This is a genomic window from Nosocomiicoccus sp. HMSC059G07, from assembly GCF_001815515.1.
GTDB classification, from domain to species: Bacteria; Bacillota; Bacilli; order Staphylococcales; family Salinicoccaceae; genus Nosocomiicoccus; species Nosocomiicoccus ampullae_A.
This window is the reverse complement of sequence record NZ_KV820808.1, coordinates 27,770-76,068: the sequence shown is the minus strand read 5'-3', so window position 1 is coordinate 76,068 and position 48,299 is coordinate 27,770. Positions and strand designations below refer to the sequence as shown.

Annotated in this window: 42 protein-coding genes and 1 other annotated feature; of the genes, 2 read left to right on the top strand and 40 right to left on the bottom strand. The window is 36.0% G+C overall.

The window, feature by feature from the left end; all coding sequences use genetic code 11:
* Positions 1-260: 260 nt before the first annotated feature.
* The 40 genes from sdhB to HMPREF3029_RS03150 form a co-directional block, all read right to left on the bottom strand.
* Positions 261-1,022, bottom strand: a complete 762-nt coding sequence (gene sdhB, locus HMPREF3029_RS03345; protein ID WP_040928684.1) for a succinate dehydrogenase iron-sulfur subunit — start codon at positions 1,020-1,022, stop codon at positions 261-263.
* A gap of 18 nt (positions 1,023-1,040) precedes the next feature.
* A complete protein-coding gene (gene sdhA, locus HMPREF3029_RS03340) occupies positions 1,041-2,786 on the bottom strand; it encodes a succinate dehydrogenase flavoprotein subunit (protein WP_070709782.1) in 1,746 nt (581 codons plus the stop codon).
* Between the two features lie 13 nt (positions 2,787-2,799).
* Positions 2,800-3,411 carry a succinate dehydrogenase cytochrome b558 subunit gene (locus tag HMPREF3029_RS03335; RefSeq protein ID WP_068129345.1) on the bottom strand — a complete coding sequence of 204 codons (612 nt, stop codon included), beginning with the start codon at positions 3,409-3,411 and terminating at the stop codon, positions 2,800-2,802.
* A 92-nt stretch (positions 3,412-3,503) separates the two neighbouring features.
* The gene (gene uvrC, locus HMPREF3029_RS03330) at positions 3,504-5,288 is read right to left on the bottom strand and encodes an excinuclease ABC subunit UvrC (RefSeq protein ID WP_070709779.1); all 1,785 of its coding nucleotides are present in this window, start codon (positions 5,286-5,288) and stop codon (positions 3,504-3,506) included.
* Between the two features lie 54 nt (positions 5,289-5,342).
* Complete coding sequence (gene trxA, locus HMPREF3029_RS03325) at positions 5,343-5,657, bottom strand: thioredoxin (RefSeq protein WP_070709776.1); 315 nt, start codon at positions 5,655-5,657, stop codon at positions 5,343-5,345.
* A gap of 177 nt (positions 5,658-5,834) precedes the next feature.
* Positions 5,835-8,156 (bottom strand): endonuclease MutS2, encoded by a 2,322-nt coding sequence (locus HMPREF3029_RS03320; RefSeq protein WP_070709773.1) that lies wholly within the window; start codon positions 8,154-8,156, stop codon positions 5,835-5,837.
* A 6-nt stretch (positions 8,157-8,162) separates the two neighbouring features.
* Complete coding sequence (gene polX, locus HMPREF3029_RS03315; RefSeq protein ID WP_070709770.1) at positions 8,163-9,854, bottom strand: DNA polymerase/3'-5' exonuclease PolX; 1,692 nt, start codon at positions 9,852-9,854, stop codon at positions 8,163-8,165.
* A 46-nt stretch (positions 9,855-9,900) separates the two neighbouring features.
* Positions 9,901-10,428, bottom strand: coding sequence for a CvpA family protein (locus HMPREF3029_RS03310; RefSeq protein ID WP_070709767.1), 528 nt, complete (start codon positions 10,426-10,428; stop codon positions 9,901-9,903).
* Positions 10,429-10,431: 3 nt separating this feature from the next.
* The gene (locus HMPREF3029_RS03305; RefSeq protein ID WP_040928696.1) at positions 10,432-10,689 is read right to left on the bottom strand and encodes a cell division protein ZapA; all 258 of its coding nucleotides are present in this window, start codon (positions 10,687-10,689) and stop codon (positions 10,432-10,434) included.
* A 119-nt stretch (positions 10,690-10,808) separates the two neighbouring features.
* Positions 10,809-13,208: a phenylalanine--tRNA ligase subunit beta gene (pheT, locus tag HMPREF3029_RS03300; protein WP_070709765.1), complete on the bottom strand. Its 2,400-nt coding sequence runs from the start codon at positions 13,206-13,208 to the stop codon at positions 10,809-10,811.
* Positions 13,195-14,247, bottom strand: a complete 1,053-nt coding sequence (pheS, locus tag HMPREF3029_RS03295) for a phenylalanine--tRNA ligase subunit alpha (protein WP_070709980.1) — start codon at positions 14,245-14,247, stop codon at positions 13,195-13,197. Before pheS ends, pheT begins: the two co-directional genes overlap by 14 nt.
* A 297-nt stretch (positions 14,248-14,544) precedes the next feature.
* A complete protein-coding gene (locus HMPREF3029_RS03290) occupies positions 14,545-15,261 on the bottom strand; it encodes a TrmH family RNA methyltransferase (RefSeq protein WP_070709762.1) in 717 nt (238 codons plus the stop codon).
* A complete protein-coding gene (locus tag HMPREF3029_RS03285; RefSeq protein ID WP_070622778.1) occupies positions 15,255-16,325 on the bottom strand; it encodes a M42 family metallopeptidase in 1,071 nt (356 codons plus the stop codon). Before HMPREF3029_RS03285 ends, HMPREF3029_RS03290 begins: the two co-directional genes overlap by 7 nt.
* A gap of 130 nt (positions 16,326-16,455) precedes the next feature.
* On the bottom strand, positions 16,456-16,812 hold the full coding sequence (rplT, locus tag HMPREF3029_RS03280) for a 50S ribosomal protein L20 (RefSeq protein ID WP_040928700.1): 357 nt from the start codon (positions 16,810-16,812) through the stop codon (positions 16,456-16,458).
* A 19-nt stretch (positions 16,813-16,831) separates the two neighbouring features.
* The gene (rpmI, locus tag HMPREF3029_RS03275; RefSeq protein ID WP_040928701.1) at positions 16,832-17,035 is read right to left on the bottom strand and encodes a 50S ribosomal protein L35; all 204 of its coding nucleotides are present in this window, start codon (positions 17,033-17,035) and stop codon (positions 16,832-16,834) included.
* A gap of 25 nt (positions 17,036-17,060) precedes the next feature.
* Entirely contained in the window at positions 17,061-17,588 is a 528-nt protein-coding gene (gene infC / locus HMPREF3029_RS03270; protein ID WP_179853829.1) for a translation initiation factor IF-3, read from the bottom strand.
* Positions 17,589-17,601: 13 nt separating this feature from the next.
* Positions 17,602-17,724: a sequence feature (ribosomal protein L20 leader region), on the bottom strand.
* A 52-nt stretch (positions 17,725-17,776) separates the two neighbouring features.
* The gene (locus HMPREF3029_RS03265; RefSeq protein ID WP_070622779.1) at positions 17,777-18,211 is read right to left on the bottom strand and encodes a PH domain-containing protein; all 435 of its coding nucleotides are present in this window, start codon (positions 18,209-18,211) and stop codon (positions 17,777-17,779) included.
* Between the two features lie 15 nt (positions 18,212-18,226).
* Complete coding sequence (thrS, locus tag HMPREF3029_RS03260) at positions 18,227-20,161, bottom strand: threonine--tRNA ligase (protein WP_068129331.1); 1,935 nt, start codon at positions 20,159-20,161, stop codon at positions 18,227-18,229.
* Positions 20,162-20,460: 299 nt separating this feature from the next.
* Entirely contained in the window at positions 20,461-21,393 is a 933-nt protein-coding gene (dnaI, locus tag HMPREF3029_RS03255) for a primosomal protein DnaI (RefSeq protein ID WP_070709760.1), read from the bottom strand.
* A 9-nt stretch (positions 21,394-21,402) separates the two neighbouring features.
* Positions 21,403-22,680: a replication initiation and membrane attachment family protein gene (locus tag HMPREF3029_RS03250; RefSeq protein ID WP_070709757.1), complete on the bottom strand. Its 1,278-nt coding sequence runs from the start codon at positions 22,678-22,680 to the stop codon at positions 21,403-21,405.
* Positions 22,673-23,137: a transcriptional regulator NrdR gene (gene nrdR / locus HMPREF3029_RS03245; RefSeq protein WP_068129326.1), complete on the bottom strand. Its 465-nt coding sequence runs from the start codon at positions 23,135-23,137 to the stop codon at positions 22,673-22,675. The genes HMPREF3029_RS03250 and nrdR overlap by 8 nt, the downstream gene beginning before the upstream one ends.
* A 104-nt stretch (positions 23,138-23,241) precedes the next feature.
* Positions 23,242-24,249: a type I glyceraldehyde-3-phosphate dehydrogenase gene (gene gap / locus HMPREF3029_RS03240; RefSeq protein ID WP_068129325.1), complete on the bottom strand. Its 1,008-nt coding sequence runs from the start codon at positions 24,247-24,249 to the stop codon at positions 23,242-23,244.
* Between the two features lie 45 nt (positions 24,250-24,294).
* Positions 24,295-24,885 (bottom strand): dephospho-CoA kinase, encoded by a 591-nt coding sequence (gene coaE, locus HMPREF3029_RS03235; protein WP_070709754.1) that lies wholly within the window; start codon positions 24,883-24,885, stop codon positions 24,295-24,297.
* A 4-nt stretch (positions 24,886-24,889) separates the two neighbouring features.
* Positions 24,890-25,750 carry a bifunctional DNA-formamidopyrimidine glycosylase/DNA-(apurinic or apyrimidinic site) lyase gene (mutM, locus tag HMPREF3029_RS03230; protein WP_070709751.1) on the bottom strand — a complete coding sequence of 287 codons (861 nt, stop codon included), beginning with the start codon at positions 25,748-25,750 and terminating at the stop codon, positions 24,890-24,892.
* A 5-nt stretch (positions 25,751-25,755) separates the two neighbouring features.
* Positions 25,756-28,353, bottom strand: a complete 2,598-nt coding sequence (polA, locus tag HMPREF3029_RS03225; RefSeq protein ID WP_070709749.1) for a DNA polymerase I — start codon at positions 28,351-28,353, stop codon at positions 25,756-25,758.
* Between the two features lie 125 nt (positions 28,354-28,478).
* Entirely contained in the window at positions 28,479-29,924 is a 1,446-nt protein-coding gene (gene abc-f, locus HMPREF3029_RS03220) for a ribosomal protection-like ABC-F family protein (RefSeq protein WP_246830700.1), read from the bottom strand.
* 20 nt (positions 29,925-29,944) lie between these two features.
* The gene (locus HMPREF3029_RS03215) at positions 29,945-31,150 is read right to left on the bottom strand and encodes an MFS transporter (RefSeq protein WP_070709743.1); all 1,206 of its coding nucleotides are present in this window, start codon (positions 31,148-31,150) and stop codon (positions 29,945-29,947) included.
* A 279-nt stretch (positions 31,151-31,429) separates the two neighbouring features.
* Positions 31,430-32,986, bottom strand: coding sequence for an AbgT family transporter (locus HMPREF3029_RS03210; RefSeq protein WP_070709741.1), 1,557 nt, complete (start codon positions 32,984-32,986; stop codon positions 31,430-31,432).
* A 94-nt stretch (positions 32,987-33,080) separates the two neighbouring features.
* Positions 33,081-33,722, bottom strand: coding sequence for a 7-cyano-7-deazaguanine synthase QueC (gene queC / locus HMPREF3029_RS03205; protein WP_070709738.1), 642 nt, complete (start codon positions 33,720-33,722; stop codon positions 33,081-33,083).
* Between the two features lie 9 nt (positions 33,723-33,731).
* Positions 33,732-34,220 carry a preQ(1) synthase gene (gene queF, locus HMPREF3029_RS03200; RefSeq protein WP_070456760.1) on the bottom strand — a complete coding sequence of 163 codons (489 nt, stop codon included), beginning with the start codon at positions 34,218-34,220 and terminating at the stop codon, positions 33,732-33,734.
* Between the two features lie 87 nt (positions 34,221-34,307).
* Positions 34,308-35,570, bottom strand: a complete 1,263-nt coding sequence (gene icd / locus HMPREF3029_RS03195) for an NADP-dependent isocitrate dehydrogenase (RefSeq protein ID WP_070622786.1) — start codon at positions 35,568-35,570, stop codon at positions 34,308-34,310.
* A gap of 27 nt (positions 35,571-35,597) precedes the next feature.
* Positions 35,598-36,716, bottom strand: coding sequence for a citrate synthase (citZ, locus tag HMPREF3029_RS03190; protein WP_070709735.1), 1,119 nt, complete (start codon positions 36,714-36,716; stop codon positions 35,598-35,600).
* Between the two features lie 244 nt (positions 36,717-36,960).
* Positions 36,961-37,641: a hypothetical protein gene (locus HMPREF3029_RS03185; protein ID WP_070709732.1), complete on the bottom strand. Its 681-nt coding sequence runs from the start codon at positions 37,639-37,641 to the stop codon at positions 36,961-36,963.
* Between the two features lie 15 nt (positions 37,642-37,656).
* Positions 37,657-39,417, bottom strand: a complete 1,761-nt coding sequence (pyk, locus tag HMPREF3029_RS03180) for a pyruvate kinase (protein ID WP_068129308.1) — start codon at positions 39,415-39,417, stop codon at positions 37,657-37,659.
* Between the two features lie 9 nt (positions 39,418-39,426).
* Complete coding sequence (gene pfkA, locus HMPREF3029_RS03175) at positions 39,427-40,386, bottom strand: 6-phosphofructokinase (RefSeq protein WP_068129306.1); 960 nt, start codon at positions 40,384-40,386, stop codon at positions 39,427-39,429.
* A gap of 75 nt (positions 40,387-40,461) precedes the next feature.
* Positions 40,462-41,406 carry an acetyl-CoA carboxylase carboxyltransferase subunit alpha gene (locus tag HMPREF3029_RS03170; RefSeq protein WP_068129304.1) on the bottom strand — a complete coding sequence of 315 codons (945 nt, stop codon included), beginning with the start codon at positions 41,404-41,406 and terminating at the stop codon, positions 40,462-40,464.
* A gap of 10 nt (positions 41,407-41,416) precedes the next feature.
* Positions 41,417-42,259 (bottom strand): acetyl-CoA carboxylase, carboxyltransferase subunit beta, encoded by an 843-nt coding sequence (accD, locus tag HMPREF3029_RS03165; RefSeq protein WP_040928723.1) that lies wholly within the window; start codon positions 42,257-42,259, stop codon positions 41,417-41,419.
* Positions 42,260-42,279: 20 nt separating this feature from the next.
* Positions 42,280-42,690: a FadR/GntR family transcriptional regulator gene (locus HMPREF3029_RS03160; protein WP_068129303.1), complete on the bottom strand. Its 411-nt coding sequence runs from the start codon at positions 42,688-42,690 to the stop codon at positions 42,280-42,282.
* Positions 42,691-42,755: 65 nt separating this feature from the next.
* Complete coding sequence (locus tag HMPREF3029_RS03155) at positions 42,756-45,899, bottom strand: DNA polymerase III subunit alpha (RefSeq protein WP_070709729.1); 3,144 nt, start codon at positions 45,897-45,899, stop codon at positions 42,756-42,758.
* Between the two features lie 18 nt (positions 45,900-45,917).
* A complete protein-coding gene (locus HMPREF3029_RS03150) occupies positions 45,918-46,877 on the bottom strand; it encodes a DHH family phosphoesterase (RefSeq protein ID WP_070709726.1) in 960 nt (319 codons plus the stop codon).
* A 72-nt stretch (positions 46,878-46,949) separates the two neighbouring features.
* Here HMPREF3029_RS03150 and HMPREF3029_RS03145 point away from each other — a divergent pair, with 72 nt between their 5' ends.
* Together HMPREF3029_RS03145 and HMPREF3029_RS03140 are read left to right on the top strand one after the other, a co-directional pair.
* Entirely contained in the window at positions 46,950-47,288 is a 339-nt protein-coding gene (locus HMPREF3029_RS03145; RefSeq protein WP_070709723.1) for a YtpI family protein, read from the top strand.
* 114 nt (positions 47,289-47,402) lie between these two features.
* Positions 47,403-48,089, top strand: a complete 687-nt coding sequence (locus HMPREF3029_RS03140) for a phosphoribosylaminoimidazolesuccinocarboxamide synthase (protein ID WP_070709720.1) — start codon at positions 47,403-47,405, stop codon at positions 48,087-48,089.
* The last annotated feature ends 210 nt before the right edge of the window (positions 48,090-48,299 follow it).

Genomic DNA, 48,299 nt, shown 5'->3' with positions numbered 1-48,299 from the left:
CAACCTCACCGATCGTTTGACCGTTCGAATCACTTACCCATTGTAATGCGATAAATTGTATTTTTGATAATTTATATTCTTTTAATATTTCACGACCATATAGCCTTACTTGCACCGATAAATGCCTCAATGATTTTTCAATCGATGCACTATTCATATTTAAAGGCATACTTATCCCCACCTTAACCTATATGGCTATATTATACATGAATTAAAAATTGAAATAAAAAAAGATGTGTCGAAACACATCTTTTTGTATATTATTCTACTTCATGGTCACTACCAAAGAATGATTTAAACATATGGAATGTCGTTTCTCTTTGCATAGATGCGATAGACGTTGTTAATGGAATACCTTTTGGACATGCTTTAACACAGTTTTGTGCCATACCACATTCAGATACTCCACCTTTGCCCATTAACGCATCTAATCTTTCGTCTTTGTTCATTCGTCCTGTTGGATGTAAGTTAAATAGACGAACTTGTGAAATCGGTGCTGCACCGATAAAGTCAGATTTGTCGTTTACGTTTGGACACACTTCTAAACATACACCACAAGTCATACATTTAGAAAGTTCATATGCAACTTGACGTTGTTTTTCAGGCATACGAGGACCTGCACCAAGATCGTATGTACCATCGATTGGTACCCATGCTTTTACACGTTTTAAGCTATCGAACATACGTGAGCGGTCAATTTGTAAGTCTCTAACGACTGGGAATGTGCTCATCGGTTCTAACGTGATTGGTTGCGTGTACTGGTCAATTAGCGCAGTACATGATTGGCGTGCGTTTCCGTTAATAACCATTGAACACGCACCACAAACTTCTTCTAAACAACTCATATCCCAAGTGACTGGTGTTGTTTTTTCTCCTTTAGCGTTCACAGGGTTTCTTTGAATCTCCATAAGCGCACTGATGACGTTCATATTTGGTCTGTAAGGAATTTCAAAGTCTTCCCAGTAGCTTTGTGATTCTGGGTTTTCTTGGCGTTTGATTTTTAATTTAATAGTTTCTGCCATTTTAATACTCCTCTCAGATTACTTAGTATAGTCACGTACGCGTGGTGGGATTAGGCTTACATCAACGTCTTCATATTCAAAACGTGGTGCTTCCGTTGGCCCTTCGTAATACGCTTTTGTAGTTTTAAGCCATTCTTCATCGTTACGGTCAGGGAATTCTGGTTTGTAGTGTGCACCACGAGATTCGTTACGGTTTAATGCACCGATTGTAATTACACGTGCTAACACTAACATGTTCCATAATTGTCTTGTGAAGAATGCAGCTTGGTTACTCCACTGCTTCGTATCGTCCATATTAATATTTTGATATCTTTCCATTAATTTAACGATTTGTTTATCTGTTTCAACTAATTTTGCGTTTTCTCTAACAACTGTTACGTTGTTTGTCATTAATTCACCAAGTTCACGGTGTAATTGATATGCGTTCTCTTCACCCTTCATGTTAAGAATGTTTTCCCAGCGATTTTCTTCGACTTTTACTGCTTCATCAAAAATTGCACTATCTAACTCTTCGTAAGTCGTTTCTAAAGAGTTCACATAGTCGATCGCATTAGGTCCAGCAACCATACCACCGTAAATTGCTGATAATAATGAGTTTGCACCAAGTCTGTTTGCACCGTGTTGTGAGTAATCACACTCACCTGCTGCGAATAGACCAGGGATGTTTGTCATTTGATCGTAATCTACATATAATCCACCCATTGAATAGTGTACTGCTGGGAAGATTTTCATTGGAACTTTACGTGGATCGTCTCCAGTAAATTTCTCATAGATTTCGATAATACCACCAAGTTTAACGTCTAACTCATGTGGATCTTTATGAGAAAGGTCTAAGTAAACCATGTTTTCTCCGTTAATACCTAACTTTTGATTTACACATACATCAAAGATTTCACGCGTCGCGATATCTCTTGGTACGAGGTTACCGTAGTGTGGGTATTTCTCTTCTAAGAAATACCAAGGTTTACCGTCTTTGTATGTCCAAATACGTCCACCTTCACCACGCGCTGACTCACTCATAAGACGTAATTTGTCGTCACCAGGAATTGCTGTTGGGTGAATCTGGATGAACTCACCGTTTGCGTAAACTGCACCTTGTTGGTACACGATTGACGCTGCTGATCCAGTGTTAATCATTGAGTTTGTCGATTTACCAAAGATAATTCCAGGTCCACCTGTAGCCATAATTACCGCGTCAGCACCGAACGAACGAATTTCACCCGTTTTGATGTCTTGCGCTGTAATACCACGTGCACGACCTTCAGCATCTTTAACGATGCCTAAAAATTCAAAACCTTCGTATTTTGTTACTAAACCTTCAACTTCATATTTTCTCACTTGCTCATCAAGTGCATATAATAACTGTTGACCAGTCGTTGCTCCTGCGAATGCCGTACGGTGATATAGCGTTCCACCGAAACGACGGAAGTCAAGTAAACCTTCTGGTGTTCGGCTAAACATAACGCCCATACGGTCGAGTAAGTGAATAATTTTTGGTGCTGCTTCAGTCATTGCCTTAACCGGTGGTTGGTTGGCTAAAAAGTCTCCACCGTACACCGTATCATCAAAGTGTTTATAAGGTGAATCTCCCTCACCTTTTGTATTTACGGCACCGTTAATTCCACCTTGTGCACATACAGAGTGTGAACGTTTAACTGGAACAATTGAAAATAGATCAATTTGTGCGCCGCTTTCTGCTGCTTTTATCGTTGCCATTAGACCTGCAAGTCCACCCCCGACAACGATAACTTTATTATTTGCCATTAGTGACACTCCTTTAAATAAATGCGAATAATGTTTGAACGCCGATGAATCCAACAATTACAAAAACGATAATCGCAACATAGCTCATTATTTGCTGAGATTTTGGTGATTGTGTAATTCCCCATGTAATCATGAATGACCATAATCCGTTTGCAAAGTGGAATACGACCGCAAGAACACCGACTACATAGAATACAAACCAAAATGGACTACCGAGAATATCTGCCATCATATCAAAGTTTACTTCAGCACCTAGTAGTACTTGGAAACGTGTTTGATAGACGTGAATCGCAATAAATACGAATGCAATAATTCCCGTAATTCTCTGAATAAGGAACATCCAGTTTCTGTATGTACCGTATCGACCTACGTTGTTTTTTGCAGTAAATGCAATATACACACCGTAAATACCATGGAATAAAATCGGTAAGTAAATGACAAATGTTTCAAGAACTAAAACAAAAGGCAAGTTACCCATGAATCCAGCAGCCGTGTTAAACGCTTCAGGTCCACGTGTTGCGAAGTTGTTGATGATCAGGTGTTGAACTAAGAACACACCGAGTGGCACAACTCCAAGCAATGAATGCAATCTTCTCACAAAAAAGCTCGAATCTTGTTTAGACACTATTGTCCCCCCTAACCAAATTAACAAATCATAGTGTTTGCTTTATATTTTACGACTCATTATCAGTTAAATCAAGACACTATAAAGCCTTTTCAGCTATTATTGTTAAGTTTTTCAACAATTGCCTCTGAAATGTTTTGTGGAATCCCAATTCTTTGAAAATCTTCAACGGATTTTGTTTTCATATTTTCTACTGATCCAAAGGCACGTAACATCGCTTGTTTACGCTTTGGACCAAGTCCTTTAATATCGTCTAACGCAGAACGAAATGCTGTTTTTTTACGCGTATTTCGATGGAATGATATCGCAAAACGGTGGACTTCATCTTGTATACGTTGTAGTAAATAAAACGTTTGTGAAGTTTTCTTTAAAGGGACGATTGCTGCAGTTTCTCCGTATAACAACTCTGCCGTATTATGTTTGTCGTCTTTTTTTACACCAGCGACAGGAATAAATACGCCGAGCTCATCTTTTAAAATACTTTTCGCAGCGTTCATTTGTCCGATACCACCGTCTACGATTATGAGATCTGGTAATGCCAAACCTTCACGTAATACACGGCTATAACGTCTGCGAATCACTTCTCTCATCGATTCGTAATCATCTGGTCCTTCTACCGTACGAATTTTATATTTTCTATATGACTTTTTATCTGGCTTTCCGTCAATAAAAGTGACCATCGCACTAACAGGATCTGCGCCTTGAATGTTTGAGTTATCAAACGCTTCGATATGCCTTGGAGTTTCAATATTCAGTACGTCTCCAAGTGTTTCAATCGCTTCTGTCGTCCGTCTTTCATCTCGCGCGATAATTTCAAAGCGACTTTTAATTGCAACTTCGGCATTTTTACACGCTAGATCAACCATTTCACGTTTACTACCACGTTTTGGGGTGATTGTTTTCATCGGTAATGCTTTATTTAAAATCACTGGGTCAATTGATACTGGTAAATGAACTTCTTTTGGTTTTAAGTTCGAATCTAGCTCATAGAACTGAAAGACGAAACGGTTAAATTCTTCGTCGACTGTATCATTCATTGCAAATATTTCTGCTTTTTTCTCAATCAGTTTACCGTTACGAATCAGCAAGACACTAACTGCCATCCAACCTTTGTACGTGTAAAATCCGAACACATCTCTCGCTGTCATATCGCTCGTTAGCATGTTTTGTTTTTCCATCGTCGCATTTATATGATGAATTAAATCACGATATTCTTTGGCACGTTCAAATTCTAATGCTTCTGATGCTTTTTGCATTTTATTTTCAAGATCTGTTATGACTGAATCGGTATCACCGTTTAAAAAGTTTGTGATTCCTTGAATCATTTTGTTATTTTCTGTTTTTGTTACTTCATACACACATGGTCCAAGACACTGCCCAATGTGGTAATACAAACATAATCTATCCGGCATCGTATCGCATTTTCGTAACGGATAAATACGATCAAGTAATCGTTTTGTTTCATGTGCACTATAAGCGTTTGGATACGGCCCAAAATATTTGCCTGTTCGTTTATTTACCGTACGTGTAACGAGTAGACGTGGATGTCGTTCATTCGTAATTTTTATAAACGGATAACTTTTATCGTCTTTTAATAAAATGTTATAACGTGGTTGATGCTTTTTTATTAAAGTGTTTTCTAGTAATAATGACTCAACTTCAGAATCTGTGATGACAAAGTCAAAGTCGACGATATCACTCACAAGTCGCATCGTTTTTTCATCGTGTGCACCGGTAAAATATGATCGTACACGATTCCTTAAATTTTTAGCTTTACCGACGTAAATAATTTCATCGCGTTTGTTTTTCATTAAATAACAGCCAGGTTCTTTTGGTAACACCGAAAGTTTTAACTTTAACTGTGAATCTTTTTCCATAAGTGATCCCTCAATTGATATAAAAAAAGCCGCTCATCGCGGCTTAGTCGTATATTATAAGTGTTTTTCGATTAATGAAACGAGTTGCTCTTTTGGTTGGAAGCCAACAACTTTGTCTACTTCTTCTCCATCTTTCATAAGAATTAAAGTAGGAATAGACATAACTCCGTAATCAGCTGCAGTAGCTTGGTTGTCATCCACGTTTACTTTAAGGATGTCCGCTTTACCTTCAACTTCTGTTGCAACTTCTTCTAGTACTGGTGCAATCATCTTACATGGTCCACACCAAGGCGCCCAAAAGTCTACAAGTTTTACACCTTCGCTAATTTTTTCTTTAAAATCTGAATCATTCACTTCATAAATTGCCATAGTATTATGCCTCCAAAATGTATTGTAAATATATTATAACAGTTTTTATTATATAGAAAAATATTATGCTTATTGAAATACAGTTAAATATAATATCCCTGCAATAAACATGATCACTGCAAATGTGATCAGTACTTTTGCGAGCTTATACATATCAAAATTATCCATATTTAGCACCTACTTCATCGTCACAATCGTTACGCCAAATCCACCTTCTGACGGTAAACCTTGTCTAAACGATTTTACTTTACTATGTCTTCTAAGTGTTTTTTCAACTGCCTCTTTTAAAGCACCTGTCCCTTTACCGTGGATGATTTCAACTTCATTTAAATTCGATAACACGACTTGATCTATATAACGGTCAAGTCGAATGACCGCATCTTCATATCGCTCTCCGCGTAAATCCAGTTTATTCGGAACACTTTGTCGACTTACTTTTCTAGAAATGACCGGTTTTACTTTTTTCTCTTTACGCTTTTTAAGCTCGTTACGTGGGATTTTCATCTTAATTATACCCATTTGAACAGTGACCTCGTCACCATCGACTTCGATGACATCACCTTTTTGTCCGTACGATAAAACATCGACAGAATCACCGACATGAAGTTCTGTATTATCTTCTGAAGTAACCTCTTTTTTAATATCTTTTTCATAATAGCTATCTGTTAATGCCTTTTTAGCTTCGATAAGTTTATGTGATTCGATATTATCAACACCGAGAGACTTCATGAGCTCTAGCTCTTCGATAATTTCAGATGCTTTTCTTTCTGCATCTTTAATGATGGTATTCGCTTTATCTTCAGCCGCTTCAATGAGTCGAGTTTTCTGATATTCGTAGTCTGCCATAAATCCGTTTAACGTTTTATGAATATCTTTAGTTTCTTTTAATAATTGATACGTTTCTTCTTCATGGATTCTCGCAGATTTTGTATGTCGTTCTAACGACTCGATCATTTCGTTGATTTCAAAGTTATCTCTTCCGGACAATTCTTCAGCACGACGTATGACTGAGGAATTTAACTTTAGTTTTTCTGAGATTTTAAATGCGTTTGATTTACCTGGAATACCGATCATTAAACGGTACGTTGGTGACAATGTGTCGACATCAAATTCCATCGACGCATTGATTACGTCTTCACGGCTATATGAAAACGACTTTAACTCTTTATAGTGTGTCGTTGCTATCGTTTTAATATTTTTATCGAGTAAAAATTCTAATATGCTGATCGCGAGCGCTGCCCCTTCTTCTGGGTCCGTTCCTGCACCGAGCTCGTCTAAAATAACTAAACTGTCTTTTGTCGCAACGTCTAATATATGACTAATATTCGTTAAATGACTTGAAAACGTCGATAACGATTGCTCGATAGACTGCTCGTCACCAATATCCGCATAAATACTATCAAATACTGGGAGTCTTGAGCCGTCTAACGCTGGAATTGGAATCCCACTTTGAGCGAGCGCTGCACATAAACCAATTGTTTTAATCGTAACAGTTTTACCACCAGTGTTTGGTCCTGTAATAATGACCGACAAATCACCGATATGAATATCGTTTTTTACAACGTCATCGATATCAATCAGTGGATGATACGCCTTTGTTAAATGAAGTTCTTCATCTTCACTTATAATTGGAATTGTTCCGTTTATAGCATTACCGTATTTCGCTTTCGCGTGCACGAGATCTAAATGATGAAGTATATCATCGATAAGAATTAACGATTCTGCTTCTAATACAACTCTCTCTGTAAGTTCAATTAATATCTTTTCTACTTCAACATTTTCTTGTTCACGTAGTCTCGCAATTTTATTTGATAATTCGACGATGGCCATCGGTTCAATGTATACCGTTTGACCTGTCGCACTTACGTCGTGGACGATACCACGCACTGAACTTTGAGAGTCTGCTTTAACTGGAAGTACAAACCTATTATTTCTCATCGTAATAATTGAGTCACTTAAATGCTTGCTAGATTTTCTTAAAATGTCGTTTAAGCGCGTACGAATTGAACTTTCTTCACGTGTAATTTGTCGACGTATTTTTAATAATTCGTTTGACGCGTGATCTAATACGCCACTTTCATCGATTGTACTCGTAATTTCTTTATAGAGTGATTTATCTTCAGGGAGTTGTGACGTGTAGCGTTCAATTGACTGAAGTTCTATTTCGTTTTCTTTAAATGATTCGATCACACGATTCAACGTATCTTTACGATATAAGTTACTTTTAATTTTTAAAAACTCATCGACCGTTAACACACTACCAATTTGAGCACGTTTTACATAGACTTTCATGTCTGAAATGCCTGCCATCTCTAAGTTTTGATGGCGTAAAATCGTTAAAATATCATCTGTTTCAGCAAGGTTTTCTTTTACTTCTATTACAGACGTTGCAAATAATTTAGGAGATATTTTACTTTTCGTTTTTTCACTCATTGCATACGATTTTACTCGCTCTAAAATTTTGTTAAATTCTAGAGCGCGTATTGTACGTTCATTCATTTCTTATCACTTACCATCTTCTATAAATTGTTTAAATGCTTGTCTAGATAATGTATTGATTACGTTTTTCTTATTAACCTGTCCTTTTTGAAGCGTTGCGATACCGTATTCCATAAACGCTAAATGATCGATATGATGCGCGTCTGTATTTACTGTTAACATGATATCTTTTCCATAAATAGCGTTACTCGATAAATCTAAACGATTCGGATTCGCATTCACTTCTAAAATAGTACGCGTATCTTTTGCGATTTGTAACAACTCTTCCATATTAACATTATAGCCGTCACGTCGACCAATTAACCGCCCTGTTGGATGCGCGATATGTCTGACATATGGATTATGCATTGCACATTTTAGTCGGTGCATAATTTCCTCTTCAGTCTGATTGAAGTTAGAGTGAATGCTCGCAATGACGTAGTCGAGCGATTTTAATATATCATCTGAATAATCGAGTGTTCCGTCACTTAGAATATCCATTTCAGTACCTGCATAGACGTCAATTTCATCATATTCATCGTTAATTTTACGTATTTCTTCGATTTGTTTTAGTAAACGCTCTTCACTTAACCCATTTGCAACGGGTAAACTTTTAGAGTGATCTGTAATGACGATATACTCGTAACCACGCTCTATACATGCTTCGACCATCTCACGTATACTATATGCACCATCACTATACGTCGTATGCATATGAATATCTCCCTTAATATCATCGAGCGTAATAATCTCACTCATATTAACGTCTACTTCAGAACCAGTTTCACGCATCGCTGGCGGGATATATGGTAAATCAAAGTGTTTATAAAATTGCGCTTCACTATCAAACGTTATAATTTTACCGTCACTTTCGACGCCGTATTCATTAATTTTTTCGTTACGTGATTTTGCGATTTGTCGCATTCTCACGTTATGATCTTTACTCCCTGTAAAGTGCTGTAACGTAGAGTAATATTCGTCACCTTGAACGAGCCTAAAATCTACTTGTATATTGACTAAACCTTCCGTATATTGAATCGAAACCTTTTTATCCCCTTTAGTGATAAACGACTTAAAAAAGGATGCGTCTTCAATGTCTTTTATGAATTCGTGACTGTCACTTAACTGAACGATAAAATCAATATCTCCACTCGTTTCTTTGAACCTTCTTGCACTCCCTGCGATATCAAAGCGTTCGACATAATTTAATGACGATAAAAAACTTTCGATATTTTTTCGTATCGTCATGACTGTAGATATTGGATGACGCTTTACTTCGCTTAACGAAATCAGACCATTTAATATATTTTCTTCTGTCTTTTTACCAAACCCAGGGAGTTGTTGAAGTTTGCCGTCCCGTAAAAACCGTTCGAAGTCATCTAAATTGTCGATACCTGTCTCTTCATAAATCTTTGCGACTCGTTTTGCACCGAGCCCTGGAATTTTTGTCATATATGTTAACCCGACAGGTGTACGTTCTTTTAATTCGTTTAACACTGTACTTTGATTCTTCTCTAAATATTCTTCGATTACTTCTTTTGTCGATTTACCAATACCTTTTATCCCGTCGAAAGACTCAATTTCAGAAAGTGCGCGCGGATCTTTTTCGAGCGCTGCTGCTGCTTTTCTATATGCAGAAACTTTAAATGAGTTTTCTAAATTTAATTCTAAATACGTTGCAATTTCTTCGAGCATACGTATAATATCTCTTTTTGTCATCTGTATTCCTCCATAAAAAATAGGGCCACTCTGGCCCTACTATAAGCTATATTTGTGACCAGTCTTTTAACTTGCCAGAAATAAATAACGTATGGTCGATTATAAACGTCGCTAAACTCGAGTTACCGACCATCTGTTGTAGTGTTGTTGATGGAACTGTACCAACGAAAAATAAAACAATCGCTAAAATGTACAGACATTCAATGATTCCTAACACTGTTCCAACAATTTTACTCGTTTTTCTATCAAAAACAATTTGATTGATGTAGTCAAATACACTAATCACAATCTGAATTATAATTTTTGACACGATAAAAATAATTAAAAACGCAGAAATATAATAATATGCTTGTTCTAAATTCGCAATATCATCAAAGACGATATTATTTACTTCAGAAATGCTAGATGGGTACGGCATAATTAGATCGAGTCGGTCTCCGAGCTGTTTATAATTGAGTCGCGCAATAATTATGGCTGATAACGTACCGAAGAAATGTAAAAACTGAAGGATGCCTCCACGTCTATACCCTACAATTCCACCAATTACGATGAGTATAATAATTAAAATTGTCATAGACTATTCCTTTGACTCTTTTAATTGCTTTAAGACGTCTTCATACTTTTCTTCGAGTTGTAAGTAATCATCCATTAAGTTTACACACGTTAACACTGCTTTACGATGTAAATCTAAACCAGCATTCATACGTGCAACTTCACTTATTTTTTCATCGACCGCTTCAGCAACTCGCTCTAAATATTCTCTATCATTTGCACCGACTAACGTATATTCATTATTGTAAATTTTAACAGATACTCTATTCTTTTTATTTTCCATAGTACTCTCTCTTTTTCATCAATAATTCATTTAAATTTATTTTAATTATACTGAAGGATGTGCGTATTCACAACAAATCTAATTAAATCATTGAAAAAAGAGGCAAATATGCCTCTTTATTATTCACGAATCGTAAATCCTTCTGCTTCTAACTTTTCAATAATTGGATCATGTGCTTCTTTTACATCACTGTCTTTTAAAGTGTCTTCTTTATTGAGATAAATTAAATGTAATCCGATCGACTTTTTATCGTCGTCAATATGTTCGCCTTCGTACACATCAAATGGATATACATCGACTAAATAATTCGGACGTAACGACCAGATTAAATCGATAATCGATTGAGACGTAATCTCTCTCGGCACTTCTAGAGCGATATCTCGAGAAATCGAAGGGAATTTAACGATTGGTTCGTACTCAATTGATGCACTATTGTCTAAAATATATGCGAGATCAATTTCAGCAACTGTCGTTTGTCCTAAGTCATGTGTTTTACGATACGTCGGATGAAGCTCACCAATGACTCCAACATTAACGTCATCTAAGAAAATGTGAGCACTACGACCTGGATGTAGTTCCTCGTAGTCTTGCGTCGCTTCAAATCGTACAGAACTTAATAAATTAAACTCTGTAAAAATTGCTTCGACAATTCCTTTAACGTGATAGAAGTCCGGTTCGTGTGTTGTTTTTAACCATTTCGTGTCATTTACTTTACCTGTCGATAAAATTGCTAACTTTTGAATCTCATCTGGTAACTCTGTTTGACCATTTGATTTAAATACATTTCCAATTTCAAAAATTTCAACACGCTCTTGCATACGGTTCATATTATATGTCGCGTTGTTCACGAGGTGTGGGATAAGACTCATTCTTAACACTGAATGCATTTCACTCATCGGCATGCTAAGTTTTAACCCTTCTTTTAACGGTGTAAATAAACCGATATTTTCTTCACTCGTTAATGCGTAGTTAATCGTCTGACTATAGCCATTTGACATTAACAATTCACGCATACTTCTCGTTTTCACTTGCGAATCTGTTAGTTGACCCGGCGTGATTTTACTATATTTCGGTAATGTTGAAGGGATATTATCATAACCATAAATACGTGCGACTTCTTCAGAAATATCTTCTTTAATTTTTAAATCGTCTCTTCTAGACGGGATATAACACGTTAACTCATTCTCACCTTCGACTTTAATGCCAAGTCGGTTTAAAATTTCTTTAACCTCATCAGAACTTAGAGATAATCCAAGTCGTTGATTTAAAAAGTCGACTGAAGTCTTAATTGTCGTATCCTCTAAATCTAACTGTCCATCAGATATAATTTTTTCCTCTACCGTTCCGCCTGCGTACTTTTCAAGTAAATGTGCCGCACGGTTTAATGCTTTTAATACAAACACGTGCGATACGCCTTTTTCAAAACGTTGTGATGCCTCACTACGTAGGTTTAAGCGAGATGACGTTTTACGGACATTGACCGGATCAAATAGCGCAGATTCAATAACAACATTTTTCGTGTCATCTTTAACTTCAGAAAAGTCTCCACCCATTACGCCTGCGAGGGCGACTGGCTCTTTACCGTTCGTAATGACGATATCTGACTCTAACAGTTCACGTTCTTTTCCGTCAAGAGTCGTCATCGTCTCACCATCTTTAGCATAACGCGTTACAATTTCTGTACTACCAATTTTATCGTAATCAAACATATGAATCGGTTGACCAAATTCTAATAATACGTAGTTAGAAATATCAACAACGTTATTAATTGGGCGAATTCCAGACTTAATTAAACGCATCTGCATCCATAACGGACTCGGTTGAATCATTACGTCTCTAACGACACGCGCACCGTAATAAGGAACGCTTTCTTTATCTTCAATCGTTACAGATAATTTTGAAGCTGACTCGTGTTCTTTAAACGTCTGATCCGGTTCTGTCACTTCTCCACCAAATAGTGCGCGCGCTTCATACGCACTACCTATCATTGATAACGCATCTTTACGGTTTGGTGTGAGATCATACTCTAAGACGTAGTCATTTAAGTAAAGTGCTTCTAACGCATCTTGTCCGACTGTCACATCTTCATTCTCACTAAAGATGAAAATACCATCTTCATATTTTTTAGGTGTTAAATCTTTCTCTATACCGAGCTCTTCTAAACTACAAATCATTCCATGAGATTCTACCCCACGTAATTTTGCTTTACGGAGTTTAAGTCCTGGAATTGTGCCGCCAACTTTTGCAACGATGACGTAAACCCCTGCTTTAATATTTGGTGCACCACATACAATTTGTACCGTTTCGTTCCCAATATTTACTTTCGTGACGTTTAATCGGTCGGCATCTGGATGCTGCACGCATTCTTCTACGTAACCGACGACAACATCTTTCACTTCTTCTCTATAATCGATAATGTCATCGACTTCAATACCGCTTCTAGTAATCTTTTCACTTAACTCGTGTTTTGAAACCTCTAGCGGGATAAACTGATCTAACCATTCTTTAGATACTCTCATGTTTAACCCCTCTTTCTTCAATATATTTAAACTGTTCTAAGAATCGTAAGTCGTTTGTATATAAATGACGGATATCTTCCACACCGTAATATAACATCGCCATACGGTCTGGTCCCATACCAAAAGCAAATCCGCTATATTCACTACTATCAAATCCGGCCATTTCTAATACGTTCGGGTGCACCATACCAGCACCTAAAATTTCAATCCATCCGGATTGTTTACAAACGTTACATCCTTTTCCGCCACATTTAAAGCACGATACGTCAACTTCAACACTCGGCTCAGTAAATGGGAAGTAACTTGGACGTAATCGAATTTCACGGTCTTGACCAAAAATTTCTTTTAAGAATAATTCGAGTGTCCCTTTTAAATCTGCAAGAGAAATATTTTTGTCGACAACAAGTCCTTCAATTTGAGTAAATTGATGAGAATGTGTCGCGTCATCACTATCTCGGCGATACACTTTACCAGGACAGATAATTTTAATAGGTCCTTTACCTTTAGCTGCATTTAATACGCGTGCTTGTACTGGTGACGTATGTGTACGCAGTAGTGTTTCGTTAGAAATATAAAACGAATCTTGCATATCACGTGCTGGGTGAGATTTAGGTAAGTTTAAAGCTTCAAAGTTATAGTAATCACTTTCAACTTCATAACCTTCATACACTTCATAACCGAGACCGACAAAAATATCTTCGATACCGTCGATAATATGTTGAAGCGGATGTTTTCCACCGATTGGACGTTGTCTTCCTGGTAACGTAACATCAATCGTTTCATTTTCTAATTTTTTCTTTAGTAAACGTGCTTCAACTTCTTCAATACCTTGCTCTAATTTTTGTTGAATTGATTGACGTAGCGCATTGACGCTTTGTCCGAATTCCTTTTTCTCTTCATTTGGAATGTCTTTCATATGTTGCATTAACGTCGTGACAGTTCCTTTTTTACCTAAAAATTTAACGCGTAAATCGTCGAGTTGTTTACGATCCGCGGCATCTTCAAATAGCGATTCAAATTTTTCTTTAATCGCTTGCATATCGATGTCTTTATAACTCAATACTTTCACCTCATTTATTTTTTCGCATAAAAAAACTCCATCCTATAACAATAGGACGGAGTTCCGTGGTACCACCTAAATTCCTGTTAAACAGGCTCTCTCATTTGATAAGGAAATGACCCTTTAACTTCATCTGTTAGGTGAACCCTGACTATAGTATGAGAATACTTCCACCAATCGTATTCACTCTCTGGTCATACTAACTTTGTCATTTATGCCTACTTCACTTGAAGTTATTATTCGATTGACTTAATTATACATGATTTTTTAAAAAACTTAAAGACTATACTGATGCATTAAAATACCACCAGCAACGGCGACATTTAAACTTTCAGCGTCTCCTGGCATATCAATTTTTACTTTATAATTCGCATGCTCGAGTACTTCTTGACTAACTCCTTGACCTTCGTTTCCAAGAATGATCATCACTTTGTCATCCATAACAATATTTGTAAGTGGTTCTCCTGAGAGATCTGTCGTAAGTATTGTCCCGTTGAAATTTTGCATCACTTCAATCAAGTCTACGTCTTCAAGTGAGACGTGAAAATGGCTACCTTGACTACTTCTTAGTACTTTATCGCTATAAGCATCAACTGTGTTTTTACCGATTAAAATACGTTTAAAATTAAAGGCATCGGCTGTACGAATTAAAGTGCCAAGATTTCCAGGATCTTGTATACCGTCAATAGCAAGGACTCGATCACTTTCAATACTTTTTGTTTCCATACGAACGACTGCGATAATACCCGGCGGTGTCACCAGTTTCGATAGCGACGACATGACGTCTTTTGTGACGACAGTCGTTTTTAAATCAAAGTTAAACGTATCTGTTTCAAGCACGAAAATCTCTTCAATATGTGCACCAAACTGAATCGCTTCTTCGATTAAGTGTTCACCTTCAATTAAGAATTGTTGTGCTTTTGTACGCCCTTTTTTAGTTAATAGTTTACGTATTTCTTTGATACGCTTATTATCTTTAGACGTAATTACCATTTGATATTGTCAACGACGTCATCATTTAATGATTTTACGATTTCAACGACAAGTTTTACTGCATTTTTAAAGTCTTCACGGTGCATGATGCTTACGTTTGAGTGCATGTATCTTAAAGGTACACCGATCGCAAGTGATGGTACGCCGTCGTGAACTGTATGGAAACGTCCAGCATCTGTTCCACCACCAGGGATAGCTTGAAGTTGTACGTCGATTCCTTTTTCTTTCGCGAGCTTTTGAACGTGTTTTCTAAATCCGACGTGTCCAATATTTGTCGCATCTAACATGACGAGTAATGGTCCGTCTCCAAGCACTCCAACACCGTCACTCGTTTGAAGTCCTGGAGTATCTGTTGCGATACCAACATCAATTGCAATCGCAAGGTCCGGATTTACTTTATGTGCAGCAGTTTGTGCACCGCGTAGTCCGACTTCTTCTTGGACTGTCGCTCCACTCACTAAGTTAATATCAATTTCTTCTTCTTTTAATTCGTTTAACACTTCCACCGCAAGTGCACAACCGAATCTGTTATCAAATGCTTTTGCTAAAACGTAATCTTTGTTTGCCATTTCTGTAAATTCAGTATAAGGCACGATCATGTCTCCAGGCTTAACTCCGAGAGATTCTGCTTCTTCTTTATCTTTTACACCGATATCTAAATACATATCTTTAATATCGACTGTTTTCTTACGTGCTTCAGGCGATAACATATGTGGAGGTGTAGAACCAACAACACCAATATACTCGCCGTCATCTGTCACGAGTGTCATTTTTTGAGATAAAATAACTTGACTCCACCAACCACCGATCGGTGTAAATTTAATAAACCCTTTATCGTCAATTTGTGTGACCATAAATCCGATTTCGTCTAAGTGACCACCAATTAAGATCGTGCGTGATCCATTCCCTTTTTTCTTACCGAAAATACTACCTAAGTTATCTTCAATGAGCTCATCAGAAACTGGTGTTAAATATTCTTTCATTAGTTTTTTAACATCATATTCAAAACCAGAAATTCCATTCACATCTGTTAGAGATTTTAGTAATTCTAATTGTTTATCCATATGTATCCCCTTTCTTTTATAATCATTATTTTAGCACATTTAAAAACTGATTTATTAATCCTGAATCAAATAATAAAAATATATCTATACTAAAAAATCCACATTGATTACTCAATGTGGATGATAGACATTATTTTAAAGCGTCTTTTGCTGTGTTTACTAACTGTTCGAATGCTTTTTCATCGTTAATTGCGATTTCAGAAAGCATTTTACGGTTCATTTCGATGCCAGCAAGTTTAAGACCGTTCATTAAACGGCTGTAGCTGATGTCGTGTTGACGCGCTGCAGCGTTAATACGTGCGATCCATAATTTACGGAATTCACGCTTTCTATTTTTACGGTCACGGTATGCATATTGACCTGATTTGATTACTTGTTGCTTCGCAACTCTATATAAATTTCCTTTAGCACCGAAGTAGCCTTTTGATTGTTTTAATAATTTTTTACGTCTTTTACGAGTAGTTACTCCTCTTTTAACACGAGCCATTGTTGTTCCTCCTTAAAAATTACTTACCAGCTTTAGCTAATAAATGTTTTAATCTTCTTGCGTCTGACTTAGCAACTAATGCTGGTTGACGAAGTTTACGTTTTTGTTTTTTAGTTTTGTTTGCCATTAAGTGGCTAGTAAACGCTTGTGAACGTTTAAACTTACCTGATGCAGTTTTCTTAACACGTTTTTTGTAACCTTTATGAGTTTTCATTTTAGGCATAATAAATTTCCTCCAAAATCAAGTATTATTTTTCTTTTTTAGGAGCTAAGACTAAGAACATCGAACGACCTTCCATTTTAGGACGGACTTCTAAATCTCCTTCTTCTTTTAGCGCCTCTGCAAACTTAACGAGAACATCTCTACCGATGTCTTTATGAGTAATTGCACGTCCTCTAAAACGAATAGAAGCTTTTACCTTATCACCTTTAGATAAGAACTTCTTCGCTTGGTTAGCTTTCGTATTAAAGTCATGCTCCTCAATAGTCGGAGATAGACGAATCTCTTTAACGTTGATCACACGTTGTTTTTTACGTGCTTCTCTTTCTTTTCTCTGTTGTTCATATTTGTACTTACCATAGTCCATAATACGAGCAACAGGTGGTTTTGCATTTGGAGCAACTAAAACAACATCAAGATCTACTCTTTCTGCCATTTCAAGTGCTTCTTGCTTAGATTTAATACCGAGCTGTTCGCCATTTTGGCTGATTAATCGAACTTCTTTTGCACGAATACGATTATTAATAATTGCTTGGTCTTTTGCTATTGTTGACACCTCCAAAAATTTAACGAACAAAAAAGAGCGAGTGCATAGCTGCACCCGCTCACTGAAAAGACACTAATAGTGCCCATTCCCGAAAACCCGTTTACCGTTGGCTAAGGGTGTGAAGCGGGAGCTTCAACTTGTCCGTTCAATTCAACTCTTATAACTATACAGTAGTTATTTGTATATGTCAAACATATTTATATATTAAATTTCGCCTTCACTGTTTTTTTCTTTAGTTCACGTAAAAATTCTTCTTTTTCTTTTGGTGACACTTTTACGTTATCATATACTCCACCAATATAATCAATTTGTATCGCATCTTCACTTTTTGCTGCTTTGTTTCCACCGACGATAATATCGTCTGTTGCAGAAACGTTTGTGATCGCATCGTAAAAGATTTTCGACTTTTTGAAACCGTTATAAATGATTAACTGATGATTTGTAAACGTATATTTCACCGGCTTAAACGTATTCACAAGTACGATGATTATAATGAGTATAATCGATACTGATATTCGATTTGGCGGAATATCTCTTAAATACCCAACCAAAACAATGATGATCGTCGGTATAAGAAGTAGTAGCAAGTTATACCTTATAAATTTAATCCCGTATTTAGAATAATAGGTCATACTCTCACCTACCTATTATTTTTTAAGTCGAATCTCATCGACGAGTTTATATAAGAACTCTTCTTTTTCGTAACTATTTTGCTCAGTTTCACCGTATTTACGCACGTTAACTTCTTGTGCTTCAACTTCTTTATCACCTACGACGACTTGGTATGGTACTTTTCGAGTTTGTGCATCTCTAATTTTATACCCCATTTTTTCATCGCGTGTATCGATATCTGCACGGATACCATATGATTTCATTTCATCTAAAATTTCACGTGCATAATCATAGTGTAAGTCTAAGTTTACCGGAATAATTTGCACTTGTTCTGGTGCTAACCATAATGGGAATGCACCTTTATATTCTTCAATTAAGAATGCGACAAATCGTTCCATCGTACCAACAACACCACGGTGGATAACGACTGGACGGTGGTTTTGTCCGTCTTCACCGATATATGTTAAATCAAAGCGTTCAGGAAGTAGGAAGTCTAATTGAACTGTTGATAATGTTTCTTCAATTCCTGAAGCTGTTTTCACTTGAACGTCAATTTTCGGTCCGTAGAATGCCGCTTCATCGAGTGCTTCAACGTACTCAAGTTCTAATTCATCTGCCGCTTCTTTTAACATTCTCTCTGCAGTGTTCCACATGTTATCATCATCGAAATACTTATCTGTATTTTCTGGATCACGGTAACTTAAGCGGAATGAGTAGTTTTCAATCTTAAAGTCTTTGTATACTTCTTCGATTAAATGAAGTACACGTTTAATTTCTTCTTTAATTTGATCTGGACGAACAAATACGTGTGCATCATTTAATACCATTCCACGAACACGTTGTAATCCTGAAACTGCTCCAGACGCTTCATAGCGGTGCATCATTCCTAATTCTGCGATACGAATTGGAAGTTCACGGTATGAGTGTCTTTCATTTTTATAAATCATCATATGATGTGGACAGTTCATCGGACGAAGAACGAGTTCTTCGTTACCAATTTTCATAGCAGGGAACATGTCGTCTTGATAATGCTCCCAGTGTCCACTCGTTTTATATAAATCACTGTTTGCTAAAATTGGAGTATAAACGTGGTCATACCCAAGTGCTACTTCTTTGTCGACGATATAACGTTCGATTTCACGGCGAATTGTCGCACCGTTTGGTAGCCAGAACGGTAAACCTGCACCGACGAGTTGAGACGTATCGAAGATTTTCATCTCACGACCGATTCGTCTATGGTCACGTTCTTTTCTTTCTTCTAACATTTTTAAATGCTCTTCAAGATCTTTCTTTTTAAAGAACGCAGTACCGTAAATACGTTGTAACATCTTATTATCAGAATCTCCACGCCAATATGCACCAGCGATTGATAATAATTTATATTCTTTAATTTTTGATGTTCTCGGTACGTGTACACCACGACATAAATCTGTGAAGTCGTCTTGAGTGTATACAGTGACGAGCTCGTCTTCAGGAATCGCGTCGATTAATTCTAATTTATATTCATCGTGTTTAAATAATTCTTTTGCTTCTTCACGTGATAATACACGGCGCTCGATTGGAATGTTTTCATCGATAATCTGTTTCATTTCACGCTCAATTTTAGGGAAGTCTTCGTTAGATAATTTCTCATCCATATCAAAGTCATAGTAGAATCCTTCTTCGATGACTGGTCCGACACCAAACTTCACATCTTTATAAAGACGAGTTAAAGCATGCGCTAGTAAGTGTGCTGTCGAGTGACGCATCACTTCTAAGCCTTCTTCAGTTTTATCTGTGAATAGTTCAATTTCTGCATCTTCAACGATTGGACGTACGAGATCATACATTTCTCCGTTTACGCGTGCTGCGACTGATGCTTTTTTTAATCCCGGGCTAATTGACCCAGCAATTTCTTCTGCTGTAATACCACTATCAAATTGTTTTTCGCTTCCGTCTGGAAACTTAATGTTTACTTTAACATCTGACATAGTAATTCCTCCAAAAATTTAATAAAAAAAGTCGCCCCTAATAATAGGGACGACTGTAGTGCCGTGTTACCACCCTGATTCACAAGTCGACAAATAGACTTGCCTCAGAAATAGGAGATAACGCTCCAAAGCGTATAGCGATTAAGCTATCATTAATAAAGGTAGTAACTTTAATGCTTTATTATGCATTTTCACCAACCATGCACTCTCTATAAATAAATCAAAAAAATTGTGTCCTTTTAATGTTTAAAATCAATTGTTAAGCATATTATACATTACTCTGAATAAACTGCCAAGTACTAATGGCGATAATTCGGCCCAACTAATTCAACTTCATACGTCAATGCACGAATTCTTTCCACCATACGTGTCGCCTTTATTTTATCGACCGTACCATCTTTCGTTACTGCATATAAATCGACCAACTGATCAATACTATAATTTGAACTGATAAACGTCGGTCGTTTTTCTGCCATTCGACTTTGAAGTATCGGTGTCAGTACTGTATCCCTACTCCATGCAGTAATATCTTCAGCACCGAGATCGTCTAACATTAACACATCCGCTTCTTTAAGCGCTCGAATTCTATCATCACTCGTATTGTCTTTAAACCCTGCACGAAGCTCTTGTAACAGTTCAGGTACATATATAATCATCGAGCTCACATTCTTCTCTTTTAACTCGTTCGCAAAACTCCCGAGGAAAAATGACTTCCCAACACCGAAGTTACCGTGAATGTATAACCCTCTATAGTCATTTTTACTCACAATATTATGGACCGTTTCAATCGATTTATGGATCACTTCTTCACGGTTTGACCCTTCGATAATATCTAAGTCATCAAAATGAGCGTTCACGATATCTTGAGAGATGAAAAAACTTTGAATCAGCTTTTGTTTTTCTTTGTACTTATCTCTCTCGACCTTAACTTTGCACGGTGTTAAATAGTGATGGATTTTGCCATTTCGAACTTCTAAGTTTATGACATAACCGTCTGGATGAGACTTACAATGACCATTTTCATCTTGAACACATTCTGAATCTTGTTCAACAAACTTTTTTATCATTAACATTTCGTCTTGAATCATCTCTCGAGTCACAGAGACACCAGAATCATTTACAAACTGTCTAAATTTTGGTGAATTGATGATCATTTCGTACGTTTCTTCATTACGTTCGTTATGTGCATTAAAAAGCGGATTGTTTTTCATCATATCGCTTAATGATTCCATTTATTTCACCTACAACTTTCTAAATCGGTCGATTGCTTCTTGAATCGATGTCGATTGTTTTTTTGTTACTTTTTTATTATGCATTGTCTGGTCTGAACTTTGTTTCTTTTGCTCATTAAACCATTTCGGTTCGACAATTTGACGCTTTACACGATAGTTACTTTTCTTTTTCGATTGGTTATTATAAAAAGTAAGCGCTGCATCTTTTGCTTCTTCAGCCGTTTGATATCCTTTACTTTCCCAATCTCTCGCGATTGTAAATACATAATTGTCAAATAATTGTCCGTCTTTTTGCATTAACGCATACTCTAACAGTACATTGATTACTCCGTTATTTAAATTCGTCTCTGTGACGAGTCGTGTTACGATTAGTTCATCGCTTCTTGATGGGTTGTTATTTCTTAACTGACGAATTCGAGTAACTGGACTAATACGGTCAAGCGACGTAAAGTAATCTTCATTTGTAGGTGTGTCTTCTGGTTGTAATTTTTCATCTTCTTTTTCATGTCGATAATAATCGAGTGCTGCACGTCTTAAAATATTTAAGTCGATACCTTTTGATTTGTCTGTTGATTTTACGATGATTTTTTTCATTTCATAAGCATTTAGATGAAAAAGCTCTGAGAGCTTGACGATATTTTCTCTCACAGACTGAGTAAAGAATTTACGGTCGACAAACGTTCCTCTTAAATGAGTAAATAGTACTTCAAAATCGAAGTCATCCTGTTCCACATTGCTACCTGTACTATTATTTCTACCTTCGTAATGATCTTCAGGTAATTTCAATGATTCTAAAGAAATATTTGAAAATACTTCAGTAAATTTACGACTAACGTCAGTGATATTATCTGGAAGTTTTGGATATTTCCAGTACTCTCTTTTTTTATTAAATAACTCACTACCGACTTTCGTATATAAAAACATACTCAGCATCGGATCGTTAAAAAACTCTGTTGCTGTTAACGGTTGTTTTACTTCGTAGAATAGTTGATCAATATGTGCGTCATCATTCACATACGTTTTAACCAAGCCAACCGCTTCTAATTTTTCAAGTTCTGATGAAAATATAGACAACGTCATATTCATTTCATCGATAATTTCGCTATGCATTCTAATTTCTAGCGGTTCAAACTTTCGGCTTGAATCATGTAAATAAATATAAATAGAAACTGCAACACTACCGAGAATCGGCATATATATATCATTTAACATCGTACGGTCATGTTCAGAAATATACTGCTGGTTATGGACGATAAACTCCGTACGTGGCGTTAGTGAACTACTCACCTTTTTCACCTTTTTCTAAATGCTTTAGCGCGTCCATGAGTTGGTTAATATCTGTAAACTCTCGGTACACACTCGCAAAACGAACGTATGCCACTTGATCCAGCTGCATCAATTCTTCCATAACGACTTCACCAATTTCAGTCGATGACACTTCATTTGTGTTTTTGTTTCTAAGTTTCTTCTCTACATTATCTACACACTTTTCTACTTCTTTAAAACTAATCGGTCGTTTTTCACATGATTTCATAAGACCGTCTAATAATTTATCTCTATCGAATTGTTCACGTGTATTGTCTTTTTTTATAACCATAAGAGGTGATAATTCAATACGTTCAAACGTTGTAAATCTTGCACCACAAGATTCACATTCACGTCTACGACGTATACTCGTCATATCATCTGTTTGACGTGAATCGATGACTTTTGTGTTTTCGTGACTACATACTGGGCATCGCATCAAATCACCTAATTCTTTTTTTATTAGTATAACATGATTGACTATTTATTAAATCGATTAAAAAACTCTCTATAAGATTGTCTTATAGAGAGTGGTTCTTTGAATTAAAGTTCTTTTGCAACACGTTCAACGAGTTCTACTGTACGCGTTGAGTAACCCCATTCGTTATCGTACCAAGAAAGTACTTTAACTTGGTTGTCACCCATAACCATCGTTAAATCAGAATCTACGATTGATGAACGTGAATCTGTGTTGAAGTCACTTGAAACAAGTGGCTCATCAGATACACCTAGGACACCTTTAAGATCTCCATTCGCAGCGTTTCTAAGCGCTTCGTTTACTTCTTCTTTCGTTACGTTTTTGTCTAACTCAACAACTAAGTCTACTAATGAAACGTTGTCAGTTGGAACACGTAATGCCATTCCGTCTAATTTACCTTCGAGTTCTGGTAATACGAGTGCAGTTGCTTTTGCTGCTCCAGTTGATGTTGGAACGATGTTTTCAGCTGCTGAACGCGCACGACGTAAATCTTTGTGTGGGTTGTCTAAAATTCTTTGGTCTGAAGTATACGCGTGAACTGTAGTTACTAACCCTTTTTTAATGCCAAATGAGTCGTTTAACACTTTAGCCACAGGCGCTAAACAGTTTGTCGTACATGAAGCGTTTGAGAATACGTCGTATTTTTCAACGTCTAAGTCTTTGTCGTTTACACCTAGTACAATTGTTTGAACGTCTCCACCTTTAGATGGACCAGTAAGTACGACTTTTTTCGCTCCTGCTGTTAAGTGTTTAGATGCTGTGTCACCGTGGTTAAATGCACCAGTTGCTTCAAATACGATGTCTACACCTAAATCTTTCCATGGTAAGTTTTCTGGGTTTCTGTCACGAGTGACTTTGATTTCTTTTCCGTCAACTACTAAAGTGTCATTATCTTTAGCTTCAACAGTTTTTTCCCATTTACCGTGAGTTGTGTCATAGTTTAGTAAGTGCGCTAAATCTTTTGCATCATAGCTAGCGTTTACTGCTACTAAGTTTAACGTATCTGATTCATGAACGATACGAAATACTTGTCTACCAATTCTTCCTAAACCATTAATCGCTACATTTGTCATAGTCAATAATCTCTCCTAGAATTTAGTCATGTTCATTATAGCATATCAGTCATTAAGTTGTTTAATAAAATCATCAATCTGATTATATAACGCTTCTTTCGTGTCGTTATTATTAAAGACGATGTCTGCACGTTTCTTTTTTTCTTCTAAAGATAGCTGTGACGCTATACGACGTCTTGCTTCTTCTTCAGTAAAATCGTTACGCGTCATCAGTCGATTTAATTGTGTTTTCTCATCGACATAGACGACGATGACTAAATCAAACTGGTCTTCGAGTTTGTTTTCATAAAGAAGCGGAATATCTGAAAATACGTGACCAGTTTGTAAATTTTTATTTTTGTCAGCGTTCATCTCTTTTCGAATGATCGGATGCGTAATCGAGTTTAATACAGCAAGTTCATCTTTATCGTTAAATACGATATGACCTAACTTCTCACGATTTAACGTACCGTCATCGTTTAAGATACCATTACCAAAGTGTTCGACGGTCTTTTTTAAACCTTCTGTTCCTTTATTTAAAACGTTTCTTGCATAGATATCTGCATCGAGCACGACGTATCCTTTATCTTTTAAATAATGACTAACTGTACTTTTACCGCTCGCAATGCCGCCTGTAATTCCGATTGATTTGTACATATTATCACCTCTGACATGTCGTGCAGTAATACGTGTTACGCTGCCCGATTGTTTTCGTTTTTATTTCATGACCTTTCGGACAGAACTTTTGCCCGTATACTTTGAACTTTGTTTGCATACTACCGGATTCTCCCGTTGTACTTCTATAATCAGATATTGTCGATCCGCCAGCATTTAACGATAATTCAAACACTTCAACGATTTTATCAAATAATAGTTCTAATCTTTTTTTAGAAATATTTTTGACGCGCCTCGTCGGTAAAATCCCACTTCTATATAACGCTTCAGAAGCATAGATATTTCCAACACCTGGGATAATTTTAGCATCCATAATAATTGCCTTAATATATGAATTGTCATAACGGTTAGATTTTAACGTTTCGACGAAATAGTTTTTAGCCGTTTCTTCAGTACATTCAGGCGCCATATTTTTAAAAGGCAGAAAGTCGTTTAAATCACGAATCGTTCTTACTTCTCCAAACCTACGAATATCTGAGTAGACTAAAATTTGGCCATTGCTTAAATGAAACTGAACGTGCCAATGTTTTTTATAGTTCGCCTCAGTAATTTCATCAAGCGTGTTAACGATAAAGAAACCACCACTCATACCGAGGTGACTAATCATATATAATATGCCTTCATCATTCATAAGTTCAAAATACATATATTTACTACGACGTTTAATATTAATAATCGTTGAATTTCTTATATTTAAAAATGACTCGATTGGTTCTTTCACGATCGTCATTCGGTCATTTTTATGTCCGCTTATGACAGTGTCTGAAAAGACGACGTCTTTAATCTTTAAACCGATTAAAGACGTCAAACTTCTTTTTACGAGTTCAACTTCAGGTAATTCTGGCATATCATCTACTCCATTGTGTACCAATTTGGACCGTATTCATATTCAGCTTTTAATGGTACTTCCATCTCTAATGCGTGTTCCATAATATCTTTAATGAAGACGACGAAATCATCTACTTCTCTTTTTGGAATATCAAAGACAAGTTCGTCATGAATTTGTAGTAGTAATTCGGCATTGAACTTATCTTTTTGGTCACTCTCATAATAATTCACCATCGCAAGCTTAATAATATCAGCTGCTGTTCCTTGAATTGGAGAGTTCATTGCGATACGTTCTGAGAAGCTTCTCGCGTTAAAGTTACGTGAGTTTATATCCGGAACGTAACGTCTTCTACCAAGCAATGTCGATACGTAACCGTCGCGCTTTGCGTCTTGAACGATATATTTCATATACTCTTTCACGTTTACGAACGTATCGAGATACGTATCAATAAACGCTTTCGCTTCTTTACGCGTGATCCCAAGTTGTTGAGATAATCCGTAATCAGAAATACCGTACACGATACCGAAGTTTACCGCTTTGGCATTTGAACGCATTGTGCTCGTAACGTCACTCGAGTCGACGTTATACACGTTCGCTGCCGTCGTCGTGTGAATATCCTTGCCTACTTTGAATGCGTCGATCATCTTTTCATCTTTAGAAATCGATGCAAGGACTCTTAACTCGATTTGTGAATAGTCGAGTGATAATAATACGTTCTCTTCACTTTTTGGGACGAACGCTTTTCTAATTTTACGCCCTTCTTCTAATCGAATTGGGATGTTTTGTAAGTTTGGTTCAACACTAGATAGACGTCCCGTTTGAGCAAGCGTTTGGTTAAATCTCGTATGAATGCGCCCGTCTTCATGAATTTGTCCTTGTAATCCTATGACATACGTCGATTGTAATTTTTGAATTTCACGATACTCCAAAATAAAATCGATAATTTCATGTTGTGGACGTAACGCTTCTAATACATCCGCTGCTGTTGAGTAACCTGTCTTCGTCTTTTTAATTACTGGTAACTCTAAATGTTCAAATAACACTACACCGAGTTGTTTCGGTGAATTGATGTTAAACTCTTCTCCAGCGATTTCATAGATTTTACTTTTTAAGTGATCGAGACGTTCCTCTAACTCTGTTTCCATTTCTTTTAACGTATTAATATCTACTGTGATTCCTTTAATTTCCATTTCAGATAACACTTTAGATAAAGGAATTTCTAATTCTTTCCATATCGTAAACATATCATCATCTTTTAGTTTTTGTTCTAAAAGTGGTAATGCATGATGGATTGCTAAGGCTTTCTTTTCTGTAAAATCTTTCGTCTCTTCAATCGTTGGGTTTTTCTTACTACGCCCTTTACCGTAATGAGACTCGTCGCTATCGATTTGAATGTTAAATTGTTCAACAGTCGAACTGACATCTTCAATTTTTTTACCAGGATCAAGTAAAAATGCCCCGAGCATAATATCCTCTGTAAATTGATTAAATGAAACACCTAATTGATTTAAAAATGCGATTTGTCGTTTTAAGTCATACGTATTCACTGATTTTCTCGTCTTTAAAAACTCTTCGAGTTCGTTTTTATCTATATCTTCAGTAGCTATCACATAACTATTTTCACCATCAGTGACTACGAGTACAGTCGGTTCATTTAATAAGTAATTCGCTTCCTCACTCTCTAAATATAAAGAAACATCTTCACCGAGCATGTCTAAGCGGTCGACTCGATTTGCTTCAAAAGTCGTCGTATTCTTTACAGGCGACTCATTTAAGTTTTCAAGTAACGAATTGAATTCAAATTCTTTAAATACTTTAATTTTCGCATCGACGTCTTCAGGCGGAAGTTTTAAGTCGTCTAAACTAAATTTAAACGTCATATCTCTATAAATCGTTGCGAGTTCTTTAGACATAAATGCATCATCTTTAAAGTTCTCTAAATTCTCGCGCTGTTTACCTTTTAATTCTTCAATATGTTCGTAGACACCTTCGACTGAATCGTATTTTTTTAACAGCTTAATCGCGGTCTTTTCACCAATTCCAGGGACACCTGGGATATTATCAGACGTATCTCCCCATAAGCCTTTCATATCAATGATTTGTTCTGGGCGAAGCCCGTATTCTTCTTCAATAAACTCTGGTGTATATTTATCGATTTGAGTGACACCTTTTTTCGTAAAGTAAATCGTCACGTGTTCACTTGCGAGTTGAGTTAAGTCACGGTCACCGGTAACGATAATCGTCTCCATGCCGTTTTCATCGGCAATTTTAGATAACGAACCGATAATATCATCCGCTTCGTAATTCGCTTCTTCGTATCGTTTAATACCATATGCATCGATTAATTTACGAATCGGCGCAAACTGTTCCCCTAATTCTGGTGGTGTCTTTTGACGTCCACCTTTATACTCACCATACTTTTCATGTCTAAATGTCTTTTTACCTGCGTCAAACGCAATTAAAAAGTGAGTTGGATTTTCTTCACGTATAATTTTATCTAATATTTTTTGAAAACCAAAAATAGCATTCGTATGCAGTCCACTTTGGTTACTTAAAAGTGGAAGTCCATAAAATGCACGGAACGCTAAACTATTACCATCTATTAAAATTAACTTATCCATAGTTCGTCTCCTCTATGAGTGATTAGTTTTATTATACAAGTCGGTTACTTTCTTTCCAAATTAAAAAAGTTGTTTAATTTATCATTGTATTAATCATAGATTCGACTATATATAAATAAATGTTTTTAAACTTCTATAAGTTTTCTATTTGATATTTTAAAGATAATATCCGCAGTTTGTCTTACAAATTCTTCATCATGTGAAGTATATATAATTAACCCTCTATACGACCTGACAAGCTCCTCTAAAGATTGAATAACAGATATATCTAGAAAGTTCGTTGGCTCGTCTAATATTATTGTGTTCGAAGGTTTAATAAATGTGAGTGCTAGTTTTAAACGCGTAATTTCCCCACCACTCAAATTTGAAACTATCTTTCTAAAATCATTTCTTGTAAACCTTAATTTTAAAAGAACGTGCTCCAAAAAATCCACGTTATAATCTGAATGTTCTTGTAAATAGCTTAATATATTTTTATCGCTTTTTATTTCATAATCCATTTGATTGTATGCACTAACAACGATTTTAGAAGATATTTCGATTTGTTGGTTCCTATTTATAATATCACTTAAGAAGCTGGTTTTACCTACCCCATTCTCTCCTACAATTGAAATCTTTTTTCCATATGGAAATTGAAAACTAGCATTTTCAAGTAAAATTTTATTACCTTTAACGAGAGTATAATCTTGACTATAAATTGGTATCTTGTTATGAATATCAACAAGCTTTGACGTTGGAAAAATTATCGGTACTTTATCTTCTACTTGATCAACTTCCTTCATTCGCTCTAACTTACCCTCTAAGTCTTTCAATTTTTTAAACGCATTCTTTGCGACTACATCCTTTGGTTTACTTTGACCCAATCTTCCTGGATTATTTGTATCTTTTGTATTCTTTTTCTTTAATGATTCTGCATACGCTCTTTGCTGTGCAATCGATTGTACAAGTTCTTCCTTTTTAATTGTATAAGCTTTATATTCATTTTGTAGTGATATTTTCTCTAATTCTTTTTGTTCCAAATAATCATCATAGTTTCCAATATATTCTTTAACAGCTCCATCACTAATTTCCCAAATCTTTGTAGCTAATTCATTGATAAAATCACGACTATGACTGACGCACAAAATTGTACCATAATAGTATTTTAACTCTTTAGCTAATATATCAACCGACGTTTTATCAAGATGAGTAGTAGGCTCGTCTAAAATTAAACATTCTTTATACATCGAAATCGATTCTGTAATATTTATTTTCTTTAATTCTCCACCACTTAAACCTACTTGATTAGAAGGTACATTTAATTCATTCATTAAACGATAATCGATTTCAGAATTATATTCAAAATGATTTTTTTCGTTTTTCTGTTTTAAGTAACTAAAATCAAAATCATTTTGCAAATAGCCATTTTTTGATATTGGCACTAAACCTGTAATCACATTTAATAAAGTTGACTTACCTACACCATTATCACCGATAATAAAAACATTATCTCCTTCGTTAACTAAAAGTCTTTCTATATTAAATAAATGATTACCATCTAAATCAACACTTATATTTTTTAATTCAATCATGCTCACCATTCAAACCTCCTTTAGTCGTATACTTTTCGTAATGTAAGAACAGTAGATCCTACAATTATTAAGCCAAAGACAAAATTCACCAAAATATATAACCCAGCATCTAAAAGAATACTGAAAAAAAGCATACCTAGAGGCATAAACGTCATACTAAGAACACCCATAAGAGCAAATACTCTTCCTTTTAGCTCTTCTTTAATGTTGAGTTGATAGTAGGTCATTAAAGGTATATTTGAAAACTGCATCATTAATGTGATTAATAAACCTATACTCATAAATGTTAAGTATGCATTACTAGTAGAAAAATCAAACATCACAGGTATACTTAAAATAATAAATAGAAAGCCTATTAAAACAGAGCTTATTTTAATCATTCTTAGTGGTGAATCTTTTTGTTTAATTAATGAAAAAATAAAGCCGCCGAGTATCGATCCTAATCCAACAATTGCACTGAAAACTCCCAGTGCTTCTGGAGACATTTCATAATAATCTATAAGAATGGTTCTTGGATATATAAATACACTTGCACTAGAAAATCCTAAAGCGGCTGAGAAGATCATTAGTCGCTTAATAGTTGGCTCATTTTTTATATAAGAAAACCCATCTTTTATTTGAACAATAAAGCTTTGTTCGTCAGAATAATCCATTACATCTTTGTCATCAAATTTTAAAAAGTAATCACTAATAAAACTTACAAAGGCGAATATGGCCAGAATTAATATCGTAAATTTTAATCCAAGTAATCCATATAATAAACCACCTAAAATTGGCCCTGCTATATCCGAAACACTTAGCACCATTGAGTTATAACCATATACTTTTTGGATTTTCTCTTCATCGAATAATTGCGTAAAAGCAGTCTGAAATGAATTGTCTGCAAACTGATTAGAAAAAGTAAGAATAGCTGTCGCGAAGTAAATAACAACTATATTCATCTCAAACAACAAAAAATAAAGAAATATTATGAGTAAAATAGTTGAGTAAATAAACTCGTTCAATAATATAATTTTTCGATTATTTTTCGAATCAGAAAAAACACCAATAACCGGTAATGATATTAGCGATACGAGTACTGCTATTATTCCATTTAAAGCAAACAAAACAGCTGATCCAGTATGAGATAGTATCCAAAAACCGACGGCAAATACATATAGAGAATCGCTCGTACTTAAAAAGAATCTGCTAAATATATAAATTGACGTATTTAGTCTATGAGGCATATGTTCCACCACCTAAATATTTAATCTCGCCATAAATAGGAACACATTTTTAATTATTATGAATTGAATCCATTTTAATTGGATTTATCAAAAATGTTATCGTTTTCATACTATCATTTAAGCAATTCATTAACAAGTATCCTTTTACTTATATTTTCCAACAATACTAAATAATACTTAGGAAATAAAATACACATTTATTAGCTATGTAAATTAAATTTTAATTATAATAAAATCTCTCAATAGTTTTGTAATACACTATTGAGAGATTTATAATTTCTATGGATATATAATCGGCGCGTTTGGTCCAAGTGGTAATCCAAGTAGCATCCAAACGATTAGGAATATTGACCATGTGATTAAGAAAAATATTGAGTACGGTAGCATAATTGAAATTAATGTTCCGACTCCGATATCTTTTACATATTTATTGGCAAACGCGATAATGACTGCGAAGTACGTCATTAATGGTGTAATGATGTTTGTACTTGAGTCTGCGATACGATATGCCATTGTCGTTAATTCTGGTGAGTAACCGAGTTGCATTAATATTGGAACGAATATCGGTGCCATCATCGCCCATTTAGCTGATGCACTTCCGATGAATAAGTTAATGAATGCTGTAACTAAAATGAACCCTATAATTAAAGGAATCCCTTTTAAGTTTAAACTCTCAAGTAATTCTGCACCATAAACACCGATTACCATACCGATGTTACTTTCGGCGAAATATGCAACGAATTGACCAGCAGTAAATGCAAGTACGATAATTGTACCCATTGTGTTCATCGTATCTGTTAACTGATGCGCAACATCTTTTTCACCTTTAATCGTTTTTGTAACAAGACCATAAACGAGACCAGGTATAAAGAATAAAATTGCAATGATTGGTACTAAGCTTGACATGAACGGTGACTGGATAATCTGATCCATGTAACTACCTTCATCTCCACGCATTGGTGAGAATGGGAATGCAACGAGTAAAGAAACAAGTAATACTGAAACAATAATTGAAATAAATGCGTAAAGTAATCCTTTTTTCTCTAAATCGTTTAACGCATGCATATCTTCTGAATCATCTGTGTTTAAATATTTAGAGTCATACGTACCTAGACGTGGTTCGACGATTTTATCTGAAACGAACCAACCGACTAACGTTAACACGAACACACTCGCTGCGATAAAGTAATAGTTCATCGCGACGTTCATCGTCTCAACGTACGCTGGATCGATCATTTTAGCTGCGTCCATTGAAAGTTCTGCGAGCATCGCATCCGTACCACTTAGTAAGAGGTTCGCACTAAACCCTGCAGATACCCCAGCAAACGCTGCAGCAAGTCCTGCGATTGGGTGTCTACCAAGTGCTAAGAAAATAACTGCCCCTAGTGGTGGTAATACAACGTATCCTGCGTCACTTGCGAGTGACGACATAATCCCTGCAAACACTAACCCTGCAGTAATTAAAGACTTCGGAATTGCTAAGATGAAACCACGTAACGCTGCAGAAATTAAACCAGAGCGTTCTGCGATACCAATACCAAGCATCGTTGTAAGTACGACACCTAATGGTGCGAAGTTGATAAAGTTATCGACCATATTTTCAAATATATATGTAATTCCGTCTTTACTTAATAAGTTATTGACCTCAATGATTTCGTTTTTGTCACCTGGATGCGCGACTGAAATTCCTATCGCAGATAAAATCGCAGAAGCGACTAATGTTAAAACCGCAAGTAGGAAAAACAAAGTCACAGGGTGTGGTAACCTATTACCAGATTTCTCAACGAAGTCGAGAAACTTCTGGAACACGCCACCCTTTTTATTAATGTTCTCCATATATAAACCCCCATTAAAAGTATATATCTGTCTATTCTGTCAGAAAATATACAATATTTCAATAGGGGTTTAAGTATATCTCATATTCAAATGTTTAATTGAACTTCCTTTTCTCGTACTCTTCTAATCCTTCATTTCTAAGAATACAAGCCGGGCACTCTCCACACCCTGATCCTTTTATACCGTTATAACACGTGAGCGTTTCATTTTTAACATAATCAAATACACCGAGTTCATCTGCCATTTCCCACACTTCACTTTTATCCTTATCCATAAGTGGTGTGTCAATTTTAATATGACGATCGAGTCCTAGATGTATCGCATGCTCTAACGCTGTAACAAAGTCACTTCTACAATCCGGATAACCACTAAAATCAGTTTCACTGACACCTGTTACAATCGTATCAGCACCGATTTGATACGCCGCGATACTCGCGATATTAAAAAATAATATGTTTCGACCAGGGACAAATGTATTCGGCACGTCACCATCTGATTTTATGTCGATATCTCTCGTTAACGCATTTTCTGTTAAATCGTTAATTAACGATACATCGATACAAGTGTTTTTTACGTTAAAATCTTTTGAGATTTTTTGAGCGATTTCAACTTCTTCAGCGTGTCTTTGATTATAGTGAAAAGTCATTGTTTCTACTTCATCGTAATGTTTTAATGCGTATGCTAAACATGTCGTACTGTCTTGACCACCACTAAATACAATTAATGCTTTAGACATATAAACTTCCTATCTATTATCAATTTTTTCAGGATACATATCGTGTTCAAAAAGACGTTTTTCAGCCATTTTTTCAAATTTCGTTCCTGGTTTACCGTAGTTTGCATATGGATCGATTGAAATTCCACCTCGCGGTGTGAATTTACCCCACACTTCAATATATTTTGGATCCATTAAGTCGATTAAATCTCTCATAATCGTGTTCACAGCTGCTTCATGAAAGCCTCCATGATTTCTATAGCTAAATAAGTATAACTTTAAAGATTTACTCTCTACCATTTTAATATCAGGGATATAACTAATATAAATCGTTGCGAAATCTGGTTGATTCGTCATCGGACACAGTGTCGTAAATTCTGGACAATTAAACTTCACCATATAATCCATTTCAGGATGACTATTATCAAACGTCTCTAACACACTGTTATCATACGTTGTCGGATATTGAACATTTTGATTTCCGAGTAATGTTAAGTCTTTCATTGTGTCGTCTTTCATTATAATTCTCCTTTAATTATAGTCTTATCCAGTATATAAGAAACAAATAAAAAATAGAACCACTGATGTGGTTCTATATACTCTCTATTACATGTTTTCTACTAATAAGTCACCGAACTCAGAAGTTTTCACTTCTGTTGCATTGTCCATTAGTCTCGCGAAGTCGTATGTGACTGTTTTGTTAGCAATTGTCGTTTCCATAGATTTGTTAATTAACTCAGCTGCTTCTTTCCAACCGAGGTGTTCTAACATAAGTACTGCAGATAAAATTACTGATGACGGGTTCACAACGTCTAAACCAGCATATTTAGGTGCTGTACCATGAGTCGCTTCAAAGATTGCATGTCCTGTGTCGTAGTTAATGTTCGCACCTGGTGCGATCCCTACTCCACCAACTTGTGCTGCAAGCGCGTCAGAGATGTAGTCTCCGTTTAAGTTCATCGTTGCAACAACTGAGTGATCTAATGGATTTAATAGAATTTGTTGTAAGAAGATATCTGCGATTGAGTCCTGGATAATGACCTTACCTGCTTTAACCGCTTCATCTTGTGCTTTGTTTGCAGCTTCTTTACCTTCTTTTTCAACGATTCTATCGTATTCATCCCATGTGAATACTTTGTCACCATATTCTCTTTCAGCTAACTCGTAACCCCATTTTTTAAATCCACCTTCAGTGAATTTCATGATGTTACCTTTATGAACGAGTGTAACAGTCGGTTTATTATGCACTAGTGCATATTCAATTGCTGCTCTAATTAAGCGTTCAGAACCTTCTTTAGATACTGGTTTAACACCAATTCCAGATGTTTCTGGGAAACGAATGTTAGTCACATTCATTTCATCTTGTAAGAAGTTGATCAGCTTTTTAGCATCATCGCTACCTGATTCAAACTCGATACCAGCATAAATGTCTTCAGTGTTTTCACGGAAAATCGCCATATCGACGTCTTCAGGATTTTTAACTGGTGACGGTACACCGCTGTAATGTCTTACTGGACGTAAGCATACGTAGAGATCAAGTTGTTGTCTTAACGCAACGTTTAATGAACGGATACCTCCACCGATTGGTGTAGTAAGTGGTCCTTTAATTGCGATTAAGTACTCACTAATTTTGTCGAGTGTATCTTGTGGTAACCACTCGCCAGTTTTATCGAATGCTTTTTGTCCTGCGTAAACTTCTAACCATTCAATTTTCTTTTCACCGTTGTACGCTTTTTCAACAGCGCTATCGATTACTTTTTTAGCTGCTGGCCAAATATCTTTACCGATTCCGTCTCCTTCAATAAAAGGAATAATTGGTGTGTTTGGTACGTTTAAAACGCCGTCTTTTAAAGTAATTTTCTCTGCCATTATATAATCTCCTTTATGTGTATAAAATTATCTACTTTCAATTGGTTCGTATTTTCTACTCGTATATCCAGTGTACTCTGCGCGTGGACGAATGAGTCGGTTATTTGCATATTGTTCTAACATATGTGCAAGCCAACCTGACGTACGGCTGACAGCGAATATTGGAGTAAATAAATCATGTGAAATACCCATTGAGTGATACACTGATGCACTGAAGAAATCGACGTTTGGTAATAACCCTTTTTCTTCTTCTACAATTTCAGCGATGCGTGTCGACATTTCGTATAATTCAGGTTCACCTGTCTCTTCAGTTAACTTACGAGACATTTCTTTTAAGTACTTCGCACGCGGATCTCCTTCTTTATATACGCGGTGTCCGATACCCATAATTTTCTCTTTGTTTTCAAGCTTTTTATGGATATATTCGTCAACTTTATCTAAACTACCGATTTCAGTTAACATGTTCATCACTTGTTCGTTTGCACCGCCGTGTAGTGGTCCTTTTAATGCTCCAATCGCAGCAACTGTTCCTGAATATAAGTCAGATAACGTCGCAACACATACGCGAGCAGTAAATGTCGATGCGTTAATTTCGTGATCAGCGTGTAAAATAAGTGCTTTTTCCATCGCTTCGACTTGTACATCTGTCGGCTCTTCACCGTATAACATATATAAGAAGTTTTTAGCAAAGCCGTATTCTTCTTTAGGTTTAACAACATCTAAACCTTTTCTAAAGCGGTCAAAGTTAGCAACAATCGCAGGAATCGCTCCTTGAATACGGATTGATTTATTCTTGTTTGCTTCTTCAGTTAAAATATCCGCTTCATCGTCAAGCATACCTAGATATGAAATTGACGTTCTTAATGCAGCCATCGGCTGATTACCTGTTTTAGCGAAAATTTTAAATACTTCTTCGTCTTCATGAGCGAGTGACATATATTTAAATAAGTCCGCTTCAAATTGTTTTAACTCTTCTTCGTTTGGTAAGCGGTCGTTCCATAGTAAATAAACGACTTCTTCAAACGTTGCATTTTCGGCTAAGTCATCAATTTCATAACCAGCATATGTTAGCTGAGTTCCGATAATAGAACTAATTCTTGACTCTCCAATTACTACACCTTCTAAACCAGCTTTCATTTCAGGCATAGAATTTAACCCCCCATATATCTTTAAACGATTTATTTAATTTCATTATAGCAAACTTTGTATATAGGTGCTTACGTTTAATTCATACACTTATTTGTGAATTTTATATCAAAGACTATTGTGACGGTTGATATAGAACGGTCTTAAAACATAGAATCATTTATATTTTTTAACTATAACTAAAAATTAAGTTTCTTATACTTTTTAATAAGTTTAATTTATAACTAAAAAGAGAGTAGATAAACTACTCTCCTTTCGGTACTTCTATTTGTTCTACTTCCCCAATGTTTTCAAATGTTGCAAAGCCTTTAATATCATAATTTTCTTTATCGTCACTTAAGATACCTTCGACATCTGCACGCACGACCTTATAGTCGGCATTCACTTGAAGTGTTAATGATAAATTTTCAACATCATAATCTTGTAAATTAGATGCAAGTTCATTACTAAATATAGATAAATCTTCAATTGTCAGTAAATCGTAAGTAATGACGTAAACATCTTTATCTGTCTTAAGATCGCCTTTTGGTAATTCTTTAAGTTTTTCAACTAGCTCACTATACGTTAATGGATTTAGTTCAATGTCACTCGTTTCAAATTCACCATTTGTTAAGACTTTCTTTTCACCATTTACATCATATAATGTAAAGACCGAGTCAGAGGCATCAACTTCAAACTTTACATTTTCATCATTATCAATAGTAACTATAAAGTTTAATTCGTCTTCATCGTTCATCGTAAGCGTCCCACGCTCTTCATAAGAAATCACATCTTGGTTGTTCGCGACAACTTCGTCGATTAACGATTCTGACGTCATAGATTTATCTTGTTTAACTTCTTTTACTTCTTCTTCACCATCATTACTATTACTACATGCACTTAAAAGTAACGTTGCTGAAAAAATACTTATGACAAGCTTTTTCATTCGTATCCTCCTCAATTACAGTACGTCTGCATGTCCACTATAAACGACATGCTGTTCACTGTCGACAGTTACTTTCATGCCTGGTTTTAATATGTCAAACGCATCTGTTGCTCCAACGATTGTCGGTAACTCTAAATTTAAACCGACGATTGCTCCAGGACTTGTTAGACCACCTTCAACAGTAATTAACCCTGCCGCTTTCACTAAGTGTGGTGTCATTATACCATCAACTTTTTCTAGTAAAACGATTTTCCCTGTCGTATCGATTTTGGCAAGTTCATCATATGATTTCGCCATAACTACTTCACCGTAGCCAGTTAATTTTCCTATTCCTTGAGCGGTGATTAACGTATCTCCAACGACGTGTAACTTCATTAAGTTTGTCGTTCCAGCTTGTCCTGTCGGCACACCAGCTGTGATAATAATTAAATCACCTTCATTAGCGTATCCTTTTTCAACGACAGATTGCACTGAACCGTTGAGTACTTCATCTGTATTACTTAACTTTGGAGCAACAATCGGTTGAACGCCCCATACGAGTTCAAGCTGTCTAGCGACATAATCATATGGAGTGACTGCGATAATATCACACTGTGGACGATATTTTGAAATCATTTTTGCAGTATGTCCAGATTCAGTTGCCGCAACAATTGCACGACAGTTTAAGTTTAACGCAGTATGTGCTGCGGAAACTCCAATTGCTGTCGTTACTGTAGTATCTTGGACTTTCGTACGATCTGATAATAGCTTCTTATAATCTTGTGCTGCTTCACTTGACGTCGCAATGTTTGCCATCGTCGTTACAGCTTCTACTGGATATTCACCAGCTGCAGTTTCTCCAGATAACATGACTGCGTCACTTCCGTCGTATATTGCATTCGCAACGTCACTAGCTTCTGCACGTGTACAGCGCGGATTATGTTGCATTGAATCTAACATTTGTGTTGCTGTAATGACTGGTTTCCCTGCAAAGTTACATTTTTTAATAAGTTCTTTTTGTGCAAGTGGTACAGCTTCGGTCGGGATTTCAACACCTAGATCTCCACGAGCAACCATTAAACCGTCTGATACGAGTAAAATTTCGTCGATATTATCGATACCTTCTTGGTTTTCAATTTTAGGAATGATTTTAATGTAGCTACCGTTGTTTCCTTCAAGAAGTTCACGAATTTTTAATACGTCATCTTTTTTACGGATAAATGACGGTGCGATGAAATCTACTTCGTTTTCAATACCAAATAAAATGTCACTTTCATCTTTTTCAGTCATCGACGGTAAGTTCACTTTAACTTGAGGAACGTTTACGCCTTTTTTATTTTTTACTTCACCTTCATTTAAAACTGTCGTATGAATGACTTCGTTATCATAGTCAAGCTCATCGATTTTTAAAGTAATAATTCCGTCATCGATTAAAATCTCGTCTCCTACTTTTACATCGTGAATCAGACCATTATAAGAAATAGAAATTTTTTCAGAATCTCCGAGTACTTCATTCATATGAACGGCAAGCTTTTGATTTTTAACAAGATGAACAACACCGTCTTTCATATTGTGAGTTCTAATCTCAGGACCTTTTGTATCGAGTAGAATACCGATGTGTTTTTCAAGTTTTTTTGAAACTTTTCGAATCCTCTTAATACGATTTAAATGCTCTTCATGGTCACCGTGTGAAAAGTTCAGTCTCGCGATGTTCATACCAGCGTGCATTAATTTTTCTAATGTTTCTTCACTTTCTGATGCTGGTCCAATCGTACAAATTATTTTAGTTCTACGCATAATATCCTCCTAAATAGATAACTCATTAATTATATCAATGAGTGATATATCAATTTTCTTTTCATGATTTAAAACCGTATCGTAATCGACATGTTTTATTGAGTTTTGTGTTAAGTACACCATTTGTCCAGATTGTCCTTCTAGTAATAAATTGACAGCTTCATATCCGAATCTAGAAGCAAGTATACGGTCTTTTGAAGACGGTCGTCCCCCTCTTTGAATGTGTCCAAGGACACTAATTCGTGATTCAATATTTAATTGTTCACTTAATAGTTTACTACATTTTTCTGCAGACATAACCCCTTCTGCAACGATTATTATCGAATGTGTTTTCCCACGTTCAATCCCTCGTTTAATTTTTGTAGCAACGTCGTTTATATTATATGGTACTTCTGGTATTAAAACCGACTCTGCACCACTTGCGATGCCGCTATATAATGCGAGCATTCCACTATCTCTACCCATAACTTCAATAATAAATGTACGTTCGTGGCTCGTTGCTGTATCTCTTATTCTATCGACGGCTTCAACAACTGTGTTTAATGCTGAATCAAATCCAATTGAGCTTTCAGTAAACGGAATGTCGTTATCGATTGTTGCTGGAATCGCTATTGTTTTAATTCCGTGTTTTTCAAGTGCATACGCACCTCTAAACGTCCCGTCTCCTCCGATGACAACGAGTCCTTCTATTTCAAACTCTTTTAAAATTTTAACTGCCATTTGCTGTATTTCTTCATCTTTAAATTCGTTACAGCGAGCAGAATATAATGCCGTTCCACCACGCTGAATAATATCACCGACGTCGGATAATTCCATGCGTTTAATATCTCCACGGATCAAACCTAAAAAGCCGTGGGAGATTCCAAATACTTGTAACCCTCTATTAATACTAGTACGTACGACAGCTCGAACTGCTGCGTTCATGCCAGGTGCATCTCCACCACTAGTTAATACTGCAATACGTTTCACAATTACACACTTCTTTCTATTTATAAAAATAACTCTCTTACTAAGTATTCTACTTAAAAGAGAGTTAAATTTGTATTAATTATCTTCAACTTTAAAATCACCGATCGCCATATACTTTTCAAATCGTACATCAAGACGTGATGAATCGTCGATTTCACTTAATTGTTCAAGACCATTTATAATCGCTTCTTTTGTTTGTTTATATACGAACGGTTTGTCGACGTGTGCACCGCCCTCCGGTTCTTCAATTACAAAATCAGCAACGCCTAACTCGTAAAGGTCTGCAGCTGTTAACTTTAATGATTTTGCTGCTACTTCTTTTAACGATGCATCTTTAAATAAAATACTCGCAGCACCTTCAGGAGAAATGACTGAATACGTACTGTTTTCTAGCATATAAAGATGATCACATACGCCAATTCCTAGCGCTCCTCCAGATCCACCTTCACCGATAACAATAGAAATGATCGGGACGTTAAATCCAGCCATCTTTACGAGGTTTTTAGCAATCGCTTCACTTTGTCCGCGTTCTTCTGCTTCTTTACCTGGATACGCACCTTTCGTATCGATAAATGTAACGATTGGACGTTTAAACTTTTCTGCTTGCTCCATTAACCTGAGTGCTTTACGGTAACCTTCAGGATGTGGCATACCGAAGTTGCGTTTAATGTTTTCTCTTGTCGACATCCCGCGTTGGTGACCGATAACAGTCACTGGTGTGCCGTTAATGCTTGCGACACCACCGATAATTGCACGGTCATCTCCATACGCACGGTCTCCAGCAAACTCGATAAATTCATCGCAAATTGCTTCGATGTATTCTAACGTCGTTGGACGCTCTAACTTTCTAGCAAGCTCTACTTGCTGCCAAGGTGTTAGTGTGCGTGTCATCATCTTAATTTTATCGTTTAGTGCATCGATTTCTTTTGATAAATCGATATTGTTTTTTTCTTCATAACCTTTTAACTCTTCGATTCTGTCTTTTAAATCTTGTACAGTATCTCTTCTCGTTTCAGACATACACTCACCCCTAACTATGCAACCTTAATATTTGAGCTAATACAGATCTCATTTCCGTTCGGTCTACCACTTTGTCGAGTTGACCGTGTTCGATTAAAAACTCTGCCGTTTGGAAATCTTTCGGCAATTTCTCTTTGATCGTCTCTTCAATTACTCGGCGCCCAGCAAATCCAATTAACGCACCGCTTTCCGCTAAGTTAATATCACCGACAGATGCAAAAGACGCACTGACTCCACCTGTTGTTGGATGCGTCATATATGCGACATATAATAGTCCGTGACTAGAATGGCGCTCTATCGCTACAGATACTTTTGCCATCTGCATTAACGATAAAATACCTTCTTGCATTCTCGCTCCACCACTTGCTGTGAACACGATGACGGGTAAACGATGGTCCGTTGCATAGTTAAATGCTTGTGCGAGCATTTCACCAACCGCACTTCCCATACTACCCATGCGGACGCGTGTATCCATCACAGCGATCACGACTTCGTGTCCGTCAATTTCTCCATGTGCAACACGAAGCGCTTCATTGAGCCCCGTTCGACGCTTATCGTTTTCTAACTTTGACACGTAATTCGGGAAGTTTAATGGGTTTTTCGACGTAATATTTGTGAATAATAACTTTTTACTATTTTTATCGAATAATGCGTCGAGACGCTCGTCACTAGTGATTGGGAAATGATACTCACATTTTGGACACACGTGGACATTACTTACTAACTCTTTTGTATAGAGTAAGCTTTTACACTGTGGACATTTTGTCATTACTGGTTCTGAATCTTTATATGTTCCTTTTTTGGTCGGTTCGTTTACTTTTTTGTTAAGTTTATAAAATAAGTCTTTTAACATAATTTCCCCTCGACATTTTGTTAATCTGTATATTTTTTAATGATCGTATAAATTGTAGATAATATTAAATTATCCGATTCTTCAACCGTTTTTTTGCCGTCATATTTTTCATCGATATATCGTTCGAATAATTCGTTGATTTCCATTAACTCATCACGTTGTGCATCCGTTTTAATTAAAAATCGTCCGATGATATCAAATAATCGATGTTCTTTAAAATCAGCGAGATATGTACCTTCTCCAATTTTCACGTGAACGACACCTAACATTTCTAACGCTCTTAAAGCTTCACGTACACTTTGACGCGAAACGTTTAGCTCTTCTTTTAAATATCGTTCACTTGGAAGTCGGTCTCCAGGTTGAATATTCGTCTCACGAATGATTTTTTCTAGTTCAGTTAAAATATATTCAAATCTAGTTTTCTGGTTCATTTTATACCTGCCATTTCAGTGGTCGTACCACTGATAATAACATGATTTAAATTTTCAAGCAATTTTCATTTCATAAAACGTACATTTTCTTTTCCTAACAGATTAATAAGTCGATTTAAATTGTTATGTTGCATGTGTCCAAGTTTCGTTTGTTCCATATCAAAAACTGGAATTCCTTCCGATGATAACAGCTTTTTAAACTGCGTATCTTCGTAATTTCTTACATAGACATACTTCGTATCTTTAATATAATTTCTTATAAAATTATCCACAATATATAACCTTGAGATGATTAATTGTTTTTTATCTCTGTACTCATCCATCCGACCGTCGATTACGAGTATATCTTGTTGAAGTTTTGATAAGTTGATCATATAGTCTTTCGGGAAAAGTACCGCATCCATTTCAGTATGCCCGTCTGTGATTGATACGTAAGCCATGTCGTCATTTTTCTTCGTTCTTATTTGTCTCACACTAAGTATAGAAACGAGAAAAATACCTCGTTGTTTATTAGACTTATGATCGAGTAATGAAAACGGAATATATTGAACATCATTATGTTTTGTAATGATTGGATGCTCTGAAATATTAAATCCAAGCATTTCGGTTTCTCCATCGATGAGTTCTTGTTGGGCCATTTCTTCGACGTCTTCATCCTCAGGGCGAATTATTGTTAAACCGAGCACCATGTCGAGTAAATTAATTTGGTCTACGCCATCTTTAATGGAATCTAATGCTTTTTTAGATTGTTGTAATAACGACTTTCTCGAGCGATTAAAGTCATCGAACGCACCTGAAAGAATTAAAGCGCGAAGTTGTCTTTCGTTTAATCTTATACCTAACTGATTCATACGTGATACAAAATCGTACACGTCTTCAAACTGTTTCTCTTTTCTTGCTTCAACAATTGCATTTGAGATATCTTTCGTTATATATTTAATCATCGAAAATCCGAGACGTAATCCGTCTTTGCTCGTATTGTTATAAAACGACTCATGAATACTTGGTCGTTTTATATGAACCTTTAATCGTTTTAACTCACGTAACGTATTTGCAAGTTTTTCTTCTTTCGTCTTATGGTCAAGCAGCATGACCGCATAAAACTCTTCCGGGAAATGTGCTTTTATATACGCCATTCTGTACGTAATTAACGCATAGACGAGCGCGTGACTTTTTGGAAAACCGTAATCAGCGAATTTTAAAATTAAATCAAATAAGTGTTCACTCACTTCACGGCTATAGTGATTCCTCTCAGCGCCTTCAATGAACTTACTTTTTTCACGCATTAACTCGTCGCGGTTCTTTTTCGCCATCGCGCGTCGTGTAATATCCGCTTCTTGCAAACTAAACCCTGCAATTTTTCGAGTCGTCTGCATAATTTGTTCCTGAAATATCATGACTCCGTACGTATCTTTTAAAATTTCTTTTAAATCATCATGCGGATAAATGACTTTTTTTGAAGAATGTTTAATGTCGATGATATGGTCGATTTGTTTCATCGGACCTGGTCTGTACATCGCAAGAACGAGCGCAAGATCGAGTAAACTATTCGGTTTGTAACGTTCGATTACTTTCGTAATTCCATCAGATTCTAATTGGAATATACCAGCTGTCATTCCAGCAGATAATAGTCGAAATGTTTTTTTATCGTCTAAAGGTATTTTATTTACGTCAAAATCGTGATTACGTGTTTTGATACGAGTACTCATATAGCGAATTAACGACAGCGTCTGTAAACTTAAGACGTCGATTTTTAAAAGCCCAACTTTTTCACAGTCTTCCATCGGCCACTGACTTATGACACCTGTTTCATTAAACATGATTGGTATTTCTTCGTTTAAAGGATTTCTACCAAGCAGTACCCCACTAGCATGAATTGAAGTGTTTCGTGGTAAGTTTTCTATTTTTAATGCGTATTTTTTTAACAGCTTATATTTAACATTTGTTTCAATTAAGTTGTTAAATCTGTCAGAGTTAAATGCTTGTTCAAGGTCAACATTATTTTCATCGATAATGTTTGAAATTTCTTTTAGTTCACTGTCATTAAAGCTAAATATACGGCCCACTTCACGCGCAGCACTTTTAGCTGTCATATTGTTATAAGTTAAAATGTTCGCAACGTGCATTTCGCCGTATTTTTGCTGTAAATAATCGATTACTTTCGGACGATCGACAGATGCAAAGTCGATATCGATATCTGGCATCGTGACACGCTCTTCGTTTAAAAATCGTTCAAATAGTAAATCGTACTCGATCGGATCAATGTCAGTAATATCAAGTAAATACGCGACTAAACTCGCTCCAGATGACCCACGACCTGGACCGACATAAATTTCATTGTTTTTACAATATCTGATGAGATCTGAAACGATTAAAAAATAATCTGCAAATCCCATGTTGACGATTGTTGTATATTCTTTATTTAGTCGGTCACGGTATGCGTCTGTCATATGTCCTATTTTACGTTTTATCGCATCTTTTAATTCTTCTTTTAATAACTCTTCACTTGACCCTTCTGTAAACTTCGGTAGTGTATATTCCACTTTCGGCAGATAGACGTCACATTTATCGACGATTTCTTTGTTCGTTTCTAAATAATCACTATATTTAGCGACATCCGCTTGTAGTTTAATAAAGTCGTCACCGTCTGTTTCGTTTAAATATTGTAAGTCTATTTTTTCGTTCTCTTTAATGGCATTTAATACGTTAACGACTGCAGCATCACTTTTTTTATAGTAGTAACTCGGACGAATGTAGGCTTTTTTATACGTACTATTAACAGTATGCGCAGTATACTTATCCTCGTCAGGGATGTTTATATATTCAAAGATGTTAAGTCCTTCATCATTTTTAAGAACCGCAATACAGTCTGTAATATCGCTTAGAAATGATAATGGAATGACTTCAGTTTTTTTATAACTAATTCTAGAAGATAGTTTAGATAGAAAATAAAAACCTTTTAAACTTTTTGCATACAACACAATATCGCTCGTCTTAAAATCATCTTCTATACTAATCTCTAGTCCAACGATAGGTTTTATATCATTTGTCTGTGCTTTTTGTAAAAACTCATATGCACCGTGCATACTATTGAAGTCCGTAATCGCAACAGAACGCTGGTCGTCTTCTTTTAAAATATTTATAAGGCGATCAATTTGAATATTACTATTTAAAAATTCATAGCTACTATGCACATTTAAATTGATCATTCGTATTCACTCCGCCTCTTATAATTTTTCTTCTAACTTTTCAATTAACAGCTGTAAATCTTCTCTTCTTCTGAAACGAACGCCACTTGCGTGTTTGTGTCCGCCACCACCAAAATGTTGCGCAACGTCATTAATCGGCACATCTTTAGAACGTAGACGTACACGGATATCATTTTCTGTTTCAAGTGCCATAAACCAAACTTTAACTTCTTCAACTTCTCTAAACACATTCACTTGTAACGCAGCATTCGCCTCATCTACCCCGTACTTTTCACGGTCTTCAATCGACACAAAGACACTGAGTACACCTCTATCTGTTAAGTTAAAGTTGCTGATTAAAAACCCAGTAAATTTAAAGTCTTCTAACGATTTTTTGTACAGTTCTAGTAATAGACTATTCGTGTCTAAACCCCCTTTAGAAATGTCACTCATGACGTCATAAGTCGTTTCATGTGAATTATATAAAAATCGACCAGTGTCTCCGACAATTCCTAAATACGCGAGTGACTTAACGTCCTCATTAATAGCGTCACTATCAAATAACGATAAAAACATATATAACAGTTCACACGTTGAAGACACAGATGTTTCTACGATATTAACATCTCCGTATGGCTCGACATTTGGATGGTGGTCGATTTTAATAACGTACTGACCATTTCTATAATCTCCGTCGTAGTCGATTCTTTCGACGTTAGCCGTGTCTAAAATAATAACGAGATCTTCGTTAGTAATTTCGCCATCGTCAAGTTCACCCATAAATTCTAAGTTCTCTTCAGTACTTCCGAGAGCGCGTACTTTTTTCTCTGGAAACTTATTGAGTAAAAACTTTTTTAAAGCGAGTTGAGATCCTAAAGCATCTGGATCTGGACGAATATGTCGTAAAATCACAATCGAATTTGCGGATTCAATTTTTTGAAACGCTTCATTTTTATATTGATTTAGTGATGATAATTGATTTAAAAATTTGTAAAACATATAAAAACACCTCAGTAATAGTTGTGATATTCCCTTTAAGCAATTATACTACAGTAGAATGGAGTTGTAATAATGAGCACTGGTTTTCAATTGTTAATTACTACATTAGTCACAGCGCTAATCGTAAGTTTCTTAATGTTCTTCATCTACAAAGTACGTCAAATTCGTACGAAACGAGACGTGAGAAAAGCTTACTATAACGCGATGGCTAGATTATGGTTTGGCGTGTTTTTAATCATCTTCGGTACAAACTCAATCGTTCAGTTTAATACGGTTGTGACATATATAATCGGTGGTATTTTTATCGTTTTAGGAATTATTAACGTGACACACTTTAACAAAGCACGTAAATACTTTAAATCAAACTTACCGATTGAAGATGAAGCATACGACAAACTCAATAAACAATAAGATTATGTAGAAACCATCTAACAAAAAAGTTAGGTGGTTTTTTTAAATTTTAAAATGACAATAGCGTAATTTTTTTATATGATTAATATATCACTGATTTGTAAGGAGTTTGTTATGGAACGTATTTATACTGGTAAAACGAAAGATGTATTTAAAGATACGAACGGAGATATCGTCCTCTATTTTAAAGATGATATGACAGGTAAAGACGGAGTGTTTGATCCAGGTGAAAACCAAGTTGGTCTGACTGTAGAAGGTTCAGGTCGTGCTGGATTAGAAATGACATCTCACTTCTTTAACATTTTAAAAGATAAAAATATCCCAACACACTACATTTCAAGCGACTTAGATAAAAAAGAAATGCGCGTAAATGAAATCGAAAACTTCGGAGATGGATTAGAAGTCATCTGCCGATACGTTGCGGTTGGTAGTTACTACAGACGCTATGGTAAATACATTGAAAACGGCACAGTATTAAAATCACCTGTCGTAGAATTTACGTTAAAAGACGATGAACGACAAGATCCAGTCGCATCAAAAGAAACGCTCGATATATTAGGACTCCTCACAAACAAAGAGTACGACGAAATCGAATCACTCACGATCCAAATTTGTGACATCATTAAATACGAGCTACTCAAAAAAGACTTAGAACTCTACGACATTAAACTCGAATTCGGTAGAGATAAAGAAACAGGCGACATCTTATTAATCGACGAAATCTCTGGTGGAAACATGCGCGTTTATAAAGGCGACGAAAACATCCACCCACTTGATATCGGTAAGATTTTATTTAACTAATTAGAACTAAAATAAAAACACCCCAACCCGCGACGTGATCTAACACTTCGCCTCGGTGATGGGGTGTTTTATCTTGTTTAGTAAAAGAATCGTTGTTCGTGTGTTTTGGATGAAAAACTCAGGTGTGGTTGAGTTTTTATTCATCAAAATAGTATTAATTCTCTTTTGACGAGATATAATTAACAAAAATTTCGCGATTTTGTTAGATAT

What these genes read in the sequence shown, in the direction of transcription:
- sdhB (WP_040928684.1), bottom strand. Translation starts at nt 1,022, where the DNA reads ATGGCAGAAACTATTAAATTAAAAATCAAACGCCAAGAAAACCCAGAA.
- sdhA (WP_070709782.1), bottom strand. Translation starts at nt 2,786, where the DNA reads ATGGCAAATAATAAAGTTATCGTTGTCGGGGGTGGACTTGCAGGTCTA.
- uvrC (WP_070709779.1), bottom strand. Translation starts at nt 5,288, where the DNA reads ATGGAAAAAGATTCACAGTTAAAGTTAAAACTTTCGGTGTTACCAAAA.
- trxA (WP_070709776.1), bottom strand. Translation starts at nt 5,657, where the DNA reads ATGGCAATTTATGAAGTGAATGATTCAGATTTTAAAGAAAAAATTAGC.
- HMPREF3029_RS03320 (WP_070709773.1), bottom strand. Translation starts at nt 8,156, where the DNA reads ATGAATGAACGTACAATACGCGCTCTAGAATTTAACAAAATTTTAGAG.
- polX (WP_070709770.1), bottom strand. Translation starts at nt 9,854, where the DNA reads ATGACAAAAAGAGATATTATACGTATGCTCGAAGAAATTGCAACGTAT.
- HMPREF3029_RS03310 (WP_070709767.1), bottom strand. Translation starts at nt 10,428, where the DNA reads ATGACAATTTTAATTATTATACTCATCGTAATTGGTGGAATTGTAGGG.
- HMPREF3029_RS03305 (WP_040928696.1), bottom strand. Translation starts at nt 10,689, where the DNA reads ATGGAAAATAAAAAGAATAGAGTATCTGTTAAAATTTACAATAATGAA.
- pheT (WP_070709765.1), bottom strand. Translation starts at nt 13,208, where the DNA reads ATGAGAGTATCTAAAGAATGGTTAGATCAGTTTATCCCGCTAGAGGTT.
- pheS (WP_070709980.1), bottom strand. Translation starts at nt 14,247, where the DNA reads ATGCAAGCGATTAAAGAAAAATTTGAATCGCTATTTGAAGATGCCGCG.
- HMPREF3029_RS03290 (WP_070709762.1), bottom strand. Translation starts at nt 15,261, where the DNA reads ATGGTAATTACGTCTAAAGATAATAAGCGTATCAAAGAAATACGTAAA.
- HMPREF3029_RS03285 (WP_070622778.1), bottom strand. Translation starts at nt 16,325, where the DNA reads ATGGATAAACAATTAGAATTACTAAAATCTCTAACAGATGTGAATGGA.
- rplT (WP_040928700.1), bottom strand. Translation starts at nt 16,812, where the DNA reads ATGGCTCGTGTTAAAAGAGGAGTAACTACTCGTAAAAGACGTAAAAAA.
- rpmI (WP_040928701.1), bottom strand. Translation starts at nt 17,035, where the DNA reads ATGCCTAAAATGAAAACTCATAAAGGTTACAAAAAACGTGTTAAGAAA.
- HMPREF3029_RS03265 (WP_070622779.1), bottom strand. Translation starts at nt 18,211, where the DNA reads ATGACCTATTATTCTAAATACGGGATTAAATTTATAAGGTATAACTTG.
- thrS (WP_068129331.1), bottom strand. Translation starts at nt 20,161, where the DNA reads ATGTCAGATGTTAAAGTAAACATTAAGTTTCCAGACGGAAGCGAAAAA.
- dnaI (WP_070709760.1), bottom strand. Translation starts at nt 21,393, where the DNA reads ATGGAATCATTAAGCGATATGATGAAAAACAATCCGCTTTTTAATGCA.
- nrdR (WP_068129326.1), bottom strand. Translation starts at nt 23,137, where the DNA reads ATGCGATGCCCAGTATGTAGTCACGAAAACACAAAAGTCATCGATTCA.
- gap (WP_068129325.1), bottom strand. Translation starts at nt 24,249, where the DNA reads ATGACAAATGTAGCGATTAATGGTTTAGGAAGAATTGGTAGACAAGTA.
- coaE (WP_070709754.1), bottom strand. Translation starts at nt 24,885, where the DNA reads ATGTACAAATCAATCGGAATTACAGGCGGCATTGCGAGCGGTAAAAGT.
- mutM (WP_070709751.1), bottom strand. Translation starts at nt 25,750, where the DNA reads ATGCCAGAATTACCTGAAGTTGAACTCGTAAAAAGAAGTTTGACGTCT.
- polA (WP_070709749.1), bottom strand. Translation starts at nt 28,353, where the DNA reads ATGGATAAGTTAATTTTAATAGATGGTAATAGTTTAGCGTTCCGTGCA.
- abc-f (WP_246830700.1), bottom strand. Translation starts at nt 29,924, where the DNA reads ATGATTGAATTAAAAAATATAAGTGTTGATTTAGATGGTAATCATTTA.
- HMPREF3029_RS03215 (WP_070709743.1), bottom strand. Translation starts at nt 31,150, where the DNA reads ATGCCTCATAGACTAAATACGTCAATTTATATATTTAGCAGATTCTTT.
- HMPREF3029_RS03210 (WP_070709741.1), bottom strand. Translation starts at nt 32,986, where the DNA reads ATGGAGAACATTAATAAAAAGGGTGGCGTGTTCCAGAAGTTTCTCGAC.
- queC (WP_070709738.1), bottom strand. Translation starts at nt 33,722, where the DNA reads ATGTCTAAAGCATTAATTGTATTTAGTGGTGGTCAAGACAGTACGACA.
- queF (WP_070456760.1), bottom strand. Translation starts at nt 34,220, where the DNA reads ATGAAAGACGACACAATGAAAGACTTAACATTACTCGGAAATCAAAAT.
- icd (WP_070622786.1), bottom strand. Translation starts at nt 35,570, where the DNA reads ATGGCAGAGAAAATTACTTTAAAAGACGGCGTTTTAAACGTACCAAAC.
- citZ (WP_070709735.1), bottom strand. Translation starts at nt 36,716, where the DNA reads ATGCCTGAAATGAAAGCTGGTTTAGAAGGTGTAGTAATTGGAGAGTCA.
- HMPREF3029_RS03185 (WP_070709732.1), bottom strand. Translation starts at nt 37,641, where the DNA reads ATGAAAAAGCTTGTCATAAGTATTTTTTCAGCAACGTTACTTTTAAGT.
- pyk (WP_068129308.1), bottom strand. Translation starts at nt 39,417, where the DNA reads ATGCGTAGAACTAAAATAATTTGTACGATTGGACCAGCATCAGAAAGT.
- HMPREF3029_RS03170 (WP_068129304.1), bottom strand. Translation starts at nt 41,406, where the DNA reads ATGTCTGAAACGAGAAGAGATACTGTACAAGATTTAAAAGACAGAATC.
- accD (WP_040928723.1), bottom strand. Translation starts at nt 42,259, where the DNA reads ATGTTAAAAGACTTATTTTATAAACTTAACAAAAAAGTAAACGAACCG.
- HMPREF3029_RS03160 (WP_068129303.1), bottom strand. Translation starts at nt 42,690, where the DNA reads ATGAACCAGAAAACTAGATTTGAATATATTTTAACTGAACTAGAAAAA.
- HMPREF3029_RS03155 (WP_070709729.1), bottom strand. Translation starts at nt 45,899, where the DNA reads ATGATCAATTTAAATGTGCATAGTAGCTATGAATTTTTAAATAGTAAT.
- HMPREF3029_RS03150 (WP_070709726.1), bottom strand. Translation starts at nt 46,877, where the DNA reads ATGTTTTACAAATTTTTAAATCAATTATCATCACTAAATCAATATAAA.
- HMPREF3029_RS03145 (WP_070709723.1), top strand. Translation starts at nt 46,950, where the DNA reads ATGAGCACTGGTTTTCAATTGTTAATTACTACATTAGTCACAGCGCTA.
- HMPREF3029_RS03140 (WP_070709720.1), top strand. Translation starts at nt 47,403, where the DNA reads ATGGAACGTATTTATACTGGTAAAACGAAAGATGTATTTAAAGATACG.